This window comes from Bradyrhizobium sp. WSM3983 (genome assembly GCF_000473045.1).
In the GTDB taxonomy this organism is placed as follows: Bacteria; Pseudomonadota; Alphaproteobacteria; order Rhizobiales; family Xanthobacteraceae; genus Bradyrhizobium.
The window spans coordinates 44,249-100,392 of the sequence record NZ_KI421490.1 but is presented as its reverse complement, the minus strand read 5'-3'; the positions used below and the strand labels follow the sequence as shown (position 1 = coordinate 100,392).

At 64.3% G+C, this 56,144-nt stretch carries 54 protein-coding genes and 2 tRNA genes (1 of these 56 cut by a window edge); 22 read left to right on the top strand and 34 right to left on the bottom strand.

The window, feature by feature from the left end; all coding sequences use genetic code 11:
* The 6 genes from metG to YUA_RS0142535 form a co-directional block, all read left to right on the top strand.
* A protein-coding gene (metG, locus tag YUA_RS0142560; RefSeq protein ID WP_156947627.1) for a methionine--tRNA ligase crosses the window boundary here: on the top strand, positions 1-233 show its final stretch. Its footprint begins 1,729 nt before the window's first position; the window shows 233 of its 1,962 coding nt (coding positions 1,730-1,962); the start codon falls outside the window, past its left edge; its stop codon occupies positions 231-233.
* Between the two features lie 15 nt (positions 234-248).
* Positions 249-1,025 carry a TatD family hydrolase gene (locus tag YUA_RS0142555; protein ID WP_027536108.1) on the top strand — a complete coding sequence of 259 codons (777 nt, stop codon included), beginning with the start codon at positions 249-251 and terminating at the stop codon, positions 1,023-1,025.
* 13 nt (positions 1,026-1,038) lie between these two features.
* Positions 1,039-1,836, top strand: a complete 798-nt coding sequence (locus YUA_RS0142550) for an MBL fold metallo-hydrolase (RefSeq protein ID WP_027536107.1) — start codon at positions 1,039-1,041, stop codon at positions 1,834-1,836.
* A 161-nt stretch (positions 1,837-1,997) separates the two neighbouring features.
* Positions 1,998-2,597, top strand: coding sequence for a TRAP transporter small permease (locus YUA_RS0142545; RefSeq protein WP_027536106.1), 600 nt, complete (start codon positions 1,998-2,000; stop codon positions 2,595-2,597).
* A gap of 2 nt (positions 2,598-2,599) precedes the next feature.
* Complete coding sequence (locus YUA_RS0142540; protein WP_027536105.1) at positions 2,600-3,913, top strand: TRAP transporter large permease; 1,314 nt, start codon at positions 2,600-2,602, stop codon at positions 3,911-3,913.
* A gap of 39 nt (positions 3,914-3,952) precedes the next feature.
* Positions 3,953-4,930 (top strand): TRAP transporter substrate-binding protein, encoded by a 978-nt coding sequence (locus YUA_RS0142535; protein WP_027536104.1) that lies wholly within the window; start codon positions 3,953-3,955, stop codon positions 4,928-4,930.
* Positions 4,931-5,146: 216 nt separating this feature from the next.
* Here YUA_RS0142535 and YUA_RS0142530 read toward each other — a convergent pair whose 3' ends face one another.
* Genes YUA_RS0142530 through YUA_RS0142520 form a run of 3 tightly spaced genes read right to left on the bottom strand, consistent with a single transcriptional unit; the run spans position 5,147 to position 9,754 of the window.
* Entirely contained in the window at positions 5,147-6,808 is a 1,662-nt protein-coding gene (locus tag YUA_RS0142530; RefSeq protein WP_027536103.1) for an acyl-CoA synthetase, read from the bottom strand.
* 24 nt (positions 6,809-6,832) lie between these two features.
* On the bottom strand, positions 6,833-8,719 hold the full coding sequence (locus YUA_RS0142525) for a TRAP transporter large permease subunit (protein ID WP_027536102.1): 1,887 nt from the start codon (positions 8,717-8,719) through the stop codon (positions 6,833-6,835).
* Positions 8,720-8,734: 15 nt separating this feature from the next.
* Positions 8,735-9,754, bottom strand: coding sequence for a TRAP transporter substrate-binding protein (locus YUA_RS0142520; protein ID WP_027536101.1), 1,020 nt, complete (start codon positions 9,752-9,754; stop codon positions 8,735-8,737).
* A gap of 456 nt (positions 9,755-10,210) precedes the next feature.
* Between YUA_RS0142520 and YUA_RS0142515 the strand changes: the two genes are divergently transcribed.
* Entirely contained in the window at positions 10,211-11,407 is a 1,197-nt protein-coding gene (locus YUA_RS0142515) for a Xaa-Pro peptidase family protein (RefSeq protein WP_027536100.1), read from the top strand.
* On the opposite strand, the gene YUA_RS0142510 is transcribed toward YUA_RS0142515, so the two are convergent.
* Positions 11,404-12,219 carry a hypothetical protein gene (locus YUA_RS0142510; protein ID WP_027536099.1) on the bottom strand — a complete coding sequence of 272 codons (816 nt, stop codon included), beginning with the start codon at positions 12,217-12,219 and terminating at the stop codon, positions 11,404-11,406. The two genes, YUA_RS0142515 and YUA_RS0142510, sit on opposite strands and share 4 nt — an antisense overlap.
* 202 nt (positions 12,220-12,421) lie before the next feature.
* Between YUA_RS0142510 and YUA_RS0142505 the strand changes: the two genes are divergently transcribed.
* The gene (locus tag YUA_RS0142505; RefSeq protein ID WP_035973163.1) at positions 12,422-12,994 is read left to right on the top strand and encodes a helix-turn-helix domain-containing protein; all 573 of its coding nucleotides are present in this window, start codon (positions 12,422-12,424) and stop codon (positions 12,992-12,994) included.
* Positions 12,995-13,053: 59 nt separating this feature from the next.
* Here the strand turns inward: YUA_RS0142505 and YUA_RS0142500 are convergent, their stop codons facing one another.
* From YUA_RS0142500 to YUA_RS0142485, 4 genes are all read right to left on the bottom strand, one after another.
* A complete protein-coding gene (locus YUA_RS0142500; protein ID WP_027536097.1) occupies positions 13,054-13,719 on the bottom strand; it encodes a methionine ABC transporter permease in 666 nt (221 codons plus the stop codon).
* On the bottom strand, positions 13,709-14,815 hold the full coding sequence (locus tag YUA_RS0142495; protein WP_245285401.1) for a methionine ABC transporter ATP-binding protein: 1,107 nt from the start codon (positions 14,813-14,815) through the stop codon (positions 13,709-13,711). The genes YUA_RS0142500 and YUA_RS0142495 overlap by 11 nt, the downstream gene beginning before the upstream one ends.
* A 253-nt stretch (positions 14,816-15,068) precedes the next feature.
* The gene (locus YUA_RS0142490; RefSeq protein WP_027536095.1) at positions 15,069-16,544 is read right to left on the bottom strand and encodes a DASS family sodium-coupled anion symporter; all 1,476 of its coding nucleotides are present in this window, start codon (positions 16,542-16,544) and stop codon (positions 15,069-15,071) included.
* Between the two features lie 108 nt (positions 16,545-16,652).
* The gene (locus YUA_RS0142485; RefSeq protein WP_027536094.1) at positions 16,653-17,459 is read right to left on the bottom strand and encodes an enoyl-CoA hydratase/isomerase family protein; all 807 of its coding nucleotides are present in this window, start codon (positions 17,457-17,459) and stop codon (positions 16,653-16,655) included.
* 124 nt (positions 17,460-17,583) lie between these two features.
* On the opposite strand from YUA_RS0142485, the gene nthA reads away from it, so the two are divergent.
* Genes nthA through YUA_RS0142470 form a run of 3 tightly spaced genes read left to right on the top strand, consistent with a single transcriptional unit; the run spans position 17,584 to position 19,261 of the window.
* On the top strand, positions 17,584-18,219 hold the full coding sequence (gene nthA / locus YUA_RS0142480) for a nitrile hydratase subunit alpha (RefSeq protein ID WP_027536093.1): 636 nt from the start codon (positions 17,584-17,586) through the stop codon (positions 18,217-18,219).
* A complete protein-coding gene (gene nthB / locus YUA_RS0142475) occupies positions 18,216-18,875 on the top strand; it encodes a nitrile hydratase subunit beta (protein ID WP_027536092.1) in 660 nt (219 codons plus the stop codon). Before nthA ends, nthB begins: the two co-directional genes overlap by 4 nt.
* A complete protein-coding gene (locus YUA_RS0142470) occupies positions 18,875-19,261 on the top strand; it encodes a nitrile hydratase accessory protein (RefSeq protein ID WP_027536091.1) in 387 nt (128 codons plus the stop codon). Before nthB ends, YUA_RS0142470 begins: the two co-directional genes overlap by 1 nt.
* 120 nt (positions 19,262-19,381) lie before the next feature.
* On the opposite strand, the gene YUA_RS0142465 is transcribed toward YUA_RS0142470, so the two are convergent.
* Together YUA_RS0142465 and queC are read right to left on the bottom strand one after the other, a co-directional pair.
* Positions 19,382-20,077, bottom strand: a complete 696-nt coding sequence (locus YUA_RS0142465) for a PEP-CTERM sorting domain-containing protein (RefSeq protein ID WP_156947625.1) — start codon at positions 20,075-20,077, stop codon at positions 19,382-19,384.
* A 378-nt stretch (positions 20,078-20,455) separates the two neighbouring features.
* A complete protein-coding gene (gene queC / locus YUA_RS0142460; protein WP_027536089.1) occupies positions 20,456-21,172 on the bottom strand; it encodes a 7-cyano-7-deazaguanine synthase QueC in 717 nt (238 codons plus the stop codon).
* A gap of 126 nt (positions 21,173-21,298) precedes the next feature.
* Between queC and mazG the strand changes: the two genes are divergently transcribed.
* Both mazG and YUA_RS0142450 read left to right on the top strand, forming a co-directional pair.
* Positions 21,299-22,117 carry a nucleoside triphosphate pyrophosphohydrolase gene (mazG, locus tag YUA_RS0142455; protein ID WP_027536088.1) on the top strand — a complete coding sequence of 273 codons (819 nt, stop codon included), beginning with the start codon at positions 21,299-21,301 and terminating at the stop codon, positions 22,115-22,117.
* A 14-nt stretch (positions 22,118-22,131) separates the two neighbouring features.
* The gene (locus tag YUA_RS0142450; protein ID WP_027536087.1) at positions 22,132-22,590 is read left to right on the top strand and encodes a GNAT family N-acetyltransferase; all 459 of its coding nucleotides are present in this window, start codon (positions 22,132-22,134) and stop codon (positions 22,588-22,590) included.
* A gap of 46 nt (positions 22,591-22,636) precedes the next feature.
* On the opposite strand, the gene hflX is transcribed toward YUA_RS0142450, so the two are convergent.
* The 4 genes from hflX to YUA_RS0142430 all read right to left on the bottom strand — a co-directional run bounded on the left by hflX (position 22,637) and on the right by YUA_RS0142430 (position 28,256).
* Positions 22,637-24,016, bottom strand: a complete 1,380-nt coding sequence (hflX, locus tag YUA_RS0142445) for a GTPase HflX (RefSeq protein ID WP_027536086.1) — start codon at positions 24,014-24,016, stop codon at positions 22,637-22,639.
* An 11-nt stretch (positions 24,017-24,027) separates the two neighbouring features.
* Positions 24,028-24,276: an RNA chaperone Hfq gene (hfq, locus tag YUA_RS0142440; protein WP_007591126.1), complete on the bottom strand. Its 249-nt coding sequence runs from the start codon at positions 24,274-24,276 to the stop codon at positions 24,028-24,030.
* Between the two features lie 246 nt (positions 24,277-24,522).
* Entirely contained in the window at positions 24,523-25,893 is a 1,371-nt protein-coding gene (locus tag YUA_RS0142435) for a sigma-54 dependent transcriptional regulator (protein ID WP_027536085.1), read from the bottom strand.
* 17 nt (positions 25,894-25,910) lie between these two features.
* The gene (locus YUA_RS0142430; RefSeq protein WP_027536084.1) at positions 25,911-28,256 is read right to left on the bottom strand and encodes a PAS domain-containing sensor histidine kinase; all 2,346 of its coding nucleotides are present in this window, start codon (positions 28,254-28,256) and stop codon (positions 25,911-25,913) included.
* Positions 28,257-28,491: 235 nt separating this feature from the next.
* Between YUA_RS0142430 and YUA_RS0142425 the strand changes: the two genes are divergently transcribed.
* Complete coding sequence (locus tag YUA_RS0142425) at positions 28,492-28,698, top strand: hypothetical protein (protein ID WP_027536083.1); 207 nt, start codon at positions 28,492-28,494, stop codon at positions 28,696-28,698.
* On the opposite strand, the gene YUA_RS0142420 is transcribed toward YUA_RS0142425, so the two are convergent.
* Together YUA_RS0142420 and YUA_RS0142415 are read right to left on the bottom strand one after the other, a co-directional pair.
* A complete protein-coding gene (locus tag YUA_RS0142420) occupies positions 28,695-29,525 on the bottom strand; it encodes a tetratricopeptide repeat protein (RefSeq protein WP_027536082.1) in 831 nt (276 codons plus the stop codon). The genes YUA_RS0142425 and YUA_RS0142420 overlap by 4 nt on opposite strands.
* A complete protein-coding gene (locus YUA_RS0142415) occupies positions 29,519-30,187 on the bottom strand; it encodes a FecR domain-containing protein (protein ID WP_027536081.1) in 669 nt (222 codons plus the stop codon). Before YUA_RS0142415 ends, YUA_RS0142420 begins: the two co-directional genes overlap by 7 nt.
* A 143-nt stretch (positions 30,188-30,330) precedes the next feature.
* Between YUA_RS0142415 and YUA_RS46730 the strand changes: the two genes are divergently transcribed.
* Both YUA_RS46730 and YUA_RS50800 read left to right on the top strand, forming a co-directional pair.
* Entirely contained in the window at positions 30,331-32,547 is a 2,217-nt protein-coding gene (locus YUA_RS46730) for a VCBS domain-containing protein (RefSeq protein WP_245285400.1), read from the top strand.
* A gap of 109 nt (positions 32,548-32,656) precedes the next feature.
* A complete protein-coding gene (locus YUA_RS50800) occupies positions 32,657-32,803 on the top strand; it encodes a hypothetical protein (RefSeq protein ID WP_156947624.1) in 147 nt (48 codons plus the stop codon).
* Positions 32,804-32,964: 161 nt separating this feature from the next.
* Here the strand turns inward: YUA_RS50800 and ntrC are convergent, their stop codons facing one another.
* Genes ntrC through dusB form a run of 3 tightly spaced genes read right to left on the bottom strand, consistent with a single transcriptional unit; the run spans position 32,965 to position 36,590 of the window.
* Positions 32,965-34,407 carry a nitrogen regulation protein NR(I) gene (gene ntrC, locus YUA_RS0142400; protein WP_027536080.1) on the bottom strand — a complete coding sequence of 481 codons (1,443 nt, stop codon included), beginning with the start codon at positions 34,405-34,407 and terminating at the stop codon, positions 32,965-32,967.
* Positions 34,408-34,416: 9 nt separating this feature from the next.
* Positions 34,417-35,592: a nitrogen regulation protein NR(II) gene (locus tag YUA_RS0142395; protein ID WP_027536079.1), complete on the bottom strand. Its 1,176-nt coding sequence runs from the start codon at positions 35,590-35,592 to the stop codon at positions 34,417-34,419.
* A complete protein-coding gene (dusB, locus tag YUA_RS0142390) occupies positions 35,589-36,590 on the bottom strand; it encodes a tRNA dihydrouridine synthase DusB (protein WP_084293274.1) in 1,002 nt (333 codons plus the stop codon). The genes YUA_RS0142395 and dusB overlap by 4 nt, the downstream gene beginning before the upstream one ends.
* 281 nt (positions 36,591-36,871) lie before the next feature.
* Between dusB and YUA_RS0142385 the strand changes: the two genes are divergently transcribed.
* Complete coding sequence (locus YUA_RS0142385; RefSeq protein ID WP_027536077.1) at positions 36,872-38,053, top strand: bifunctional 2-C-methyl-D-erythritol 4-phosphate cytidylyltransferase/2-C-methyl-D-erythritol 2,4-cyclodiphosphate synthase; 1,182 nt, start codon at positions 36,872-36,874, stop codon at positions 38,051-38,053.
* A gap of 3 nt (positions 38,054-38,056) precedes the next feature.
* Entirely contained in the window at positions 38,057-38,668 is a 612-nt protein-coding gene (locus YUA_RS0142380; protein ID WP_027536076.1) for a CinA family protein, read from the top strand.
* Positions 38,669-38,724: 56 nt separating this feature from the next.
* On the opposite strand, the gene YUA_RS0142375 is transcribed toward YUA_RS0142380, so the two are convergent.
* The 3 genes from YUA_RS0142375 to lipA all read right to left on the bottom strand — a co-directional run bounded on the left by YUA_RS0142375 (position 38,725) and on the right by lipA (position 40,820).
* Positions 38,725-38,928: a hypothetical protein gene (locus tag YUA_RS0142375; protein WP_027536075.1), complete on the bottom strand. Its 204-nt coding sequence runs from the start codon at positions 38,926-38,928 to the stop codon at positions 38,725-38,727.
* A gap of 446 nt (positions 38,929-39,374) precedes the next feature.
* Positions 39,375-39,857 (bottom strand): type II toxin-antitoxin system RatA family toxin, encoded by a 483-nt coding sequence (locus tag YUA_RS0142370; RefSeq protein ID WP_027536074.1) that lies wholly within the window; start codon positions 39,855-39,857, stop codon positions 39,375-39,377.
* Positions 39,858-39,863: 6 nt separating this feature from the next.
* Positions 39,864-40,820: a lipoyl synthase gene (gene lipA, locus YUA_RS0142365; protein WP_027536073.1), complete on the bottom strand. Its 957-nt coding sequence runs from the start codon at positions 40,818-40,820 to the stop codon at positions 39,864-39,866.
* A 129-nt stretch (positions 40,821-40,949) separates the two neighbouring features.
* Between lipA and YUA_RS0142360 the strand changes: the two genes are divergently transcribed.
* Entirely contained in the window at positions 40,950-41,552 is a 603-nt protein-coding gene (locus YUA_RS0142360; RefSeq protein ID WP_027536072.1) for a DNA-3-methyladenine glycosylase, read from the top strand.
* A 104-nt stretch (positions 41,553-41,656) separates the two neighbouring features.
* Here YUA_RS0142360 and YUA_RS0142355 read toward each other — a convergent pair whose 3' ends face one another.
* The 10 genes from YUA_RS0142355 to YUA_RS0142310 form a co-directional block, all read right to left on the bottom strand.
* Positions 41,657-44,533, bottom strand: a complete 2,877-nt coding sequence (locus YUA_RS0142355) for a valine--tRNA ligase (RefSeq protein ID WP_027536071.1) — start codon at positions 44,531-44,533, stop codon at positions 41,657-41,659.
* A 129-nt stretch (positions 44,534-44,662) separates the two neighbouring features.
* Positions 44,663-45,445: a PopZ family protein gene (locus YUA_RS0142350; RefSeq protein ID WP_027536070.1), complete on the bottom strand. Its 783-nt coding sequence runs from the start codon at positions 45,443-45,445 to the stop codon at positions 44,663-44,665.
* A gap of 303 nt (positions 45,446-45,748) precedes the next feature.
* A complete protein-coding gene (locus YUA_RS0142345) occupies positions 45,749-47,140 on the bottom strand; it encodes a TolC family outer membrane protein (RefSeq protein ID WP_027536069.1) in 1,392 nt (463 codons plus the stop codon).
* 205 nt (positions 47,141-47,345) lie between these two features.
* Positions 47,346-48,008 (bottom strand): protein-L-isoaspartate O-methyltransferase, encoded by a 663-nt coding sequence (locus tag YUA_RS0142340; protein ID WP_027536068.1) that lies wholly within the window; start codon positions 48,006-48,008, stop codon positions 47,346-47,348.
* A 136-nt stretch (positions 48,009-48,144) separates the two neighbouring features.
* Positions 48,145-48,324, bottom strand: a complete 180-nt coding sequence (locus YUA_RS0142335) for a hypothetical protein (RefSeq protein WP_027536067.1) — start codon at positions 48,322-48,324, stop codon at positions 48,145-48,147.
* A 192-nt stretch (positions 48,325-48,516) separates the two neighbouring features.
* Positions 48,517-48,591, bottom strand: a tRNA-Asn gene (locus YUA_RS0142330).
* A gap of 242 nt (positions 48,592-48,833) precedes the next feature.
* A complete protein-coding gene (locus tag YUA_RS0142325) occupies positions 48,834-50,537 on the bottom strand; it encodes a flotillin family protein (protein ID WP_027536066.1) in 1,704 nt (567 codons plus the stop codon).
* A gap of 19 nt (positions 50,538-50,556) precedes the next feature.
* Entirely contained in the window at positions 50,557-51,219 is a 663-nt protein-coding gene (locus YUA_RS0142320) for an OB-fold-containig protein (protein ID WP_027536065.1), read from the bottom strand.
* A gap of 10 nt (positions 51,220-51,229) precedes the next feature.
* The gene (locus YUA_RS0142315; protein WP_027536064.1) at positions 51,230-52,393 is read right to left on the bottom strand and encodes a PspA/IM30 family protein; all 1,164 of its coding nucleotides are present in this window, start codon (positions 52,391-52,393) and stop codon (positions 51,230-51,232) included.
* 1,389 nt (positions 52,394-53,782) lie between these two features.
* Positions 53,783-54,046 carry a hypothetical protein gene (locus YUA_RS0142310; RefSeq protein ID WP_027536063.1) on the bottom strand — a complete coding sequence of 88 codons (264 nt, stop codon included), beginning with the start codon at positions 54,044-54,046 and terminating at the stop codon, positions 53,783-53,785.
* A 269-nt stretch (positions 54,047-54,315) separates the two neighbouring features.
* Here YUA_RS0142310 and YUA_RS51445 point away from each other — a divergent pair, with 269 nt between their 5' ends.
* From YUA_RS51445 to YUA_RS51440, 3 genes are all read left to right on the top strand, one after another.
* Complete coding sequence (locus YUA_RS51445; protein ID WP_027536062.1) at positions 54,316-54,510, top strand: hypothetical protein; 195 nt, start codon at positions 54,316-54,318, stop codon at positions 54,508-54,510.
* Between the two features lie 85 nt (positions 54,511-54,595).
* Positions 54,596-54,669 (top strand) — tRNA-Cys (locus tag YUA_RS0142300).
* 185 nt (positions 54,670-54,854) lie between these two features.
* Positions 54,855-55,001 (top strand): hypothetical protein, encoded by a 147-nt coding sequence (locus YUA_RS51440; protein WP_198029602.1) that lies wholly within the window; start codon positions 54,855-54,857, stop codon positions 54,999-55,001.
* A 9-nt stretch (positions 55,002-55,010) separates the two neighbouring features.
* On the opposite strand, the gene YUA_RS0142290 is transcribed toward YUA_RS51440, so the two are convergent.
* Positions 55,011-55,751 (bottom strand): tRNA-uridine aminocarboxypropyltransferase, encoded by a 741-nt coding sequence (locus tag YUA_RS0142290; protein WP_027536061.1) that lies wholly within the window; start codon positions 55,749-55,751, stop codon positions 55,011-55,013.
* 36 nt (positions 55,752-55,787) lie between these two features.
* Positions 55,788-56,144 (bottom strand): efflux RND transporter permease subunit (locus tag YUA_RS0142285; RefSeq protein WP_027536060.1); only part of this gene is annotated, 357 nt, incomplete at its 5' end.

The window sequence follows — 56,144 nt, the reverse complement described above, 5'->3', positions numbered from 1 at the left end:
ATCCTGCGCGGCAGAAGACGGTGCTCTACGTCACCGCCGAAGTCGTGCGCCAGATCGCGATCCTGGCCCAGCCGGCGATGCCGACCGCCTCGGGCTTGCTGCTCGACAGCCTCGGTATCCCCGCGGGCGAGCGCGATTTTGCAATGCTCGGCGGCGGCAGGCGGATCACACCCGGCTCGACGCTACCCGCGCCGACGCCGGCGTTCCCGCGCTACATTGAGCCGGCGGCCTGAGGCGTTCGAACCATGCTGCTGGTCGACAGTCACTGCCATCTGGATTTTCCGGACTTTGCGGAGGATCTCGACGGGATCGTGTCGCGTGCGCGTGCGGCTGGGATCGGCCGCATGGTCACGATCTCGACGCGGGTGCGAAAGCTCGATCAGCTTCTCGCCATCGCTGAGCGCTTCGACGACGTCTATTGCTCGGTCGGCACTCATCCGCACAACGCGGATGAGGAAGACGGCATCACGCCGGACGAGCTGATCGCGCTGACGCAGCATCCCAAGGTCGTCGCGCTCGGCGAAGCCGGGCTCGACTATTTCTACGACGACGGCTCGCCGGAAGCGCAGGCAAGGGGCTTTCGCGCCCATATCGCGGCGGCCCGCACCACCGGCCTGCCGCTGGTGATCCACACCCGCGAAGCGGACGAGGATTGCGCCCGCATCCTGGAAGAGGAGGCGGCGAAGGGATCGTTTCGCGCCGTGCTGCATTGTTACACCGGCGGGCGCGAACTGGCGCTGAAGGCGGTGTCGCTCGGACTCTACATCGGCTTTACGGGCATCCTGACCTTCAAGAAGTCGGATGCCTTGCGCGCGCTGGCGGCCGAATTGCCGTCTGACCGTATTCTGGTTGAAACAGATTCGCCCTACCTTGCGCCCGGCAAGTTCCGGGGCAAACGCAACGAGCCGGCCTATGTGGTCGAGGTCGCCAAGGTGCTGGCCGAGACGCGCGGCGTGTCGCTCGATGAGATCTCACGCCAGACCAGCGAAAACTTCTTCCGCCTGTTCTCCAAGGTGAAAGCTTGAGGTTCTGAGCCGCATGACGCTGACGCTGACGATCCTGGGCTGCGGCTCCTCCGCCGGCGTGCCGCGCCCGGCACTCGGCTGGGGCGCTTGCGACCCCAAGAATCCAAAAAACCGCCGCCGCCGCTGCTCGCTGCTGGTCGAGCAGACATCGGGCCACGGCACCACGCGCATCGTGATCGACACCTCACCCGATCTGCGCGAGCAGCTGATCGATACCAATGTCGACCACATCGACGCGGTGTTCCTGACGCACGAGCATGCCGACCAGACCCACGGCATGGACGACCTGCGCTCGGTCGTGATTCATATGCGCAAGCGCATTCCGGTCTATTTCAACCAGTCGACCGCCAAGGACATCATGGCGCGGTTCTCCTATTGCTTCATCTCGCCGGAGGGCAGTGACTACCCGCCGATCCTCACCCGGCATTCCATTGAGGCCGGCCATAGCCAGACCATCGGCGGCAAGGGCGGGGAGGTGACGATGACCGCGTTCCTGGTTCAGCACGGCCAGATCCCGGCGCTTGGCTATCGCATCGGCAACGCCGCCTACACGCCCGACCTCAACGACATCCCGCGCGAAAGCTGGGGTGCGCTGGAGAATCTTGATCTTTGGATCGTCGATGGCCTGCGCTACACCCCGCATGTCAGCCATTTCAGCATCAACGACGCGCTGTCCTGGATCGAGCGCTTCAAACCGAAGCGTGCCGTCATCACCAACATGACGGCCGACGTCGATTACGAGGTGATCCGGCACAAGCTGCCTGCGGGCGTGGTGCCGGCCTATGACGGCATGCGGCTCGATACGGTGTAAAAGTACCTGGGGCACCGAGACAAACCGGCATGGTCCTTGCCTGCGTGGTTGCGATCGTGTTGGTCTAACGTCTCAAAGACAGGCGTGGAACGGCAGCGATAATCAGCCAGCACCAACTGGCTCAGAAGTCGTGTGGTCCGGTTGAGTCGTGGCGCGTCAGGATGGGGGCCGCATTGGCGGAGCATGACGATGATGTGGCGGCGCCGGGATTGCTCCGGCGCGCTCTCGACCTTCTCTATCTCGGCGCAGGCTATGCAGCCGGGGCGTTCCTGGTTGCGATCTTTGCGATTATGATGGTCATGTCGGTTGGCCGGCAATTTGCCATCAACATTCCAGCCGGCGACGATTTCGCGTCCTGGTGCATGGCCGCGATGGCCTTCCTCGGACTCGCGCACACTTTCAAACGTGGAGAGATGATCCGCGTCGGTCTGCTGCTCGAGCGCCTGCATGGGCGCGCCCGGCAGTGTGCCGAGATCGTGGCGCTCGGGATTGCGACTGTCTTCATTCTCTACTTCTCCCGATATGCTGCGCAGATGGCCTACGACTCCTGGCGCTTCAAAGACGTTGCTCAAGGCGTCGTCGCCGTTCCTCTCTGGATTCCGCAGTTGGGCTTCGCCGGCGGCCTCATGATCCTGGGGATCGCGGTCGCCGATGAAATGGTCAATGTGCTGCGCGGTCGTCGGCCGAGCTACGAGAAGGGATCGCCTGAGGAAACGCCGGACGAATTTATCGAGCGCATCTCGCAGGGCGGCGGGGGCTGACGATGGCCAGCCTCGGCATGATCGAACTGTCGTTCATTCTGCTCGGCGTAATGATCCTGCTGCTGGCGAGCGGCGTATGGATCGCGGTCTCGCTTGGGCTCGTCGGCTTCGTGGCGATGGCGCTGACCACGAGCCTGCCGCTTGGGAGCGTACTCGCGACCACGACCTGGAGCGCGAGTGCGTCGTGGACGCTGGCGGCATTGCCGCTGTTCATCTGGATGGGAGAAATCCTGTTTCGTACCAGATTGTCGGAAGAGATGTTCCGCGGCTTGTCGCCTTGGGTGCAATGGTTGCCCGGACGGCTGACCCATGTGAACGTCATCGGCTGCGGCATCTTTGCGGCGGTGTCGGGCTCGTCGGCCGCGACTTGTGCGACCATCGGCAAGATCGCATTGCCCGAACTCGACAAGCGCGGCTACGACAAGGGCCTCAGCCTCGGTTCGCTGGCGGGATCCGGTACGCTCGGCCTCCTGATTCCACCGTCAATTCCGATGGTGGTTTACGCGGTCACGGCGAATGTTTCCGTGCTCCAGGTGTTCCTTGGCGGGTTCCTGCCGGGCGTGCTCGTGATGGTGCTCTATTCCGGCTACATCATCATCTGGTCGCTGCTGAACCCTGCGAAAGTCCCGCCGCGCGACCCGCCGATGCCGTTCCGGCAGAAGCTGCGCGAGTCGGCCAAGCTCGCACCGTGCATGCTGCTGATCCTTGCGGTCTTCCTCTCACTGGTGCTCGGGTTTGCGACCGCTACCGAATGCGCCGCCTGGGGCGTCGCCGGCGCGCTGATCCTGGCGTGGTGGAGCGGCACGCTTTCGCGCAAGAATTTCCTCGAAAGCACCATGAGCGCGACGCGGCTGACCTGCATGATCATGCTGATCCTGGCCGGCGCCGCCTACACCACAGCCGCGATGGCCTATACCGGTATTCCCACCGCGCTCGCCAGTTGGGTTCAGGGACAGCAACTCACGCCAGGCATGCTCGCGCTCTATTTGAGCATCATGTACATCATCCTTGGATGCCTGATCGATGGCATCTCGATGATCGTGCTGACCGCGGTCATCGTGTTGCCGATGGTCAAGCAGGCCGGCCTCGATCTCGTCTGGTTCGGTGTCTACCTCATCATCCATGTCGAAATGGCGCAGATCACGCCACCGGTCGGTTTCAACCTGTTCGTGCTGCAAAACATGAGCGGCCGCGATACGTTGACGGTCGCCCGGGCGGCATTCCCGTTCTTTGTGCTGCTATTGGCCGCAGTTTTCATCATCACCGAATACCCGCAAATCGTGCTGGTGCTGCCCAAGCTGGCTTTCCCCGACTGATCGCGCCGGGATTGCCGCCTTACCGTGAGGAGAAGTTCGATGACGTCTCGTTTGCTATTCTCAGGACTGATCGCCGGCGCGCTGTTGGCCGCTACGCCTACGTTGGCCCAGACCAAATGGAATTTGCCAGCCGCATATCCCATCGACAATCCGCACTCGGAAAATCTGGTCGCCTTCGCCAAGGACGTCGAAGCCGCGACTGCCGGCAAACTCGTGATCACGGTTCATCCGAATGCCTCGCTGTTCAAGGCGCCAGACATCAAACGCGCAGTCGTCACCGGGCAGGCCCAGATGGGTGAATTGCTGCTGTCGATCCACGAAAACGAAGATCCGCTGTTCGGGATCGATGTCGTGCCGTTCCTTGCGACCAGCTTTCCTCAATCGATGAAACTGTATCAGGCGTCAAAGCCCCTCATTGAAAAGAAGCTGGATGCACAAGGTCTGAAGCTCTTGTTCGCTGTGCCGTGGGCGCCGCAGGGCGTCTACGTCAACAAGCCACTTACCACGATTGAGGACATGAAGGGCCTGAAATGGCGCGCCTACAATGTCGGAACCGCGCGTATCGGTGACTTGGTCGGCGCCCAATCGGTGACGATCCAGGCTGCCGAACTGCCGCAAGCACTCGCCACCGGCGTGGTGAATTCGTTCATGTCATCGGGCGGCACCGGCTACGATTCAAAGGCCTGGGAATCGCTGAAATACTTCTACGACGTGCAGGCCTGGATCCCGAAGGATTATACTTTCGTGAACAAGGCCGCGTTCGAAGCGCTCGACAAGCCGACCCAGGAGGCCATCCTCAAGGCCGCTGCTACGGCCGAAACCCGCGGCTGGAAGGCCTGGGAGGAAAAGGCCAATTGGTACATCGATCAGCTTAAGGCAAAGGGCATGACGGTCGAACCACCGAGCCCCGCGCTGAAAGCCGGATTCGAGAAAATAGGTCAGCAGCTCACCGCCGACTGGCTCAAAAAGGCTGGTGCGGACGGTCAGGCAGTGATCGACGCCTACAAGAAGATGTGACGGGAAGATCGCGGCACGAATGGGTGAGGGCGCCCACGCGCCCCCACCCATCACTGCGGCTGGTCACCAGGCGTAGCGCAGCGCCGCCTTGCGGTATACGAGTGCACCTGGCTCGACGGCGCGCTGACGAATGTTGCCGCTGCGAACCAATCGTTTCAGGACCAAGCGCGATCGTAACGGCCGGTGTTTCCAAGCGTGTCTGAAACCGGAACGCACTCAGGCTGTAATCGCCTTGGCCGAGCCGACCTCGTTGCGCAGCAGGAATTTCTGGATCTTGCCCGTCGACGTCTTCGGGATCGGTCCGAACACGACCGCCTTCGGCGTCTTGAAGCCGCTCATATGCGTGCGGCAGAAGGCGATGATGTCAGCCTCGGTCGCGCTTGCGCCGTCCTTGAGCTCGACGAAGGCGCAGGGGACTTCGCCCCACTTCGGATCGGGCTTTGCGACCACGGCAGCGAACAGCACGGCCGGGTGCTTGTAGAGGATGTCCTCGACCTCCACGGACGAGATGTTCTCGCCGCCGGAAATGATGATGTCCTTGGAGCGATCCTTGATGGTGACGTAGCCGTGCTCGTCGAGCACGCCGAGATCGCCGGTGTGAAACCAGCCGCCCTCGAAGGCTTCCTTCGTCGCCTTCTCGTTCTTGAGGTAGCCCTTCATTACGATGTTGCCGCGGAACATGACCTCGCCGATGGTCTCGCCGTCGCGCGGCACTTGCCTCATGGTCTTGGGATCGATGACGGTGACGCCTTCCTCGAGCGGGTAGGACACGCCCTGCCGGCGCTTCATGCGCGCGCGCTCGGCAGCGGGAAGCTCGTCCCAGCCGGGCTGCTCGGCGCAGACGGAGGCGGGGCCGTAGACCTCGGTCAGGCCATAGACGTGCGTCAGCTTGATGCCGATGTTTTCGGCGCCTTCGAGCACGGCGACAGGCGGCGCAGCGCCTGCGATCAGGCCGACGACGCGGCGGGCCGCGTTACCGGTTGACGTTTCTTTGGGCGCATCGGGCGCATTGATCAGCGTGTTGTAGACGATCGGCGCGCCGCACATGTGGGTGACGCCGTGCTGCCTGATCAGCTCGAAGATTTTCGTCGGCTCGACCTTGCGCAGGCAGACATTGATGCCGGCGGCCGCCGCAAGGGTCCAGGAAAAGCACCAGCCGTTGCAATGGAACATTGGCAAGGTCCAGAGATAGACCGGGTGCTGACCAAGATTGCCGGCCAGGATGTTGCTGACGGCGTTGAGGTACGCGCCGCGATGATGGGTGACGACGCCCTTGGGATTGCCGGTGGTGCCCGAGGTGTAGCTCAGCGCGATCGCGTCCCATTCGTCGCTGGGCAGGATCGCCGCGAAGTTCGGATCGCCTTGCGCGACGGCAGCCTCATATTCGATCTCGCCGATGCGCTTGCCGCCTTTGAAAGCGGCATCGTCGACGTCGATCACGAACGGCTTGGGCCCGCTCATCTGCTCCAGCGCATCGGTGATCACGCCGGAAAATTCGGGATCGACCAGAATGATTTTTGCGCCGCCATGGTCGAGCTGAAACGCAATCGAGGGCGCATCGAGGCGGATGTTGAGCGCATTGAGCACGGCACCCGTCATCGGCACCGCGAAGTGCGCCTCGTTCATCGCCGGAATGTTCGGCAGCATCGCAGCGACAGTGTCGCCGACGCCGATGCCCTTGCCGGCGAGCCAGGACGCAAAGCGCTTGCAGCGCTCATGCGTCTGGGCCCATGTGAAGCTGTGGCCCTCATAGACCGTGCTGACGTGATCGGGGTAGACGGCGGCGCTGCGCGCGAGGAAGCTCAGCGGTGACAGCGGCACATAATTGGCGGGGGTCTTGTCGAGCCCGATATTGTACTGGTTCTGCCGATCGCTCATCGACACCCTCCTTGACGCCGCGCGCTACAGGAATCCGATCGAGATCCAGGGGAAGACCGCGACGATGATCAATCCCACCAGCAGCGCCAGCAGATAGCCCCAGATCGGCCTGATGCCCTCGGCCGGATCGACCTTTCCGATGGCGCAGGCGGCATAATAGCCGACGCCGAACGGCGGGGCGAATAGCCCGATACCCATCGCCAGGATGATGATCATGGCGTAGTGCACCTCGTGCACGCCGACGGCGCGGGCGATCGGAAACAGCAGCGGCCCGAACAGCACGATCGCAGGGATGCCCTCCAGCACGCTTCCAAGGATGGTGAAGGCCAGGATGGACACGGCGATGAAGGTTGCAGGTCCGCCAGGCAATCCGGTCATGGCGGATGCCAGCGAGCGCGAGAAGCCGGACTGGGTCAGGCCCCAGGCCATGCCGGTGGCCGTGCCGATGATCAGCAGGATCGCGCCCGACAGCGCCGCCGTCTCGACCAGCATCGGAAACAGCCGCCGCCAGTCGAAGCGGCGGTAGACGATCAGGCCGACGAGGGCGCCATAGACGATGCCGATGGTGGAGACTTCGGTGGCGGTCGCAATGCCTTCGACCACAGCGTAGCGGATCACGAAGGGCAGCGCGAGCGCGGGCAGGGCGACGACGAAGGTTTTGCCGATCTCGGATGCGGTGGCGCGGCGGACATGGCTCATGTCCTCGTGGCGGTAACGCCACCACACCAGCATGCAGAGCGTGACCGCGAGCACGACGCCGGGCAGCAGGCCGCCGGTAAACAGCGCCGCGATCGAGACGCCGGTGACCGAGCCGATCGTGATCAGCACGAGGCTCGGCGGAATGGTTTCGGTCTGCGCGCCGGTTGCCGCAAGCAGCGCGACGAGATCGCCGGGCTTGGCGCCGCGCTGCTTCATCTCCGGGAACAGCACGGGCGCGACCGCGGCCATGTCGGCGGCCTTGGCGCCGGAAATGCCGGAGACCAGATACATGGCGCCGACCAGCACGTAATGCAGGCCGCCGCGGACATGGCCGAGCAGGCTCGCCAGGAATGCCACCATGGCCCGCGCCATGCCGGTCATTTCGATCAGCAGCCCCAGGAACACGAACAGCGGCACCGAGAGCAGGATGAGATGGCTCATGCCCTCGTCCATCCGCCCGACCAGCACCATGACAGGCGTGCGCGTGGTCAGCGCCAGATAGCCGAAGATCGCAAGGCCAAAGCCGAACGCAATGGGAACGCCCGCGAAGACGCAGAAGCCGGCGACGCCGACGAAGAAGATGACGAGGTTGAGATTGCCGAGCGGCCGCAGGTAAGGCTGCGCCAGCCAGAACAGGCCGACGACGACGGCAACGGAGATCGCGGCCGTCAGCACCATCCGGTAATCAGCAGTGCGCAGCCGCAGCAGTCCGAACAACGCCATCAGGCAGATGCCGGTCGGCAGCGCCGCGGCACGCCACATGTTGGAGATCTGGAGCGCGGGCGTGGTGATGAAGCTTTCCTCGTAGGCGTAATCGGAGGATGGCCACACGATCAGCGCCAGGAACGCCAGAGCCGCGCAGGTTGCGACCAGGTCAAGCCAGGCGCGCAAGGGCGGCCGCGCACTGGCGACAATTGCGGTCATGCGCATGTGCTCGGTACGGCGGAACGCTACCGCCGAACCCAGCATCGCCAGCCACAGGAACAGGATCGAGGCCAGTTCGTCTGACCAGATCAGCGGCCGGTGCACGACGTAGCGCGCGACCACGCCGGCAAACAGGATCACGATCTCGGCGACGACCAGGATTGCTGCGGGGATCTCGACGGCGAGGCCGAGAATGCGCTCCAGCGAGGTTAGCCATGAAGGTCGGCGAGGGGACTGTACAGCCGCCTCGCCCACTATTTCGGTCACCTGAACCTCGACATGAGCCATGACGGCCCCAATGCGTTACGACAGCTTGCCGACGGCCTTCTCCAGCAGGTCCCAGGCCTGGTCGCCATACTTGCCCTTCCACTCGGCATAGAAGCCGGCCGCCCGCAGCTTGTCGCGGAACGGCGCGACCGCGGGCTGGTTGAAGGTCAGGCCCTTGCCCGCGAGCTCCTGCTGAAGATTGGCGTTGAGCTTGGCGGTATCCTCGCGCTCCTTGACGGCCGCGGCGTTGATGTTCTTGGCGACGATGGTGCGGACGTCTTGTGGGAGCTTTTCCCAGGCGCGGCGGTTGGCCAGGAACCAGAAGCCGTCCCACATATGGTTGGTCAGCGAGCAGTATTTCTGCACTTCGTAGAGCTTTGCCGTCGAGATGATCGCCAGCGGGTTCTCCTGGCCCTCGACGATCTTGGTCTGGAGCGCGGAATAGACCTCGGCGAAATTGATCGAGGCGGGCGCGGCGTCGAATGCCTTGAACATCGAGGTCCACAGCGGCGACACCGGCACGCGGATCTTGAAGCCCTTGAAATCGTCTGGGCTCGTGATCGGCTTGCTCGACGACGTGGTCTGGCGGAAGCCGTTGTCCCAGATCTTGTCCATGACCTCGAGGCCGGCCTTCTTGATTTCGCCGCGCACGAAGGCGCCGAGGTCGCCGTCCATGGCCTTCCAGACCGTGTCATAGTCCGGGAACGCGAAGCCGATGCCGTTGATGGCGGCCGTCGGGACCAGTGTCGCCAGGATCAGGCCGGAGAGCGTGAAGAACTCGACGCCGCCGGAACGGATCTGGCTCAGCATGTCGGTGTCCGAACCGAGCTGGTTGTTCGGAAAGATCTGGAGGTCGAACCTGCCGTTGGTCTCGCTCTTGATCGCAGCCGCCATCTCCTTGGCGCGGGCGTTCATCGGGTGCGAGTCAGGCAGGTTGTTGGCGTATTTGTAGGTGAACTCGGCAGCCTGGGCACGGGCCACATAGGGTGCGCCGACGCCGCCGAAAACGGCGGTCGCGGCGGAGGCCTTGAGAAGCGTGCGGCGGGAAAAACTCATGGGTCTGCTTCCTCGGAAAATTGTTCTTGTTGTGAGACGCAAACCTATACGGACGGAAGGCTCGAAGGTCATCTGCGATCTCGCGGAGCTCGCTTATTGCAGCCGGACAAGGTCGCGGCAATATCGGCTTTCGGCGTGACCGGGCTCAGCACAAAAACGCGAAAACAACCCCATGCACAGTAGCACACAAGAACCGAGCTAATGGTCGATGGCCGGACCGAAAGAGAGGCCTGCAGTGAAGGCGTAGTTTCAGGAATTCCGCTTAAACAACTGATCTAACTAGAGATAAATATATTCCATAATATACCTTATGCGAATTACGGACAAAGATGTGCAGATCAGACCGGATCATTCCGAGGCTACCCAGAGCCCCGCTTCCGGCTCACACTTGCCCCAAACGAGCGTCAGGCAAACCGACGCGGCGGCCTGATACGCTCCAGCATTGGGAGTTTCGTCATGCAGGAGAACGTCACGCATGCGGCCAGCTCGCGCGCCATTCCGTTCGACGCCGCCAAGCTCGACCACTTGATGGAGGCCGCCGGCCTCGACGTGCTGATCGCGACCTCCAAGCACAATGTGCAGTACTTGCTCGGCGCCGAGCGCGCGATCTTCTTCGACTACATGGATGCCCTGGGCGTCAGCCGCTATCTGCCGGTCCTGGTCTATCCCAAGGGCGCGCCCGAGAAAGCCTGCTATGTCGGCCACCGGCTGGAGGCCCATCAGCGTGCCGTAGCGCCGCCCTGGGTGCCGCAGGTCCGGACCGAATCCAGCGGGTCGGTGGATGCCGTGACGCGCGCCGTGGCGTTGATCCGGGACGTCGGTGTGCCGCTCAAGCGGGTTGGGGTCGAGATGGCGTTCCTGCCGATGGACGCGGGACGGGCGCTTGCCGACGCCCTGCCCGGCGCGGAGCTCAAGGACGCGCTGCTGGTGCTCGAGCGCGTGCGGGCGGTGAAGTCGGCAGATGAGCTGGCGAAACTGAAGACGGCCTCGGAGCTCGTGATCGCGTCCATGCTGGAGGTGATCGCCGGACACGGTCCGGGCACAACCAAGCAGCAATTGAGCGATGCACTGCGCGTCGCCGAAGCCAGCCGCGGGCTGACCTTCGAGTATTGCCTGCTGGCCTGCGGTAGCAGCCACAATCGGGCGCCGTCGGCCCAGCGCTGGGAGCAAGGCGACGTGCTGTCGCTCGACTCCGGCGGCAATTATCACGGCTATATCGGCGACCTCGCGCGCATGGCCGTGCTGGGCGATCCCGACGCTGAACTGAAGGACTGTCTGGCCGAGATCGAGGCGGTCCAGCGCGCCGCTTTTGCCGCGGTCCGGCCGGGAGCCCCAGGTGGCGAGATCTATGTTGCGGCCGAGCGGCAACTCAGCCAGATCAGCCAGCGCGGCTGCACCGATTTCCTGGCCCACGGCATGGGCCTCGTCAGCCACGAGGCCCCTCGCCTGACCGCCAAGGGTCCGGTTCCCTACGACGACACCGATGCGCGACTGCCGCTTGAGCCCGGCATGGTCGTGTCGATCGAGACGACGATGAAGCATCCCAAGCGCGGCTTCATCAAGCTCGAGGACACGGTCGTGGTGACGGCAACCGGCCATGAGATATTCGGTGAAGGCGGCCGAGGGTGGAATCTTGGCGGCGGCGGGCTCTAGCGCAGCGGCAGCAGCTCCAGCTGGCTCTGTGCCTTCTTCACGGCCCCTGCGAACCAGCTCTGGTTCGGCGCTTCCGTGGCGAAACACTTGGTGTAGGCGTCCATCGCCTGATCCTCCCTGGCCATGGAATCCTGCGGGAGCTTTTTGGCCATCATCTGCTTCCAGACCTTTTCGCAAGCCGGGATCTCGGCGGTCTTCACGGCGTCGCTTGCGGCGAGGAAGTAGACCTTGTCGCCCTGGATCGCGACCACGTCGATCTCATGCGGTGGGCCCTTCAGATCGCCATTGCCGCGCACACCGAGCACGGCCACGGCGGCACTTGCGGAGGCGGGTTTTGTGATCGGCAGCTCCGCATATTTGGCGAAGGCTGAGTCCTGGATCGCATTGTAGTAGAATCGATCCGACCGGAATGCCGCATCGATCTCCTGCGGCATGCCGTCCTTGCCGTGCTCGCGCAGCCAGTGCTTGAGCAGCGCGCTCGTGGTCGCCACAGCCTGCTGCTTGTCGCCTTCCGTGGCGAAACCGAGCCCGTCGAGATGGCCGAAGCCGCTGTCCCCCCTAAACAGCGTGTCGACATTCGACTTGCCGTCCGCCGGCAGCCCCTTGATCGTGACCGGCCCCACCAGGCTGCGCAACAAACCGGTCAACTCGTTGAGCGCCGCATCGTGCTGCTTGTACGTCGCGTCGTTCTCCTTGGCCTTCGAGAACTTTGCGATATAGCGGTCGCGTAAATCGAGATAGTGCTGCTCGGGCGTGGCCGCGTGTGCGGGCGTGGCGAAGGCGAGCAGGCAGAGCAAGGCGAGCGATCTCATTGCGATGTCCGGACGGCTGGGGGCGATCTCCAGTCTTGGTGGCATTGCCGGGCCGGAAGGTTCATCCCCGGCGGCGTCCCCTGCTCCGCTGAAAACGAATCCTTCACCATGCCCGCCGGGTTCGATTGAGGGAGGGGAACCCGAGAGGTAAAATCGGCTGCAGTTTTTTCAGCAAGTGCTGGGGCATCCGGGGGCGACGTCCATGAGCGAATTGCGCGCGGCGACCAGACAATCCACGGCAAGGACCGGCATCATCGAATTTGACGGTGCCAGGGGCACCGTGAGCATCCCCTGCACCATCGCAGACGTATCAGGCACGGGCGCAAGGCTGAAGCTCGACTGGTCGCTGGCGTTTCCGAAGGAGGCCACGCTGGTCTTTGCCGACGGCTTGCGAAAGACCTGCCATGTGGCCTGGCAGAAGCGCCGGCTGCTCGGCGTCGCGTTCACCGATGGCGTCGCGAGCGCGGACGAGCAGGTCCTCATGATGACTGAGGAAGAGCAGGCCCTGCACCGGCAGCATATCGGCGCCCAGGTCAGAGGCGCGCGCGAGGCACGTGGCTATACCGAGGCCCAGATTGCGAATCTCGTTGGCGTCTCGCCCGAGTTTGTCTCGCGTGCCGAGAACGGCGAGATCAGCATTCCTCTCCACCAGCTCACGCACATGGCCGATCTGCTGCTGGTCGATCTCGACTCGCTGGTTGCCGGTCCGGCGTCGATTGCATTGGCGCCGGCTGAGCCAGGCGTGGACGTCTCTGCCGAGGCCCTGCTCCGCTAGCCCTTGTGGCAGCACGACCCGCGGCCGGCGCTCCTGGGATCACCGGCGAGCACGCTGCGTCAGCGGTGCCGCAGCCGGCGATTGACCCGCCGCGCCAGATAGTCGCCGGCGCTCTGGACGAGCTGCACCAGCGCGATCAGCACGACGACCACGGCCAGCATCATTTCCGGCATGAAGCGCTGGTAGCCGTAGCGGATGCCGAGATCGCCAAGCCCGCCACCGCCGACCGCGCCGACCATGGCGGAGTAGCCGAGCAGGCTGACGACCGCGAGCGTGAGCGCCAGCAACAGGCCCGGCAGCGCCTCGGGGACCAGCACCTTGAACACGATCTGGATCGGCGAGGCGCCGAACGAGGACGCGGTCTCGATCAGGCCGCCGTCGACCTCGCGGATTGCAGCCTCGACCAGGCGCGCGATGAACGGCGCGGCCGCGATCGTCAGCGGCACGATCGCCGCTGTCGAGCCGATCGAGGTGCCGGCGACGAGCCGCGTGAACGGGATGATGGCCACGACCAGGATGATGAAGGGCGTGGAGCGCGTCGCATTGACGACGATGCCGAGCACGCGATTGACAGTGGGCGCCGCGAACAGCTCGCCCTTGCGGCTGGTCGCGAGGAAGACACCGAGCGGCAGGCCGAAGCCGGTGCCGAGCAGCGCCGCGATGCCAACCATGTACAGGCTCTCGAAGGTGGCCTGGATGATCAGGTTGATGAGTTCAGGCGACATAGCCGAGACGCTCCGCCGGGAATTGATATTGAGAGAGCCAGGCCAGCGTACGCGTTGCCGCGCTGTCGCCGCCGGGAATGCCAAGCACCAGTGATCCCACAGGCTGGCCGCCGATCTCGTCGATGCGCGCCGACAGCAGCGAGACGTCGAGGCCAAGCTCGCGCGCAAGCCGCGCGATCAACGTATCGCCGGCCCCTGCCCCGCGCACCTGGACGCGGATCACGGCGTGGCTGCCCGGCTCCTGCACGATCCGGCTGACCAGCGAGACCGGCAGGCTGTCGCCGGTGACCTCGGCCAGGAAGGACTGCGTGATCGGGTGTTTGGGGTGGGTGAAGATGTCGGCGACATGGCCGCTCTCGACGACATGGCCGGCGTCGAGCACGACGACTTCCTTGGCGAGCTGGCGCACCACGGACATTTCGTGGGTGATCAGCACGATCGTCACCCCGAGCTCGCGGTTGATATTCGCAAGCAGATCGAGGATCGCGCGCGTGGTCTGCGGATCGAGCGCGGAGGTCGCCTCGTCCGACAGCAGCACGTCCGGCCGCGTCGCCAGCGCGCGGGCAATGCCGACGCGCTGCTTCTGACCGCCGGAGAGTTCTGACGGATAACGGTCGTGCTTGTCGGCGATCCCGACCAACTCAAGCAGTTCGGTCACGCGTGCGCGGATGTCGGCTTTCGACCAGCCCGCGATCTCCAGCGGGAGCGCGATGTTGTCGGCGGCGGTGCGCGACGACAGCAGGTTGAAGTGCTGGAAGATCATGCCAATCGAGCGCTGCGCGAGCCGTAAGTCCCGCCCCGTGAGCGCCGAGATATCGCGACCGTCGACAACGACGCGGCCCGTGGTGGGCTTCTCCAGCCCGTTGATCAGCCGGACCAGGCTCGACTTGCCGGCGCCGGAGCGGCCGATCACGCCGGTGATGGAACCGCGCGCAATCGCGAAATCGATCCCTTCTAGCGCATTGACGCCGGGCTTGCCGCGATAGGCCGGATAGGTTTTTGAGATGCCCTCGAAACGGACCATCGCGTCCGGCTCAGCTGCGGCGTCTCGGATCTCGATCGGCTCTCCGATCACCAGCGATGGGTGCGCATTCATGGAAGCGGCTTTCATGCACGACTATTAGCTCGCCCGCCCGGAAGGCGCACGAGAACAGGTCGCTATCCAAGCGACGGAGGGTGGAACAGTGGCCTCGCGCGCAATCGCGACGTTGCACTGCACTGCAACAGACCATCGCCCTTTCCAGTCTTTCTTGCAATTTCAGATATTTGCGAGGGTTTGGATGAAGTTTTCCCAATCCCTCGCCCCGGAAGAAAATTCATCTGCCGAGGGTATCAGCCTGCAGTGGAGTTCAGCGAACCATTGCCAGCCAAGGCAGCACGATCACCAGCAGCCCGGCGAAATAGAGCGCCCCGAAGAACAGGCCAAAGCCCCAGAACTGCCCCTTCCCGATATAGCCACTGCCGTAATACATCGGCGCCGGCCCCGTGGCGTAAGGCGAGATCACGCCCATCAGGCCGAGCGAATACATGCAGAGCATGGCAAGCGTCGTCACGGGCAGATCTGGGATTCCGGAGCCGACCGCGAGCACCACCGGCAGCACGGCCGCGGCATGCGAGGTGATGCTCGAGAAGAAATAGTGGATCCAGAAGAACAGCGCGACCAGCAGAATCATCGCGGTTGACGGCGCGAGCCCTGTGAGCGGTTTGGCGAATTCATTGGCGAACCATTTGATGAAGCCGATCTCGTTCAGCCCCGAGGCCAGCGTCAGCAGCGAGGTGAAATAGAAGAACACCTCCCAGGCGCTCTTCTCGCTGACGATGTCGGCGAATTCGATCACGCCGGTGACCAGCATCAGCGAGATCACGATGAACACGACGGTGGTGGCGTTGACGAAGTTCGAGCCGAGGACGGGCACATGAATGTCCGGGCTCGAGCCCGCGATCCACAGGAACATCGCGAGCATGATCAGCGCCAGCATGATCCACTCGTTGCGCGACATCGGGCCCATCTCCGCGAGCTCTTTCGCCGCCCATTCGGAGATTTCGGGGCTGTGCTTCACCTCGGGCCGGCAGATCGCGTAGCTGAGCAGTGGAACAAGAATCATCAGCAACAGGCCCAGCGGCGCGAAGCCGATGAACCACTGGCCCCAGCTCACATCGACGCCGACCGTCTTCTTGGCAATGGCGAGCGCGGCTGCGTTCGGCGCCAGCGCGGTGAAGAACAGCGAGCTCGTGATCGCGGTCGCCGCAAACGCAGTCCACATCACATAGGTGCCGATCTTGCCGGCGGTCGGCCCCGGCTCGGAGCCGTAGATGCGCGGAATGTTGCTGATGATGGGATAGACGATGCCGCCGCTGCGTGCGGTGTTGGACGGCGTCGCCGGCGCGAGCAGGAAGTCGGACATCGCGACCGCATAGCCGAGGCCGAGCGTGTTGGTGCCGAGCCGCCGCACCAGAACCAGCGCGATACGCCGGCCGAGCTGGCTCTTGCGGTAGCCGATCGAGAACACGAAAGCGCCGACGATCAGCCATACCGTGCTCTCGGCAAAGCCCGCCAGCATCCAGCGCAGCGATTTGTTGGGATCGGCGTCGATGTAGCCGCCGACGCCGGCGACCGTGAGCCCGATCAGGCCGACTGCGCCCACCGGCATCGATTCCAGGATCAGCCCGGTGATGACGGCGGCGAAGACTGCAAAATAGTGCCACTGATTGACGTTGAGACCCGCTGGAACCGGCCACAGATAGATCGCCAGCCATACCACCAGCGGTGCGATCAGCTTCCAGCGAAACCCTCTTGCCTCAGGCGCCTGTGAGCTAGCGGCCATGGGCCCTCCCCCTCGATTGTCTTCGCATCATGCCGCCCGTTGGCCGGGCCGCTTTTGTCCCAGCGCGGCGTATACGGATTGTCCGTCGCGTGATCAATGGGCTGGAGTCTACCGTCCCTTGAACCGCGGCTTGCGGCGGCCCAGGAACGCCTCGACACCTTCCTTGTGGTCCTCGCTGAGGCTTGCCAGCGCGAACTGGTCGATATCCATGTGGCTGGCGAGATCGTCCAGCGCATGCGCGAGCCGGTTGACGGTCAGCTTGGTCATGGCGACCGAGAGCGGCGGCTGCGCAGCCACCTTGCGAGCCAACTCCATGGCGGCATCGAAGGCATACCCGGGATCGACCACCTGCTCGACCAAGCCCCATTGATAGGCCTCATCCGCGCTGATGCGCTCATCGGCCAGGATCACCGCCTGCTTGGTGCGGGCCGGTCCGATCAGATGCAGCATGCGCGGGATGCTCTGCCAACTCATGTTCATGCCGAGCCCGATCTCGGGCACGCGCAGATGCGCATCACTGCCCATGACGCGGAAGTCGAGCGCGACCGCAAGTGCCACGCCGCCGCCGATGCAAAAGCCTTCGATCGCCGCGATCGTGATCTGCTCCATCTCCTGCCAGGCGTGAGTCAGGCGCGGCCCGAGCTTGAGATGCCGCCGCAGCGTGCCGAGGTCCATCTCCTTGCGCGAGCGCCCTTCGGCATCCTTCAGGTCGAATCCGGCGCTGAACGCGCCCGAATTGCCTGTGAGCACCACGACGGATGTCGCCGCATCATCCTCGAAGCTGCGTGCCGCCGCGGTGAGCTGGCGCAGCGCTTCCGGGGATAATGCGTTGATGCCGTCATGACGGTCGAACCGCACAACCGCGATCCGCCCCTCGGGCCCGAGGCCCTTCTCGATCTTGACGAAGTCTGTCATGGGGCGTCTCCAAAACTGATTTTCGCCTGATGGTAGCGCACAAACGGCGTCACGAATACGTGGCTGGATTGCGCTGCAACGAACCCTCGACAGGCACGGAAGGATTCGCTTAATCTTCCGCCTCATGAGCCACGATCACGACCACCATCATCACCACGACCACGATCATTCGGAGTTGTCGGAGACCGAGCTGCGCGTGCGCGCGCTCGAGACGATTCTGACCGAAAAAGGCTATGTCGAGCCGGCCGCGCTCGACGCCATCATCCAGGCCTACGAGACCAAGATCGGACCGCATAACGGCGCGCGCGTCGTCGCCAAGGCCTGGACCGACCCGGCGTTCAAGACAGCGCTGCTGGAGGACGGCAGCAAGGCGATCGGCACGCTCGGCCATGTCAGCCGCGTCGGTGACCATCTCGTCGTGGTCGAGAATACGCCGCAGCGACACAACATGGTCGTGTGCACGCTTTGCTCCTGCTACCCCTGGGAAATGCTCGGGCTGCCGCCGGTCTGGTACAAGGCCTCGCCCTATCGTTCGCGCGCGGTGAAAGACCCGCGCGGTGTGCTCGCCGATTTCGACGTGACGCTGCCGAAGGATACGGAAATCCGGGTCTGGGATTCCACGGCAGAGACGCGCTTCCTGGTGCTGCCGATGCGCCCCGCAGGCACCGAAGGCTGGAGCGAGGAGCAACTTGCCGAACTCGTCACGCGCGACTCCATGATCGGCACGGGATTCCCCAGGACGCCCGGAGCCCCGTCGTGAACGGCGTGCACGACATGGGCGGCATGGACGGGTTTGGCAAGGTCGAACCCGAGCCGAACGAGCCGATGTTCCACGAGGAGTGGGAGTCCCGCGTGTTGGCGATGGTACGCGCGATGGGCGCGGCCGGCGCGTTCAACATCGACACCTCGCGCTTCTATCGCGAGATGCTGCCGCCGCATGTCTATCTCTCCAGCTCCTACTACAAAAAGTGGTTCCTCGGTCTCGAGGAAATGCTGATCGAGAAGGGCTACCTCACTCGCGAGGAAGTCGCCGCCGGCCACGCAATGCAGCCCGGCAAGGCGCTGAAGCACGGCAAGTTCGATCTTGCCAACGTCGAGCGCATCATGGTGCGCGGCAAGTTCACTCGGCCAGCGCCTGCGCCCGCCAAATTTGATATCGGCGACCGGGTGCGTGCAAAAAACATCCATCCGACCACGCACACGCGATTGCCGCGCTATGTGCGCGGCCATGTCGGCGTGGTCGAGCTCAACCACGGCTGCCACGTGTTTCCGGATTCGGCGGCGATGGAGCTCGGCGAAAACCCGCAATGGCTCTACACGGTCGTGTTCGAAGGCCGCGATCTCTGGGGTGCGGACGGTGATCCGACCCTGAAGGTGTCAATCGACGCGTTCGAACCTTATCTGGACCCGGTGTGATGAGCAGCGATGCTGCTGCCGCCGCGACGGCAGCCGTTCCGAGCATTCCGCGCGATGATGACGGCCCGGTATTCCGCGCGCCCTGGGAGGCGCATGCCTTTGCGATGGTGCTGACGCTGCACGACCGCGGCGTATTCACCTGGCCGGAATGGGCCGTGGCCTTGGCCGACGAAATCAAGCGCGCGCAAGCCGCCGGCGATCCTGACACTGGCGAGACCTACTATCTGCACTGGCTCGCCACGCTGGAGGGCCTCGTCGCACGCAAGGGCGTCGCGTCGATGGACACGCTGAGTCGTTACCGCGATGCCTGGAACCACGCCGCGGACCGCACCCCGCACGGCAAGCCGATTGAACTGCGGCCGGAGGATTTTTGCGGGATAGCATAGTTCGCAGCCGGGGGGGCGGAATTAGCCGATTGGCTGATGCCTTCGGTCCCGACGATGCGAGGTCTCGACTGCAAAAGAAAACGGCCGCCCGATCGGACGGCCGTTGATATTTGTATCGGCTTAGACGAGGCGAAGATTCGCGGCTCCGGCCTTTTTGCGATAGGCTACGAAGCCCACGCTGACAAAGCCGAACAGCATCATCGCCCAGGTCGACGCTTCAGGAACGGCAGTCACAGCGTCCGGATAAAGACCAAAGCCCATTTGCTTGAAGTCGTCGAATCCCAATCCCTGGCCCTGGATCTCGACCGACTTGATCAGTTCGCCGGTCCCCTTCTTTGCTTCAAAACCAATCGGCGAAAAATCGCCGTTATCAGTAATCTTGAAGTTGAACACAGAACCGTGCTGATCCGTTATCGTCACCGTAATGAACTGATCGGCATTCGTGTGCAGTGCTCCGCGGAACGAGAACTCGTTGAACGCGGTTCCATCTTCAGGCGTGATCCAAAGCGTATTGATCGGGGTGATCGTACCCTTGGTCTTGATCCCGTCGATGGACGCTGCACCGTTCGCGGTCGAAACGTTGACATTCGCCATGAAGTCGATCTTCACCGATCCAGACGTTCCATAGAACGTTTGACCGGCTAGGATCGTCGCGGTCTGGCTCATGTTGACACTCGCAGCAACGGGGGTGTTCCCCGGAACCACGCCGTTGATGTCGTTTGCGAACACGAAATCGGCTCGGGCAGGCGACGCGGCAAGCGCAGCCGCAGACATCGCCAAAACTCCAAAGATCGCACCAGTTTTAAATCTGGTCATGTGATGCACTCCCTACTGAAAAAACGGATTTTAAAAATCAAAACAAGGCTTCACTTAATTACACTTTAATTGACTAGCAGGATCGAGTCAAAGGTTTCGGGACAATATGGTAGTCTTGGCCCCGAATAATTGCTTATCCCTATGTTTCTACATAATTTTTATCCGCCATAAATGTCCGTCGCAACTGGACAAGCAGCCACTTCTCGAGCGAGTGGTTCGTTGATATGCAACCGTTTCTTGCTTAAATGCTTGAAAGGATTACTGCTCCTCAAAGCTGCAGCCACGGCGTTATTTAATTTGGAAGGCAGACACGCGGCTCGATCCATGTCGGCAGACGCCTACGTTTGGCGAGATCGAATGGCCGCTGGCGATTGGGGATCAAGATCGCATCTGAGCGTACTCCGCCCACCCCTTCGCCCGCAGGCTGCACGCCGGGCACTCGCCGCATCCAAAACCCCAATCATGCTGCGCGCCGCGTTCACCGAGATAGCAGGTGTGCGACTGCTCGCGGATGAGGTCGACCAGTCCCGCGCCGCCGAGGTCATCCGCGAGCTTCCATGTCGCCGCCTTGTCGATCCACATCAGCGGCGTGTGCAGCTCGAACTTGCGGGCCATGCCGAGCGAGAGCGCAGCCTGCATCGCGCGAATGGCCTCGTCGCGGCAATCGGGATAGCCGGAATAGTCGGTCTCGCACATGCCGCCGACGATGTGGGTAATGCCGCGCCGGTAAGCCAGCGCTGCCGCAAAAGTCAGAAATACGAGATTGCGGCCGGGCACAAACGTGTTCGGCAGGCCGTCGTCACCCATCGCGATCGCGACGTCGCGCGTCAGCGCAGTCTCCGACACGGCCGCCAGCGTCGGGATCGACAGCGTATGGCTCTCGCCGAGCTTTGCGGCCCAATCGGCGCGCAGGCCTTTGATGCCATAGAACAGCCGGTCGCGGCAGGCGAGCTCGACAGCGTGGCGTTGCCCGTACTCGAACCCCAGGGTTTCCACGCGCGCAAAGCGGCTCAGCGCCCAGGCGAGGCAGGTGGTGGAATCCTGCCCGCCGGAGAACAGCACCAGCGCGGCTTGTGATGAAAATGCGTCACTCATGGCCCGCGCTTTAGCACTGCGGAAGGTATCAGCCAATCGGTGGAAATCGGCCTGTTCCGCCGCGCCCCGCTGGGAACGGCGGCCCGCTTTTGGCATAAGGTTTCGGACTCAGGAGACTGCCCCGCAATGACCCCTTCCCGCGACATTTCCCGCCTGATCGAAATCATGGCGGCGCTGCGCACACCGGTGACCGGCTGCCCCTGGGACCTGGAGCAGAATTTTGCGACCATCGCGCCCTACACGATCGAAGAGGCCCATGAGGTGGTCGACGCCATCGACCGCGGCGATCTCGACGATCTGCGCGAGGAACTCGGCGACCTCCTGCTGCAGGTCGTGTTCCACGCCCAAATGGCTTCGGAGCAGAACGCCTTCGCGTTCGGCGACGTCGTCGAGGCCATCACCCGCAAGATGATCCGCCGTCATCCCCACGTCTTCGCCGACAAGGACGGCAATCTCGCCTCCTCCCACGTCAAGGAAGTATGGGATCGCATCAAGGCCGAAGAGAAGGCCGAGCGCGCTGCGCGCCGGCCGCCGGAGGCGAAGCCGCCGCACAAATCGCTGCTCTCGGGCGTCAAGGCCGGTCAGCCCGCGCTGACCCGCGCCATGGAGCTCCAGCGCAAGGCCTCCACCGTCGGCTTCGACTGGAACGACCCGCGCGCGGTGCTGCAAAAGATTCGCGAGGAAGCCGACGAGATCGAGGCCGCGCTCGATCGCAACGACAAGCAGGAGATCGCCGAGGAGACCGGCGACCTGATGTTCGCCCTCGTCAACCTCGCCCGCCACGTCGACGCCGATCCGGAAGCCGCGCTGCGCGCGACCAATGCAAAATTTGAGCGGCGGTTTGCATTCATCGAGCGGGCGCTGGAGGCGCAAGGGCGGACGCTGGAGCAGGCCTCGCTCGCGGAGATGGATGCATTGTGGAATGCGGCGAAGACGGCTACCTGATACGAGGGCACACAATGGACATCAGGCAAGACGATCCGAAGGCGCCACATGTCGCCGACTTGTTGGCGCATCATCTGGAAGAGCTGCGCAGTGTCATGGGCGAGCACGCGCAGGCGCTCGACGCGAGCGGTCTGTCGGCTGCGTCCGTGACGTTCTGGACCGCCTGGCATAACGATATGCTGGCTGGCTTCGGGGCTTTGAAGCAGCTGGATGCGACACATGGCGAAGTGAAGTCGATGCGCGCCGCGCCCACGGCGCGGCGGACCGGAGCCGGGCGCACCATTCTGAACCACATCATTGCTGAAGGCCGCAAGCGAGGTTATGCGCGTCTCAGCCTGGAGACCGGGACAGCGCCGCTGCACGCGCCTGCCGTCTCGCTCTACCGCAGCGCCGGATTCGTCTCGTGTGGACCGTTCGCCGACTATCAGGCGAGCCCACACAACCAGTTTCTGACCCTCGACCTGTTGAGGTGATCGCCCGGTGCGTTGCCCGAGCCCAGCGCAATCCGGGATACGAGGATCACGCCACGCGCGGCACGGCGTCGAACCTGTTCACCACGATATCCCGCTTGGTCTCGTCCACCCGCACGGTCATATCGAAACGGCCGTCGTGCAGCTCTTTTGCCAGCACCTCGGAATTGCGATGCAGCCAGGAGATACCGGCGCCGTCGGCGGCGTCGATCGAAAGATCGAGTGTGGTGCGCTTGGCGGCGAGCCGCTCCTCGATCGCGCTGAGGAGCGTATCGATCCCCTCGCCTGACACGGCCGAGACCAGCATCGCCGGATGATCTTCAGGTCGGCGTGCTGCGATGTTCAAAAGCTCTTCGCGCTGCTCGGAATCGTAGCGGTCGATCTTGTTCCAGACTTCGATGATGCGGCCGGAATCATCGGGGTTGATGCCGAGCTGGCGCAGCACGGCGTCGACGTCGCTCTGCTGCGCCTCGGCGTCCTCGTGCGAGATGTCACGCACATGGAGAATGACATCGGCCTCCAGCACCTCCTCGAGCGTGGCGCGGAAGGCGGCGACGAGCTGGGTTGGCAGATTGGAGATGAAGCCGACGGTGTCCGACAGCATCGCCTTGCCGCCATGCGGCAGCGTCAGTGCGCGCAGGGTCGGATCAAGCGTGGCGAACAGCATGTCGGCGGCCTGCACGTCGGCGCGGGTCAGGCGGTTGAACAGCGTCGACTTGCCGGCATTGGTGTAGCCGACCAGCGCGACGACGCGATACGGCACGCGCTGGCGGCCGGCGCGATGCAGCCGCCGCGTCGCCTGCACCTTCTTCAGCTCGCCCTCGAGCTTGGAGATGCGCTCCTGGATCAGGCGGCGGTCGGCCTCGATCTGCGTCTCGCCGGGACCGCCCATGAAGCCGAAACCGCCGCGCTGGCGTTCCAGATGGGTCCATGAACGCACCAGGCGCGAGCGCTGGTAGTTGAGATGCGCGAGCTCGACCTGAAGCGAGCCCTCCTTGGTCTTGGCGCGGCGGCCGAAGATTTCGAGGATCAGCCCGGTGCGGTCGAGCACCTTGGCATGCAACTCCTTCTCAAGATTGCGCTGCTGGATCGGCGCCAGCGCGCAATCCATCACCACGAGTTCGGCGTCGAGGCTCTTGGCCAGCGCGGCGATCTCCTCGACCTTGCCCTTGCCGATATAGGTCGCGGGCCGAATCTGGCTGATGGGCGCGATGATGGCATCGGCTATGACGAGATCGATGGCGCGCGCGAGGCCGGCGGCTTCGTCGAGCCGGGCCTCGGCGTCTCGCTGGACATGACTCTCCGATTGCGCGTCGGCACTTCCCGCACGCGCTCGCAAGTAGGGGCCGATGACAAGCACCCGCCCCGTTTGCTTAACCCCTGCCGACCGCGGACGATCGGCATCCCGGTCGAAATTCCGGGGTTCCAATCAGATCACTCTCAAGCCGGCTGGTCCTCGCCGCCTTCGAACAGCTGGATCGGAGCGCCCGGCATGATGGTCGAGATCGCGTGCTTGTAGACGAGCTGCGAGTGACCGTCGCGCCGAAGCAGCAAACAGAAATTGTCGAACCAGGTCACGATGCCCTGGAGCTTCACTCCGTTGACCAGAAAGATCGTCAGTGGCGTCTTGGTTTTGCGAACGTGATTAAGGAAGGTGTCCTGCAGGTTTTGTGCGCGGTCTGCCGCCATTGTTTTTTTCTCGCTTTGAGTTTCTTTTTATTGCGCCGGTTGCGACCCTGTTTTCAAAATTGGGCCTTCTTCCGGTTGCCGCCCCTCATGAGATCCCCCTCGGAGGAACAGCTGCTTGATTAGAGGACAGGTCGGCTTATTAGGCAAGCCGCTTGACGCGGCAGAGCCCGTCCGTTTTCTCCGAAAAACTACGGAAATAGATGATTTTTCTCGCTTATCCCTAAGGTCCGACCGCGGCGCCGGGCGCTAGCCGACGCCGAGCGCCTTCAATTTTCGGTGCAGCGCCGAACGTTCCATGCCAACAAACTCGGCCGTACGAGAAATATTTCCTGAGAAACGGCTGATCTGTGCAATCAAATAGTCGCGCTCGAACACTTCGCGCGCCTCGCGCAGCGGCAGGCCCATGATGTGCTCGCCATTGTTGCTGGTCGGCATCGCCGGCACCATCGAGCCGACATCCTGGGGCAGCATGTCGGCGGTGATGATTACCTCCGGACCACCGGCGGCCAGAATCATGACTCTCTCAACGTTGTTGCGGAGCTGGCGCACATTGCCGGGCCAGACATGCGATTGCAGCACCGCCATCGCGTCCTGGCCGATCTGCCGCTTGGGCAGGCCGCTGCCGGCCGAGATCTGCTCCATGAAATAGTCGATCAGCTCCGGGATGTCCTCGCGCCGCTCCGAGAGCGCGGGCACGCGGATCGGCACCACCGAGAGCCGATGATAGAGGTCCTCGCGGAAATGGCCGGCCGCGATCTCCTCCTCGAGGTTGCGCGCGGTCGAGGAGATGATGCGGACGTCGACCTGCACCTTGCCGGTGCCGCCGACGCGCTGGAACGACTGCTCGACCAGCACGCGCAAGATCTTGTTCTGGGTCTCGCGCGGCATGTCCGCGATCTCGTCGATGAACAGCGTGCCGCCATGGGCTTCCTCGAGCGCGCCCGCCTTGCGCGGCTGCTCGCCGTTGGACTGCTCGACGCCGAACAGCTCGTGCTCCATCCGCTCCGGCGTGATCGCGGCCGCATTGATGACGACGAAGGGACCGTCGGCGCGGCCCGAGGCCGTGTGCAGCGTGCGCGCAGCTAATTCCTTGCCGGCGCCGGCGGGGCCGACGATCAGGATACGGCTATTGGCCTTGGCTGCGCGCTCGATGGTCTGGCGCAGCTGGTTCACGCTCGGGGAGCGGCCGACGAGCTGGCTGGCGCTCGGCGCGAGCTGCTTCAGCTCCTTGACCTCGCGCTTGAGCCGCGAGTTTTCCAGCGCACGGTTGGCGACAAGGATCAGCCGGTCGGCCTTGAACGGCTTCTCGATGAAGTCGTAGGCGCCGCGCTTGATCGCGGCGACCGCGGTCTCGATGTTGCCGTGGCCGGAGATCATCACGACCGGCAGGTCGGCATTGTCCTTCTTGACCTGCTCCAGCAGCTGCAAGCCGTCGAGCTTGGAGCCCTGCAGCCAGATGTCGAGGAATACGAGATGCGGCCTGCGATTGGCGATTTCGGCCAAAGCCGAGTCGCTGTCGCGTGCCGTTCGCGTGACAAAGCCTTCGTCCTCGAGGATGCCCGCAACGAGATCCCGAATATCGGCCTCATCATCGACAATCAGAATTTCACTTGCCATGGGTCGCGCCTGTCTTGTCAGTTACCTGTTGGGGCTTCGATTTTCGTTGAATCATTGGTCTTTTCAGCCGGCTCTTTGGTTTCAGCCGCCGGCTCTTTTGTTTCCCGCGCCTGCTCGACTCCCTCGGCCTTCTTGGCCTGGCCGGACATCGCAAAGCGCATCCGCATCCAGGCGCCGCGCTGGCCTTCGCGGAAGTCGGAGGCGTCCTTCAGCTCGATGCGGCCGCCATGGTCTTCGAGCACGCGGCCGACGATGGCAAGGCCAAGGCCGGTGCCCTTGGCGCGCGTCGTCACATAGGGCTCGAGCAGCCGCGAGCGCGCAACCTTGGGCAGGCCGATGCCGTTGTCGACGACGTCGATCAGCACGTCCTCGCCCTCGCGCGACACCACGACGTCGATGCGGCCCTTGCCACCGTCCTTGCCGAGCTCCTCCGGCGGGACCTGCTCGATCGCCTCGGTGGCGTTCTTGACGATGTTGGTGACCGCCTGCGAGATCAGCCGCCGGTCGAACTGGGCGCGCAGCGGGTCTTCCTTGAACTCGGCTTCGATATCGAGCTCGGGGTGAGCGACCTTCATCAGGAACACGGCCTGCCGCACGGTGTCGGCGACGTCCTCGCCTTCCATTACGGGTTTGGGCATCCGCGCAAAGCGCGAGAATTCGTCGACCATGCGCCTGATATCGTCGACCTGGCGCACGATGGTATCGGTGCACTGTTCGAAGATCTGCTTGTCCTTGGTCTCGGTGATGTCCTTGCCGAACTTGCGGCGGATGCGCTCGGCCGAGAGCTGGATGGGCGTCAGCGGATTCTTGATCTCGTGAGCGATGCGGCGCGCGACATCGCCCCAGGCCGAGGTTCGCTGCGCCGAGACGAGCTCAGTGATGTCGTCGAGCGTGATGATGTAGCTGTCATGCGGCTGGTTCTTCTCCGCGCTGACGCGGACCGAGAGATTGCGCTCGGCGCCGTCGCGCGTGATGGTGATCTGGCCCTGCACCAGGCGCTGGGTCCCTTCCCGCGCCGTCTGCATCATCTCGTCGAGCTCGGGCAGCACGTCGGAGAGCGAATGGCCGAGCGTCTCGGCCTCGGAATGCCCGATCAGCTTCTCGGCGGAGCGGTTGAGGATGCCGACGCTGCCCGAGGTATCGACGCCGATGATGCCGGCGCTGGCAGAGGACAGCACGGCCTCGATGAAACGGCGGCGACTGTCGATGAGGTCGCTGGCGTTGACGAGCTCGTCGCGCTGGCTGCGCAATTCCTGCGTCATCTTGTTGAAGGTCTCGCCGAGTTGGGCGAGATCGCCTTCCGACTGATGCACGGGCACCTTCACATGGAGGTCGCCGGTCGAGACAGTGTGAGCCGCGTTCATCAGCCGGCGGATCGGCGCCACCAGCGAGTTGGCGAAGTTCAACCCGATCAGCACCGAGGCCATCAGGATGGTCAGCGCGATCACCGCGAACATCAGCGCGAATGCGACCTGGATGCCGAGTCGGCGCGACTCGATCTGGGCATATTCGGCGACGCTGACCTCGGTCTGCTTCAGCTGGTTGACGACGTTCGGATCAAGCGGACGCGCGACATAGAGGAAGGTGTCGCTGAAGGCGCGCAGGCGGATCACCGCGGCGACGAAGCTCGCGTCGGGCAGTACCGCGATCTCCGGCTCATTCTCGTTGACGTTGCTGAGAAAGTCCGGCGCCGGCGGCGAATAGGCCAGCCGCATGCCCGTGTCGGCGGATTCGAGAATGTTGGTGTTCTTGTCGATGATCATCGCGCCCGGCAAATTGCGCGAGCCGGCGCTGGACGTCAGCAATTCGCGGAACGAGCGGCGATCCTGGTCGTAAAGCGGCCTTGCATGCGCGATGTCGTTGGCCATCCCGAGGATGTCGCCGCGGATCAGCTGGGCGTGATCCTGCATATAGGCCCGCGCGATCGTCAGCGAATTCTGGATCACTTCCTTGGTGGGACCTGAGAACAACCGGTCGAGGCCGCGCTCGATGGTGACGTTGGCAACGACGGCGACCAGCACCGCCGGCAGCACGGCGACGATCGAGAACAGGCTGACGATCTGGACATGGAGCCGCGCGGCCGCCCGTCCCCGCCGTCGCGCCAGGATCAGCTGCCAGAGCTCGCGGACGATGATGCCGACCAGCAGCAGGATCGTGCCGGCGTTGATCAGGTAGAACGAGCGCACCACCTCCGGCGTTGGCTCGATCTTGGTCAGTCCGGTCAGGACCAGGAAGGTCAGGAACGCCGACAGCAGCGCCAGCGCCACGGCAAACGGTGCCAGCCAGCGCCGCACCGACCAGCGCCGGGGCTCTTCCGCTGGGGCCGTGTCAAAGGATGCGGCCGAGGTGTCTGCGCTGGTCATTCCGGCAATGGGGTGCTGAAAACGGGTCCGCGATCGGCGGGTACTGATGTATTCGTACCACATTGTTGCCGAGACGCGACAGTGTCAAATCGCCTTGACAATTCAGTGGCTTACCAATTTCAACTTCTTCTTTTGGCCATGTTTTACCAAAACGGGAAACTTGGATTCGGAGGCTCGCGCCTCTTGTCTCGCGGCGATTTACGGCCCGGCATTGTGACGAGAGCGAGGGCTACGGATGGGTTATCCACATCGGGAAGAGGCCGCCTGGTCCTACTGCCAGCACTATGGAATCGAGCTGCCGCGCAAGACCGCCGGCGACGAACGGCTGGCCTCTGAATTCGACCGCGTCGCCGAGGTGGCCCAGGAGCTGGTGTTGCTGCATTCCGACGAACTCGTCGCGATGGCCAATCCGACCCCCGGCATTCCGCTGAAGGCGTCCTAGCGCACGCCATAGCGCGCGAATTCCTCCGCGATGTCGGCCCGGACGGCCTTCGCGGCCGCGACGTCGGCTTCGCCGGCGGCGATGTCGCCGCGGCGGGCCTTCGCCAGGCCCCGGCCATACAGCGCGGCCGCCAGCTTCGGGTCGATGCGGAGCGCGGAATCGTAATCGGCGATCGCCGCCGCGAGACGTCCGGCCCTGAGATTCGCCAGCGCGCGGGAATCGTAGGTCGCCGAGGTGTGGGCGCCGGCGCCGATCGCCCTGTCGCAGGCCTCCATGGCGTCCCGCGCCTCCGTCGAACTCGCCCGGATCCAGCAGAGGCCGCTCCAAGCCGCTTCCAGGTCGGGGGCGAGACGCACCGCTTCGGCGTAGTCGCGCTCCGCGAGCGTCGGATCGCCCTTCTTCAGCCGGGCCTCGGCGCGGTTGGCAAAGGCCCGCGCATAGGTCGGAGCGAGGGCGACGGCCCGGTCGAAATGCTCGATCGCGGCGTCGTAGTCGCCCTTTCTCAGTCTGGCCGCGCCGAGGTTGTTGACGGGCTTGACGAAGGCCGGATCGACCGCGATGGCGCTTTCGAAGTCGGCCACGGCATGGTCGTAGTCGGCCTTCTCGGAGTAGGCGACGCCGCGGTTGTTGTAGGCGATGGCGAGCGAGGACGGGCCGCCCTGGTTCGCCTCGATGAAGGCCGAGCAGGCCTCGATCCGCGTGTCGGGCGCGGCGGCGCCGTTGCACAGCTCGACGTTCCGGAACTGGCCTTCCTTCGACTTCTGTGCGGCGGCCGGCGCGAGCAGCAGGATCACGATCGCCGCCGCCGCGAGGCGTGCGTTCAGCATCCGCGGCAGACGCCGGGGGTACGCTCGGCCCTCCGCTCCCGCGCCGGAGCGGCCGCCCTGCGCTTCGGAACGCCGCTCTTGTCCAGCACCCGGTCCTTGCCCTCCTCGATCAGGGTGGAGAACCTGACGGTGCCGTCGTCGGAGACCTCGATGTGGGGCGTGGTGCCCCGGATACCCAAGGTCGCCACCGGAGTGTCGACCTTCATGTCGCCGCTCTTGGCAACGGCACCGGCCACGAAGGTGGCCGTCCCCCTGGTCAAGTTGAACAGGCTCGCGTTGGATTTGGCGCCCGGGTCGTAGACGAATTCGTTCATCTCCATGCTGGCGTTGCTGGACAGGTTGAACGAAGAGCCGTCGGCGAAATTGATACCGAGCTTGCCGTCGGCGCCGGTCTTGACCACGTCGCCCTGGTAGACCGGGTCGCCGACCTTGACGGCGGCCTTGTCGTTGGAAAGGGCGGTCTGGAAGACGGACGCGCCGGCGTGCTCGACCGCCACCTTGCCGACGATCATCACGATCTTGCCGATGGGTTTGACGTCGGAGGGCGGCGCGTTCTGCGCCGACGCGGTCCGGGATGCGGTCGAGCCGAGACACAGGATGCCGAGACACAGGAAGCCGAGCCGCAGGGCCGCGAGGCCCGCCATCGTCCGTCGCCGGTCCATGCCGCTTCTCCCTTCGCGAGAGGAGCCCCATCATCGCGCCCCGCGAATGATGGCAGAGCCGCGCGAGACGGGCCAGATCGGGCTTTGGGCTACCACTTAATAGTCAGTCGGGCCCGCGTTCATGCTGCGCGGCGTCCCCCGAAATGGCGTATTTCAGAGTGCGCAATGCGGGCAGATGCGGCGGCATCGGCGCGATCCGAAACGACAACATGCGAGACGTGGCGATGTCGCCGGCATGGGTCTTCGACGGTCTACGACGCACGCCGCCCGGCGGCCGGCTCGGCGTCACGTCGCTGACCGGCGGGATTTCGTTCGTGGCGCTGATCCTTTCCGCGCTGAAGGAGGCTTGGGGCGCCGATCCGGACGTCGCGCTGTTCGACCACGACAGCATCACCTACAAGGATTTCGCGCACGGCTCCTTCGAGCTCGTCACCAAGGAGGCTGTGCCGCGCCACATTGTCGTCGACGATCCCGGACAGACCGTCGTCCTGAGCAAGACCGGGTCCTCGGTCAGCTTCGCCCAGGTCGCCAACAACGCGTCGCAGATGGGCGACCTGCAGGCCCAGCAACAGGACGTGCTCGCGAACTATTCGCGGGAGCACGGGCCGGCCGGCTCCAGCACGCCGCCCGGCGAAACCGCCGATCCGTCGCCGCAGCCGATCAATTTCGAGGCTCCGGACGGGCCGCCGGCGCAGCATGCCCTTGAGGGACTGGTAGTGCCGGCGAGCTTGGTCCCGGACGCGCCGATCCATTCGGCACCGACCCTGAACCTCGGATCGGCTCCGGTCGAGATCGACACGATCAGGTTCGACGAATTCTCCGCGTCCGGCGGCAGCTTCTCGGCCTCGAGCTTCGGCTCCGGCGCCGCGCCGACCTTCGGCATCGCCGGCGGGATCGTCGGTCCCTTCATGGTGGCAGGCGCGAGCTTCGACGTCGAGAAGCCGGGCTCGTTCGGAATCCTCTACGTGAACAGCCATACCGGCGCCTACACCTACGTGCCCAACAACGACGCCATCAACGCGCTGAAGGCTCCCAGCGCCGACAACTTCACGATTACCGCCTCCGACGGCTTCGCATCGGCGAGCCAGAGCTTCACCATCGACATCAACGGGACGGACGATGCGTCCGTGATCTCCGGCGCCACCGCTGGATCGGTCGCCGCCATCGCCATGGCCGCCACGGCCTTCGCGGCCGGTCACGACGTCCATGCCGCGCCGACCGCGAGCGGCACGCTGACCGACGCTGACGTCGACGATCCCGCCAACACGTTCACCGCGTTGAGCACGCCCCACGCCAGCGACCACGGCTACGGTACCTTCACCATGACGACCGACGGGCACTGGACCTACACGCTCGACGACGCCAATCCGGCCGTGCTTGCGCTGAAGGCCTGCGACACGACGATGGACACTTTCACCGTGACCACGATCGGCGGCACGCCGCGGACGATCACCGTGACCATCCAGGGCGCGGACGATCCGTCCGTCGTCTCCGGCGACACGCATGGACGCGTGGTCGAGGCCGGCGGGGTCCACAACGCCGACCACGGCGTTCCGACCGCCAGCGGCGTGCTGACCGCCGTCGACGTCGACGGACCTTCGAACGACTTCAACGCGGTCGCCTGTCCCGAGACCAGCGACCACGGCTACGGCACCTTCACCATGACGTCCGACGGGCACTGGACCTTCGCGCTCGACAACGGCAATTGCGCGGTCCAGGCGCTCAACGTCGGTCAGAGCCTCACCGACAGCTTCACGGTGAAGACGGCGGACGGGACCGCGCAATCGGTGAGCGTCACGATCGAGGGCAGCAACGACGCGGCGACGATCTGCGGAGATACCCACGGATGCGTGACCGAACCGAGCAACTCCTGCCTGCCGCCGCCCAGCGCCAGTGGCACCTTGAGCGACAAGGACGTGGACAATCCGGACGATACCTTCACGGCGACGACGTGCCCTCAGGCCAGCGAGCACGGCTACGGCAGCTTCACCATGACGGCCGACGGCACCTGGACCTACACGCTCGATCCGGGCAACCCGGCGGTGGAGGCCCTGCGTTCCTGCGATACGCTGACCGACTGCTTCACCGTGACCACGATCGACGGGACGCCCCAGACGGTGAGCGTGACCATCCAGGGCGCGGCGGAGGCCGATTCGTTCCGGTTCAAGGAAAGCCTCGGCTCCGCCCATGCGGCCCCGACGCCGGCATCGTCCGTCGAGATCGTCCATGCGGCTTTCGCCGACGCCGCTCATCCGACGGCACTTCCGCCGGACGACCTGCACTCCGTCGGGCACGACGCGGGCCCACACGAGGCGGCCCCCGTCGGGTTCCATCCGCCGCAGCACGATCTGATCGTCTGAGAGCCGGTTTCCGGCCGGCGGACTTTGCGTTTTCCGCGCATCCACAGGCGATGGCGGATCGTTTGCCGATGTCCCGGAACAGAATCATATCCTTCCGGCTTGACTCGGCATGGAAAGGCTCTTTCTCGCGATCATAGTGTCGGCCGTGCTGCTGCTGATCGTGGCCTCTGACCTCCTGGTCAATGGCCCGGGCAGGCAGGACCAGACGGCGGAGATGGCCAATATCCAGCCGGTCGCGGTCCGGCTGATCAGATAGGTGCGACGCTGCGCGCTGCGGCCGAATAACGAATTCGAACGTTCCAGCGGAACATTTCAGCCCATTTCGGACTTCTGATCACCGCGTCAGCCACGAAGGCCAGCGCGATCCGGACAGGCTCAGCTCACCTTTGGTAGGGGAGCTGAGCCACCGTTCCGAAATTAGCCCCCGCTCCGATACACCTGGATGTCGAGATCCCGGATCTTCTTCCGCAGCGTGTTGCGGTTGAGGCCGAGCAGATCCGCGGCGCGGATCTGGTTGCCGCGGGTGGCCGCGAGCGCAGCCGTGAGCAGCGGCACCTCGATCTCCTTGAGGATGCGGTGATAGAGGCCCGGCGGCGGCACGCCGTTCGGGAAGCCCTGGAAGTGCGAAGACAGATAGGCCTCCACCGCGCCGCCGAGATTGTCGACACCCTGCTGGACCGCCGCACCCGGGCTGACCGTAGGCGGCGCGAGCTCGCCGTCGATCACGGAGCCCGTGATCACGTCCTGCGGATAGAGCGCGGCCAGGCGTCGGGCGAGGTTTTCGAGCTCGCGCACATTGCCGGGCCAGCGATGCTGCTTCATCCGCTCCAGCGCCAGCGCATCGAGCTTCTTCGGCGGCAATCCGTCCTTCTCGGCGAGCGCGAAGAAGTGACGCACGAGATCCGGCAGGTCCTCGATGCGTTCGCGCAAGGGCGGCAGCCGCAGCGGCACGACGTTGAGGCGGAAGAACAGATCCTCGCGGAACAGCCCCTGCTGGATCAGCACGCGCAGATCCTTGTTGGAGGCCGCGACGATGCGCACGTCGGTCTTGATCGGGGTACGGCCGCCGACCGTGGTGTATTCGCCCTGCTGCAGCACGCGCAGCAGGCGGGTCTGCGCCTCCATCGGCATGTCGCCGATTTCGTCGAGGAACAGCGTGCCGCCCTCGGCCTGCTCGAACCGGCCGGACGCGCGGGTGTTGGCACCGGTGAAGGCGCCGCGCTCATGGCCGAACAATTCGGACTCGATCAGGTCGCGCGGGATCGCCGCCATGTTGACTGCGACGAACGGGCCGTTGCGGCGCTTGCCGTAATCGTGCAGCGCGCGCGCCACCAGCTCCTTGCCGGTGCCGGACTCGCCCGTGATCATCACGGTGAGGTCGGTCTGCATCAGGCGTGCGAGCACGCGGTAGATTTCCTGCATCGCCGGCGACCGGCCGACCAGCGGGATCGCCTCCATCTCGCCATCGTCGTCCGGGGTGGAAACCCGTTCCTTCGGCTCGGCGAGCGCGCGACCGACGATGGCGATCAGCTCCTTCAGGTCGAAGGGCTTCGGCAGATATTCATACGCCCCGCGCTCGGAGGCGCGGATCGCCGTCATGAAGGTGTTTTGCGCGCTCATGACGATGACAGGCAAATTCGGCCGCATCTTCTTGATCCGCGGCAACAGATCGAAGGCGTTTTCGTCCGGCATCACCACGTCGGTGATGACGAGATCGCCCTCCCCCTGGCTGACCCAGCGCCATAGCGTCGCGGCATTGCCGGTGAGCCTGACTTCATATCCGGCCCGGGACAGAGCCTGATTGAGAACCGTGCGGATGGCGGTGTCGTCATCAGCTACGAGAATGCTACCTGCGGGCATTGTTAATCCTCATTTTGCCCCCTGTGATGCAGACGACGACTTCCCGGCAGAGCCGTCGCGACTGCTGTGATCAGCGTGTTTGACCGATGTGGAATACATCGGCATCAGCACGCGGAAGGTGGTCTTGCGCGGCTGAGACTCGCATTCGATGATGCCCCCGTGATCGCCGATGATCTTGGCGACCAGCGCGAGACCGAGGCCAGAGCCGGTCTGCTTCGTGGTCACGAAGGGGTCGAACAGATTGGGCAGAAGATCGTCGGGCACGCCTGGTCCATTGTCCCTCACGCAGAATTCGAGCGGCAGGGATACCCGGGATTTTTGACCGGGGACTGACAGGCGCACGCCGGGGCGGAACGCGGTGGTGAGCTGGATCTCGCCGTCGGGGACGTCGATCAGCGCTTCGGCGGCGTTCTTCACCAGATTGAGGAACACCTGGATCAGCTGGTCCTGGTTCGCCAGCACCGGCGGCAGCGAGGGATCATAGTCCTCGATGAAGCGGATGTTGCGGGCAAAGCCCGACTGCGCCAGCCGCTTCACGTGATCCAACACCGAATGGATGTTGACGGGGCCGCGCACCACGGGCCGCTCGTCGCCGAACACCTCCATGCGGTCGACCAGCGTGACGATGCGGTCGGCCTCGTCGCAGATCAGGCGAGTCAGCATGCGGTCTTCGGAGGAGGCCTGCTGTTCCAGCAATTGTGCCGCGCCGCGGATGCCGGAGAGCGGATTCTTGATCTCGTGCGCCAGCATCGCGGCGAGCGCAATCACCGAGCGCGCGGCGCTGCGATGGGTGAGCTGCCGGTCCATCTTGTCGGCGATGGAGCGCTCCTGGAGCATCACCACGATGTGGCCGGGCCGCTCGGTCAGCGGCGCGACATGCAGATCGACCTGGCGGTCGCCGCCCATGCGCGGCGTGCCCAGATCGACCTTGTATTCGTTGACCGGCGAGTTCGACGAGCGGACCTGGTCGATCAGCGCCAGCAAGGGACTGCCGAACGGCACCAGCTCCTTCAGCGACTGCCGTTTCAGGAACTGTGTCGAGATATCGAAGAACGCCTCGGTCGCGATGTTGGCGCCGACGATCTTGCCATCCGGCCCGATCATCAGCACGGGATTGGGCAAGGCATCCAGGATCGCGTCGCTGTCGGACGGAAGCGGCCGGCGATGGTCAGCAACTGAGCTCATGCAGCAGCGCTCCATGCGAAGTCGTCGAAGGCATCTTGCAGTGACTGGTGGACCAGGTTCGGATCTTCCGAGGTGAGGATCTTCTGACGCCAGACTTTCAGCGTCTCGACCGACGCGCCGCTCGCATCGGCTGCGACATCGAGCGCCCAGCCGAGATGTTTGCGCGCATGCTTGAGGCCGACACGCAGGCCGTAGAGCGCGCAGACGCCCTCATAGAGCGTGCGGACATAATGAAGCTGGGTACCGAGCGACGGCGTGGCTTCCACCGCTCCGCCGTTCAGGCGGCGGCCGATCTCTCCGGGCAGCCAGGGCTGGCCTTGTGCGCCACGGCCGATCATCACGGCATCGGCGCCGGAGGCCTCGAGCGCCGTGAGCGCCTTCTCGTAAGTGGTGATGTCGCCGTTGACGACGAGCGGAATGGAGATGGCTTCGCGCACCGCGCGGATCGCATCCCAATCGGCCTCACCCTTGTAGAACTGGCAGCGAGTGCGGCCATGGACAGTGACGAGCTTGATTCCGGCGGCCTCGGCGCGACGCGCCAGCTCGGGCGCGTTGCGAGTGCGGTCGTCCCAACCGAGCCGCATCTTCAGCGTCACCGGAACCTTCACGGCGGCAATGGTCGCCTCGATCAGGCTGACGGCATGATCGAGATCGCGCATCAGGGCCGAGCCCGACTGGCCGCCGGTGACGTGGCGGGCCGGACAGCCCATATTGATATCGATGATGTCGGCGCCCTCGGCTTCGGCGATCCTGGCGCCTTCGGCCATCCAATGCGCCTCGCAGCCGGCGAGCTGGACGACGTGCGGCCCGACCCCGGTCGCTTCGCAGCGCAACCGCGACATGCGGTGGCCGTTCGCGAGTTCATCGCTGGCCGTCATTTCGGAGACGACCAGACCTGCCCCTAGTTCGGCGGCGAGCCGGCGGACGGGTGAGTCCGTCACTCCCGACATCGGTGCCAGGAAGACCGGGGTAGCGATTTCAATATCGCCTATTTTCAAAGGCTTAGAACCTGATCCTGCCGAGCCGGTCACAATGGTCTCGTTGAGTGGACAGGGCCTCATCGCGCCTGCCATAGCCAATCTTGCGCACAATTCTTGTGCAGTCAAGCGCCATGCCTACAGTTTAGACAGTTCTGCAAATCTTTCAAGTGCAGTGCAGCAAAATGCTGAATCCTACAATCCGGGGAAACCCCCTTTTTTTGCGGGCCTGCCGTGCTAGAGGCATGCCGGCAATCGCCCCACGCCCGACGCATCCCTTAACAGTTCAATATTTGAGTCCTATGGCGAAATCACAGCGCACTGCAGTCGTTCTTGTCGCGGCCGGACGTGGCCTGCGCGCGGGCGCCGGCGGTCCGAAGCAATATCGTGAGATCGGCGGCGTACCCGTGATCTACCGCGCCATGGAAGCCTTCAGCACCCACGCCGACGTGCTCGCGGTGCAGCCGGTGGTGAACCCCGACGACAGCGCCATGTTCACGGCAGCGGTCGCAGGCCTGAAGCACGAGGCGCCGACCAATGGCGGCGCGACGCGCCAGGCCTCGGTGCTTGCCGGTCTCGAAGCGCTCGCCAGGCACAAGCCCGACATCGTCCTGATCCACGACGCCGCGCGTCCCTTCGTCTCGGCCGGCGTGATCTCGCGTGCGATCGAGGCGGCAAGCCGCACCGGTGCTGCAATCCCCGTCGTCCCCGTCACCGACACCATCAAGGTCACCGGCGCGGACGGCAATGTCGAGGACACGCCGGACCGCGCCCGTTTGCGAATCGCGCAGACGCCGCAATCCTTTCGTTTCGACGTCATCCTCGAAGCGCATCGTCGCGCGGCCAAGGACGGAAGAAGCGATTTCACCGATGATGCCGCGATCGCCGAATGGTCAGGATTGACGGTTGCGACCTTTGAAGGCGATGTTGCCAATATGAAGCTCACAACTCCCGAAGATTTCGTGCGCGAGGAATCGCGCCTGGCGAGCCTGCTCGGCGACATCAGGACCGGCACGGGCTATGACGTGCATGCCTTCGGCGAAGGCGACCATCTCATGCTCTGCGGCGTGCGCGTGCCGCACACGAAAGGCTTCCTGGCTCATTCCGATGGCGATGTCGGCCTGCATGCGCTGGTTGACGCGATCCTTGGCGCGTTGGCCGACGGTGACATCGGCTCGCACTTCCCGCCGAGCGACGCGAAGTGGAAGGGCGCCTCCTCCGACCAGTTTTTGCAATACGCCATCGAGCGCGTCACGGCGCGCGGCGGCCGCATCGCCAATCTCGAGGTCACGATGATCTGCGAGCGGCCGAAGATCGGCCCCTTGCGCGACACCATGCGCGCGCGTATCGCCGAAATCTCCGGCGTCGATATCTCCCGCGTTGCGGTGAAGGCGACGACCAGCGAGAGGCTCGGCTTCACCGGCCGCGAGGAGGGCATCGCGGCCACCGCGAGCGCTACCATCCGTCTCCCCTGGAGCGTCTAGGTCATGGCCGGCAGCGACGCACGTGCCCTCTCCCGCTCGCTGCTCGACCTCTGCCGGATGCGCAAGCTGACGATCGCGACCGCTGAATCCTGCACCGGGGGCCTTGTCGCTGGCGCGCTGACTGATATTCCCGGCTCGTCTGATGTCATCGATCGCGGCTTCGTCACCTATTCCAACGACGCCAAGCGCGCGATGCTGGGGGTCGAGGCCAGCACACTCACGAATTTCGGCGCCGTCAGCAAGGAGACCGCGACCGCGATGGCGGTCGGCGCGCTGGAGCGTGCCGATGTCGATCTCGCGGTCGCCATCACCGGCATTGCCGGCCCCGGTGGCGCCACGCCCGGCAAGCCGGTCGGCCTCGTGCATTTCGCCGTTGCCGCGCGCGATGGCCGCATCGTCCATCGCGAGCAGCGATTTGGCGCGATCGGCCGCACCGCGGTGCGTCAGCGCTCGGTGGTCGAGGCGCTGCGTATGCTGATGGAGCTCGCCCGCGGCCCGCAGGCCGCGGCCAAGCCGCGCCGCGCTACAGCCGCAACGAGGCTTCGTCCGCGCGTCACCCGCTCGCCGCGGCGGCACGCCGTGAAGCGCAGACCGTCACGGTCGCCGCGGGGGTGAACTGCCCCGGATCCAGGGCGAGCCAAGCGCCACCGGAACACCCAGCGGCAGAAGTCTCACATCTCGCGGCGCTCGAACGCACGACTGTTTCGCTCGCCCGATCGGTGCATGACGGGGAGTTTCTGCTCGATCGCCTTCGCGAGCACCGTCCCTGTGGTTCGTCCGAGCTCCTTCGCGATCATCGTGATCGACTTGGTGCCCGCGAGCTTCCTGAGCCTCGTAAGATCTTCCTCGCTCCACGATTGCTTCCAGCGCGCCATGTCTCCCAGTCCACTAGAAAAGCCCCGTGCCCGACTCGGATTGTAGTCGAATACGCAGGGGAACAACGTGCCCAAGGTGTGCCGTTGGCGACAAGGGGCGTTCCGTCAGTACCCGGCGTTCTGGCACAGACTGCACTTGTCACGGCCAGGAGCGCTGCGCTTGAATTGAGAGTCTGCGCCAGACCACGAACCGCGCTCGTCGGCCACCATGGCTTGTGTCGCCCGACGGGAAAAACACCCAGCCGGTAGGGCGAAGCAAGCTGTGAGGATGCGTATCTGTGTCTGCGAGTTGAGATGCGCGTTATTGGAAGGGAGATGTTGCCTCGCACTCCGTCATTGCGAGCGCAGCGAAGCAATCCAGAATCCCTCGGCCGAAAGATTCTGGATTGCTTCGTCGCAAGAGCTCCTCGCAACGACCGGAGAGAGAGTGTGCCTAACCGTAAAGTCTACGACGACGCCAGCTTCGGCCGGCCATAGATCGCATCGGCCCGTTTCTCGAACGCAGTAGAGAACCGCGCGAATGCGGCGTCGAACATCGAGCCCATCAGCATCGCCAGCATGCGGCTCTTGAACTCATAGGCGAGGAAGAAACCGACATCGCAGAAGTCACTGCCATCCTGTTGGCCTTTAGGCTCGAACGTCCAGCGGTTTTCGAGATTACTGAACGGACCTTGCAGATATTCGACCAGGATTTTCAGATTGGCGCGATCGAGCGTCACGCGGCTGGTGAAGGATTCCTTGACCAGCTTGAACGACACCGTCATGTCGGCGACCAGCACCTCGGTCCCGTCGGGCTTGGCCATGCGCTGACGGATCTTCAGGGCGCTGCACAGCGGCACGAATTCCGGATAGCGCTCGACGTCGGCGACCAGATCAAACATCCTGGATGCGCTGTGATTGACACGGCGCTTGCTCGAAAATTTGGGCATAGCGGTTCAGCGAGCGTTAGCTGCCCGCGCAGCCTTCAGTCTCGCAAAGTCCTCGCCGGCATGATGCGACGAACGGGTGAGCGGGCTCGCCGACACCATGAGGAAGCCCTTGGTGTAGGCGACCTTTTCGTAAGAACTGAACTCGTCCGGCGGCACATAGCGCATCACCGCGTGATGCTTGCGGGTCGGCTGGAGATATTGGCCGATGGTCAGGAAATCGACGTCGGCGGAGCGCAGATCGTCCATCACCTGCTGCACCTCGTGGCGCTCCTCGCCGAGGCCGACCATGATGCCGGACTTGGTGAAGATGGTAGGGTCGAGCTCCTTGACCCGCTGCAGCAGCCGGATCGAGTGGAAATAGCGCGCGCCGGGCCGCACCGTCAGATAGCGCGACGGCACGGTCTCGAGATTGTGGTTGAACACGTCGGGCCGCGCCGCGATGACGACCTCGAGTGCCCCCTCCTTGCGCAGGAAGTCGGGCGTCAGGATCTCGATCGTGGTCGAGGGACAGGCGGCGCGGATCGCGCTGATGGTCTGAGCAAAGTGCTCGGCGCCACCATCGGCAAGATCGTCGCGGTCGACGGAAGTGATGACGACATGGGCCAAGCCAAGCTTGGCGACGGCCTCGGCGACATTCTGCGGTTCGGCCGCATCCAGCGCGTTCGGCATGCCGGTCTTGACGTTGCAGAAGGCGCAGGCCCGGGTGCAGGTGTCACCCATGATCATGAAGGTCGCGTGCTTCTTGTCCCAGCACTCGCCGATATTCGGGCAGCCCGCCTCCTCGCACACCGTGTGCAGGCCGTTGGCGCGCACGATGTTGCGGGTGTCGGCATAGCCGCGGGTATTGGGCGCGCGCACGCGAATCCAGTCCGGCTTCGGCGGCGAAGCGGAATCGGGGCGATTCACCTTTTCGGGGTGGCGCGGGCGCAACGGGTTCGTGATGGTATCGACAATAACGACCATGATCTGTCCGGTCTGTTCAGGTCCTACCTAGTCGGTCTGGCTGTCTGCCGCAACCCGGCTCGCGCCGCTTCAGGGAACATGGCAGATATGGGCAATATCCTGCTCAGTTCTCAGGCGATTCTCCCTCGAATGGCTTCAGTCTCGAAGACTTCCACACCGCGGCTCGGCAAAGCCCTGAAGCGCGCCTTTTTCGCGCGCAGCGTCCGCGAGGTCGCGCGCGACCTGATCGGTGCGACCATGCTGGTCGACGGCGTCGGCGGGATCATCGTCGAGGTCGAGGCCTATCATCATACCGAGCCGGCGGCGCATTCCTACAACGGGCCCACGCCGCGGAACCAGATCATGTTCGGCCCACCCGGCTTTGCCTATGTCTACCGCTCCTACGGCATCCACTGGTGCGTCAACTTCGTCTGCGAGGAGGAAGGCTCGGCGGCCGCCGTGCTGATCCGCGCACTGGAGCCGACGCACGGTTTGGCAGCGATGCGTCGTCGCCGCCATCTCCCGGACATGCACGCACTGTGCTCGGGCCCGGGCAAGCTGACGGAGGCGCTCGGGATCACCGTCGCGCACAATGCGCTGCCCCTGGACCGGCCACCGATCGCGCTGCATGCACGGACGGAGGATGTCGAGGTGGCAACGGGCATCCGGATCGGAATCACCAAGGCTGTCGAGCTGCCCTGGCGCTATGGCGTCAGGGGCTCCAAATTCCTCAGCAAGCCGTTTCCGAAATAGGGCTAGAGCCATTTCCGTTCCGATGGAATCGGAACGGGGCTCTTGATTTTTCGATTGACGCGTTTTCTTTACGCGAACCGGTATCCCCTTCGCTTGAAAACGCTCTACGACGCCTGCTTCAGCCGCTCGAGCGCCTCGAGCAGCTTGGCCTTCCGAGCCAGCGCCGCCTCGCGCTTTTCGCGCTCCTCCTCGACGACCTCTTCGGCCGCGTTGGCGACGAATTTCTCGTTCGCGAGCTTCGACTCGGCGCGCCTGATGTCGGCGTCAGCCTTCGCGATCTCCTTGTCGAGACGCGCGCGCTCGGCCGCAACGTCGACCACGCCCTTCAACGGCAGCGCAGCCACCTCGCCGCGGACGAGCAGCTGAACCGCACCGTCAGGCGCACGATCGGCGAAAGAGATGTCAGAGAGCCGCGCCATGCGCTTGATGACATCGGTCCAGCGCGGAGCGCGCTCCCTGGTCTCGGCCGACGCGCCGGCGAGCACCAGCGCCGTCAGCGTGGCCGGTGGGATGTTCATCTCGGCGCGCACCGAGCGAATCTGCGTGACCAAGTCGATCACCCAACCGATCTCGGCCTCCGCCTTTGGATCGCTGAAGTCGGCATGGTCGAAGAACGGCATCACGAACGCAGGCGAGAGCAGCGGATCGGTCGGTCCGGCCGCAGCGGCAAGCATCGCGAGCTGCTCCGGCGTCGGACCGGCCGGCTTCAGCGGCCATGGCGCCAGCGCGAGCAGGCCGTCGCGCTTGGCCGTCACCTCCCACAGCTCCTCTGTGATGAAGGGCATGAAGGGGTGCAGCAGCTTCAAGATCTCGTCGCGCGCCCAGGCGACCATCGCGCGGGTCTCGTCCTTGAGCGGGCCGTCTGCGCCAAGGAGCGCAGGCTTTGCGAGTTCGACGTACCAGTCGCAATAGATATTCAAGACGAACCGATACATCGCACTCGCAGCTTCGTTGAAGCTGTGAGCTTCAAGTGCCTCGGTCACCTCGCGAGTGGCTTCCGCGGCCTTGTGCGCGATCCAGCGATTCAGCGGCTCTTTGGCCTTCGCTGGCTCGAAACCTTCCGGCACGACGCAATCGTTCATCTCCGCGAAGCGGCAGGAATTCCAGAGCTTGGTCGCGAAATTGCGATTGATTTCGACAAGCTGCGACGAAAGCTTGATGTCATGCGTGTGGGCCGCCTCGCGTGCCAGCGCAAAGCGAAGAGCGTCAGCGCCGTACTCGTCGATCAGGTTGAGTGGATCGATGACGTTGCCTTTCGACTTCGACATCTTGGCGCCCTTCTCGTCACGGACAAGGCGGTGGATGTAGACCGTCGAGAACGGCGCCTCCTTCATGAAGTGAAGGCCCATCATCATCATGCGGGCGACCCAGAAGAAGATGATGTCCCAGCCCGTGACCAGCACATTGGTCGGATAGTAGCGCTTCACCTCGGGGGCGTCTTCGGGCCAGCCGAGCGTCGAGAACGGCCACAGCGCCGAGGAGAACCAGGTGTCGAGCACGTCCTCATCGCGGGTGATGAAGCCTTCGCGCTTGTTGCGGTCGAGCGCCATCTCGCGGCCCTGCTCGACCGTGATCACTTCCTGCTCGACGTAATAGCCGAGCGCGTGGCTGACGGCCTCCTCCTCGGTCTCGGCGACGAACACCTTGCCGTCAGGGCCGTACCAGGCCGGGATCTGATGGCCCCACCAGAGCTGGCGCGAGATGCACCAGGGCTGGATGTTCTCCATCCACTCGAAATAGGTCTTTTCCCAGTTCTTTGGCACGAAGGTCGTTTCGCCCGAACGCACAGCCGCAATCGCGGGCTTTGCGAGCGTCTTGGCGTCCACGTACCATTGGTCGGTCAGATACGGCTCGATCACGCTGTTGGAGCGATCGCCGTGCGGCACCATGTGGGTGTGCGGCTCGATCCGCTCGACGAAGCCGAACGACTCCAGCCGCTCGACGATGCGCTTGCGCGCCGCGAAGCGGTCGACCTTGTTGAACTCCTCGGCGAACTGGGAGGCGCCTTCCGGCAGGCCGCGCAGATAATCCTCGTTGTCGAGCAGATCGAGGCAGCCTTCCTTGTCGAGCACGCTGATGCGGCGCAGGCCGTGGCGATTGCCGACCTCGAAATCGTTGAAGTCGTGCGCCGGCGTCACCTTCACCGCGCCCGAGCCCTTTTCCGGATCGGAGTATTCGTCGGCGACGATCTTAATCTTGCGGCCGACCAGCGGCAGGATCACGTTCTTGCCGACCAGCTTCTGGTAGCGCTCGTCCTCGGGATGCACGGCAACCCCGGTGTCGCCGAGCATGGTCTCCGGGCGCGTCGTGGCGACCACGATGAAGGTCGTGGAATCCTCGGGATTGAACGTTTTGCCTTCGATCGGATAGCGCAGATACCAGAGGCGGCCCTTCACCTCGGCCTGCTGCACTTCGAGATCGGAGATCGCGGTCAAGAGCTTGGTGTCCCAGTTCACCAGCCGCTTGTCCTTGTAGATCAGACCGTCACGGTGCAGTTCGACGAACACCTTGACCACGGCCTTCGACAGGCCCTCGTCCATGGTGAAGCGTTCGCGCGACCAGTCGCAGGAGGCGCCGAGGCGCTTGAGCTGGTTGATGATGGTGTCGCCGCTTTCGGCCTTCCACTGCCAGACCCGCTCCAGAAACGTCTCGCGGCCCATCTCACGGCGGGCGGGCTGCTGGCGCTCCATCAGCTGGCGCTCGACCACCATCTGGGTGGCGATGCCGGCATGGTCGGTACCGGGCTGCCACAGCACGTCGCGGCCGCGCATGCGCTCGAACCGGCACAGGATGTCCTGCAGCGTGTTGTTGAGGGCATGGCCCATGTGGAGCGAGCCCGTCACGTTCGGCGGCGGGATCACGATTGTGAAGGGCACGGCGTCGCGCCGGTCGGGACGGCCGGCCTTGAAGGCAAGGCTGTCCTCCCAAACGACGGACATGCGGGCTTCGATATCGGCGGGCTGGTAGTTTTTCTCGATCATGGGGCTGCTAGAAAGCCGCGTGCGGGGTTCAAGTCAACGGAAAGCTCAGCGGCAAAAGGGCTTTCCGGCCCGACCGACAGGTCAAGTATGACACGGGAGCAGGGCTTTATCGGGGCCGAGCGGCCGGGTTCACCGGCCTCCGCGCGAGACCCGCTCGATTTCGGCCTTCACGATGCGTTCGACGAGGCCCGGCAGATTGTCGTCGAGCCAGGATTTCAGCATCGGACGCAGCATCTCCTTGACCAGATCCTCCAGCGTCCGCGCATTGCTGCTGAGCACCGTGTGGGCCAGGGAGTTGAAGGCGGATTCGACCGCCGAGACCGTCGACTGGGCCAGCATCGGCTGCTGCGGCGGCAGCGGGGGAGCGTCGAAGTCCACCGGCGCATAGGACCGCGAAGGTGTCGGACGGGGCGGCGGCGCTTCGGCGAATTCGAGGTCGTCGCGCGGCTCGACCCTGCGGAAGCTCGGCGGCGGCGGCGCCGGTGTCGGCTCCGGGTCCATCGCCATCTCGTCGGTCAATTCGAGCACGTCGGGTTCGGGCTCAAGCTCGGGCTCAGGTTCCGGAGTACGGACCTCGGGCGCAGCCGTAGCCGTGTCGAGCCCCGCCAGCAGCGCGTCGATATCGTCCTGGTTGTTGGGGCCGGCATCCGCGGCCGGCGCGGGAGGCGGCGGCGGAGCGGGCCTCGCGGCGGGCGGTGGCGCGGGCTTTTCAGCAACAGGCTTTGCAGGCGCGACCTTGGATGGGGGAATGTCGTTCATGGCCTGCGGCTTTGGTGCGGGCGCGGCGGGCGCCGGTGCTGGCTTGGCAGCCTCTGCCGGCGGCGGCTTGGCCTCGTCGTCGGCAATGATGCGCCGGATCGAGGCCAGAATCTCCTCCATGGAGGGTTCTGTGACCTTTGCAGGCTGCGTCATCTCCGACTCCACATCATCAACGCCCTCGCATGCGTTGTTTTACACCAAGCACGACAGGATTGGCCGGTTCCGGATGTGTGCCCCGACATTTTCGTCGCGACAGCCAGACTTGTCCCCAGATCACGACTCAACGTGAGGCGGCGCGCCCCTGCCCCGTCACTCAAGCATTACGCATGCAACACTGGATGCGGGGCGAATCGACCCGCAGCTTCTTGGCAAGGCTATGTCAGGGATTTTGATGATTGCAAGCAAAGCACCGGTCGGCCTTGGCAGTTTGCAAGGCCGACCGGAGGATTACGGGACTTAGCGTCCGTCAGGCGTGCGCACGCCGGCCCAGCTGTCGCGCACCTGCTGGTAATGCACGCTCGGATCGTAGACCGTGGTGTTGAGGCCGAGCACCTGCGGGGCAAGGCGCCCAACTGCGCTGAGCACGGAATAGGATGCGACCACGCGGTCGTGCTGCGCAGTGACGAGCGCGACACGCGCGTTGACCAGTGCCTGCTGCGCGTTGAGCACGTCGAGCGTGGTGCGCTGTCCGGCCTTGGCCTCTTCGCGCACGCCGTTCAGCGCGATCTCGGACGCCGTGACCTGAGCCTGCGCCGACTGCACCTGCGCCTTGCCGGCTTCAAGCTGGCCCCAGGCCTGCACGACGTTGGCGCGGGTCTGATCGCGGGTGGTTTCGAGATTCAGGCGCTGCTGCGCCAGATTCTCTTTCGACTGGCGGATCAGCGCATATTCCGCGCCGCCCTGATAGATCGGTATGGAGGCCGTCGCGAGGGCGGAAGCGGAATTTGTTCGGAAGACCTGCAGGGTCTGTTGGTACGCCGTGCTGACGGCAGCCTGCAGGGAGACCGTCGGCAGCAGCGCGCCTTCGTTGATCTTGACCTGGAGAAAGTTGACGTCGATGCCGTACATCGAAGCCGTAACGTTGGGGTTCTCGACCAGGCTGAGATTGACCGCCGAGGCGATCGTCCGAGGCAGGAAGCGATCGACCGGCGAGCCCGGAGCGAGGTTCGTCGGCTCGTTCCCGATGATCCGGCGGAAGTTCGAGCGCGTCGTCGTGAGATTCGATTCGGCCGTCAGCGCTTGGGTCCTGCCGGCAGCGAGTTGTGCTTCAGACTGCGCGACGTCGGTGCGCGTGACCTCGCCGACATTAAAGCGGTCGCGCGTTTGCTTGAGCGTTTGTTCGAGCACGCGCACGTTGCTGCGTTGAACTTCGAGAGTTGCCGCATCCCGCAGGTAGTCCATGTAGCTCGTGGCAGCCTGCAACAGCACCGTCTGCTCGAGCACGCGCAACGCTTCGCGGGCCCCAGAGACCTGACTCTCTGCCGCACGCGTCCTGTTGGCGGTCTGATTGCCGTTGTAGAGCGTCTGGGTGACGGTCAGGCTGGCACTGTTGGGCTGAAGGGGAGGATCGCTATGGAACGGCTGGCCCTTCTGCACCTGTTGGATGTCCTGATATTGATAGCCGGTGCTGAGGTTGACGCCGACCTTGGGGCGATAGCCCGACAGCGCCTGCGGTACGTTCTCATCGGTCGAGCGCACCTGGGCGCGCTGTGCGTTGAGCTGCGGATTGTTCTGATAGGCGCGCACCAGCGCAGCCTCGATCGTATCCGCCAATGCAGGCGTCGGCCCGGCAAGCGCCGCCAGGAGGACCGAAACCGCTGCTCCGGTGAAGAACTTCACCCCATGCATCCTTGAAAATCCGTTCATTCTCACGTCAGGCTCGTGCCCGCGAGCCTGGGTACCGTATCCAAGTGGAGTCGTTGCCCCGCAGCAACATAGGACGCGGTTGAGCGCGACGGAACTACCTCTGGGTAGTTCTCAGCGGAAACTCTTTACGTGCAGCATCCCGGCCACACTTCTGATTCAGAACGGGATTTTAACGGGGTTTCGGCGGTCAGAAGACGAAGGCAGCGGCCCGTTCCAGCCCGGGAAGTACCGGGGCGGCGGCGTCGAAGAGCGGCCGATGGCCGAATTCGCCGTGGGACCGGGTCACGATCATGGCCCGCGACGGCCGGGATTCGGCCGAGACCCCCACTAGGCGTCCCCCCTCTTTGAGCTGGCCGAACAGCTCGTCAGGCGTCACCTCAGTGGCGCCGTTGAGGATGATCACGTCATAGGGCGCGGCAGCCGGATCGCCCTCGGCACTGGCGGCAGCCTTGCAGGTCACGTTGCTGAGCCCGATTGCGGCGAAGGCGTCCTTGGCTTTCGCAGCCAGAGCCGAATCGCTCTCCGTTGCCGTGACCTGGCGCGCAAGCTTCGCGGTCAGCGCGGCGAGGTAGCCGGTGGCGCAGCCGACGACCAGCACGTTGTCGCCTTCGCCAATCTCGGCTGCCTGGAGCAGCTTGCCGATCAGCTGCGGCTTGATCAGGAAGCGCTTGGCGCCGCCCTCGCTCACATCGAGATCGAGGTCGAGATAGGCCAGCGCCTGCCGGCTCGCCGGCACGAAGGCCTCGCGGGGAACCGTGAGCATGGCATCGAGAATGCGGCGATCGGTGACGTCATTGGTGCGCACCTGGCCATCGACCATTTTTTGGCGCGCGGTCGAGAAACCGGACATTTGCGGACCCTGCAAGGCGGACAATGCCGCGGACGAAAGTTGGCGGCATATTTGGAGCAGGCTCCGCGAAAACGCAACACGTCCGTTCGCCGGTGAACCAACGGCGACGCAACGCAGGTATCGGGGGCGAGATGGCCTATTCGATCGTGACGGCAAGCCGGCCGATCAGGGCCGCCACTTCGTCCAGCCGTGCCGAATCGGGGGTCTCGACGGCGCGCGCCAGACAGGCCAGGCATTCGTCGTCGCTGAGCTCGGGAATATGGGCCGGCAGAATCGAGGGGGCCAGGTGGGCGCGGTCGATCTGGATGTCGGGCATGGGAATCAGCTCCGTAAGAGTCCGGCCCGATCAAGCTCGATTTGAATTAAGTCGATTTAGCGCCGCTGCTGCACACGTCCGCTTGAACGCGATTCTGCCGGATTGGCGCGTAACGACTCTGAGAAACTGATCGAGCAACATTGTGCGTCGCATTAGCGAACGCCGAGAAATCATTGAAAATGAAGCGGAATTTGGCTCCCCGGGCTGGATTCGAACCAGCGACCATCCGATTAACAGTCGGATGCTCTACCGCTGAGCTACCGAGGAAAAGGGCGAACCAGTCGTTCGCGCGCGGCTGCGTATAACAAAGCCGGTTGCGCTTGCAAAGGACGAATTCGCCATCACTCGCAAAGCATCGAGGAAGGGCGGCCCTCCCTTGAAGAATTCGTCCGGAGCAAGATCGAGAGGTCGACACGCCCTCGATCCGCGCTCCGGCTCGTTGCGTGACGCGAGACGCGCAACGAGCCAGTTCATATCGATTCGAACTCTCCGCAGCAATGAACCGCCATTCATAGATCGGCCGAGTTTGTTTTCTCCGGCGCGGTCACAGCCGCCGGTGCGCCTGCGGCTCCGTTGGCCTTGCCGGTGACGGCGCCGACCAGCGCCTTCACGGGATCATCGCCCGGCGCAAAACCGCTCTGGCGCAGGATCTCGTCGATCATCGGACGCAGCGCGTGCACCTTGAGGAGCTCACCGGCGAGCCCCTCGCCGAAGCCGACATTGCCTCCCCCGGCGCCGTTGCCGCCAAATGCGCCACCGGTATGCAGGATGCGAACGTCCTTGAGATTGCCGATCGGTCTGACCATCTCGGCCAGCGCCAAGGGCATGGTTTCGATCCGCTTCTTGGCGATCTCGAAATCGATGACATTGGCGCCGAGCTTGTTCTGCGCCTCGTTTTTCAGGGTGATGACGGCGGCTTCGGCCTCACCGATGTTCCTGACGCCGACGGCCTTGATCTTGTTGGACTCGGCTTCGGCCGTGGCCAATGTCTTGACGGCCTCGGCGCGGTCGAGCGACGCCTTCTTCTCGGCTTCGGCCGCGACGATCAACTCGGTTGATTTGCGCTCCGCTTCCGTGCGGGCGGCGAGCACCTGGGTAAGACGGGCGCGGTCGGCGACCTCGACGGCGCGTGCGGTCACCACCTTTTCCTCCGCCGAGACGGCGAGCGCTTCGGCCGTCTTGGCTTCGGCGACGGCTTCCGACGTCGTCTTGCTTTTGGCTGCGATCTGGATTTCGTTCTCCTGGGTCGCGATCTGGATCTCGCGCTGGGCGTCGGTCTTGCGCTTGTTGATCGCCAGGTCGGATTCGATCACCGCGGTTTCCTTGACCTGCTTGGCGCCGGCTTCTTTCTCGGCCACCGCTCGATCGGTATCGATGCGGGCATTCTCCTCGGTCAAGCGCGCAGTCTGTGTCGCGGTTGCGACCTCGGCGCGGGTGCTCGCGGTCTTGTTCGCGATGTCACGCTCCTGGGATAGCTCCGCTTCCTTCTTGGTCCGCTCGATGGTCAGGGTCTGCTGCCGCGCCTCGAGGTCCTTCTGCGCGATCGCCACCTCGTTGTCGCGCACGATCGAGTTGCGGTCGCGCCGGCGGGTCTCTGTGACGGTTTTCAGCTGGGTGAGACCTTCGGCATCGAAGAAGTTCTCAGGGTTGAAGAATTTGACGTCGGTCTGGTCGAGCTTTGTGAGCGACACGGATTCAAGCTCCAGCCCGTTGGATTTCACGTCGGATTCGACGGTCGCCTGCACGTGCTTGACAAAATCGCTGCGCTTTTCCTGCAGCTCCAGAATGGACATGGTGGCCGCCACCGACCGCAGACCGTCGACGAATTTGGCCTCGACCTGGTTACGCAGGGCTTCGGCGTCATTGGTCAGCGCACCCAGCGTCTGGCTCGCAAGCGCAATGCTCTCATCATCGGGGCGGACACGCACGTAGAACTCCGCAACGATGTCGACGCGCAGGCGGTCCTTGGTGATCAGGGATTCCCGCTCCTTGCGTTCGACGGTGAGCCGCAGCGTCTTCAAATTGACGCTGGCATAGGAGTGGAAGATCGGCAGGATCATGGCGCCGCCGTCGAGCACGACCTTCTTGCCACCGAGGCCGGTGCGCACGAAGGCCTCGTCGCGCGTGGCCCGCTTGTAGAGAATTGTGAAGATAATGCCCAAAACGACGATCAGCGCGACGCCGATCATGGCCGGGACTGCGATGTCGAACATGACTTTCTCCAATAATGACTTAACTGCTGCTTAGAGTGGGTTTGGTCGGTTTCAGTTCATCGTCAGCCCTGACCGCGACGAAACGTGTGTCGACGCGATCGACCAGGAGCACCAGGGTTCCTTGCGGCAACGGCGATGACGAAGGCGCCGCAACCGCCTGGACGAAGTGCCTGTTGCCGTGGATATCGGCGACGCTGACGCGGCCGGGCGGCCCCTGGTCGAGCGGGCCGACGACGACCTCACCGACGCGACCGACGAGATCGCCAAGGCTGACCGCGTAGCTCTCGTCCTTGGGAATGATCCGCGCGATGCCGCGGCTCGCGGCACGGACCAGCGGGACCGAGACGGCGACCGCCGCGAGCGAGGCGATTGAGGCCGGCAAAGGGCCGGCCGCCATCCGCGCGACGTCCTGGATCAGGAAGCCGGTGATCGAGAAGGCGCCGAGCGCCAGGAGCAGGAAGATCAGCAGCGGCACGCCGCCGACATTGATCCAGGAGATGGCGTTGATCATGCCATTGTCGCTGGGATGGCTGAAATCGATGCTGGTGCCGAGCATCTCGCTCAGCGAGGCCCCGACCAGCATCGTGGCGACTTCGAGTGTGCCGACGATGAGGATCATGGCCGCCGCGATCGCAAACGGCCTGACCTCGGGCGACATGACGTGTTCGAGCAATGCGCTCATGACACGAACCTCAGGAGCGCGACTTCAACCGCGCCAGCCTCGCCGCAATCTCCTTGTCGCGATGCAACGCGCTGAGCTCGTCGATGTCGCTCGAATACGGGATGCCCGGCGGTACGCCGGTGGCGCGCGCCACCGCCTTGCCCGCACGCAGCGCCTTCGCCGCCGCGGACGTGCCGCCACGTTTGCGGGACGAATTCGAGGCCTGGTGGCTCGCTGCGGCCTCGCTCTTTTCGAGATCGACACGGCGCTGTTCGGCATCCTGGAGCGCTGAGAGCACCGCGCGCAGCGAGGTGACGCATTGCTCGATCTTCTCGTTGTTCTCGTCGATGGCGCGGGACAGCACCTCGAACTGCGCCTCCATATCCATCTGCCGCGCGATGCCGGCGCGGGCGAGATCATCGCGCCCATCGGCGATCGCACCCTCGATCTTTGGTATGAGATCGGTCATCTCGCGCTCGATCTCGGTGCGGCGCGCATTGAGGCGGTATTCCTCGGCGCGCGCGGCCGCGAGCGCATCGCGCGCCTCGCTCTCCGCGCGCTCGATCTCGCGGATGGCCTGGCCAACCACTTTCAGCTTGTTGTTGCCCTCGGCCTGCTCGATCGCGTCATAGGCAATGCCGGCGATCAGACGTCCGACCCGGGACAGGAAATTTTCGGGAGCGGCAGCGATGGTATCCATAGCATTCTCCTCCTCTGGCAGATTGTTCGGCGTGACGCCGTAGTGAACCTCGAAACCGTCGTCGGTGCGGATCAAGTGCGCGGGCACGCTCTGCCCCCAGCCCTCCGCGTAGCCGACGTAGTCGAAGGGCACGCTGAAGCGCCCCTGCACGGTTGAAATCGAAATGGTGGCCGGGCCCTTGATCTTGGCGAGCTTGTCGTCGAGCGGCAGGCGGCGTCCCTGGGCAGCGCGATAGTCGGCGCGGTCGCGCAGGCCCAGCGTCACCAGCCGCGACGGCAGCGCGGTCTGTTTGCGGATCTGCTCATAGGCATGGGCATGCAGCAGGACCACATTGGAGCCCACATTATGGGTCCGCGCGACCTCGTCGAGGATCTCCATCATGCGGTCATAAGCCCCAAACGTCGCCTCCATCGCAGCCTTGGCGGCCGGGTCAGGGGCTAGCCTGTAACGCAGCGCCGAGGGCGCATGTCGGGACGACGGGCTCATGGAAAGCACTAAAGCACCATTTTAGTGCTTTACAAGGGGAAGTTCGATCACGTTCCACTGTCCTGATGCACTCTATGGGTTAGTCGCTGTCGCCCTGGGCCGCGTTCAAGGCGGAGCCATCACCTTTAGATCACCGCGGATCAAGACTTTTTGCACGCGCGGGTTGCAATTTAACACGAAATGCGAGCTCTCGTGTCCCGGACGCGCTGCAGCGTTCTTACGCTGCCGCGCAGAGCCGGGACCCAGGAAGCCGCCCAGCTCGGCGTCGCATGGGCCCCTGCTCTGCAACGCACCGCTGAAGAAGCGCTGCGCTGCGTCCGGGGCACGAGACCGACGATTGACACGCCCCTCGTACCTCGCCGTCATTGCGACGGAGTAAGCCAGACACAGAGCCGCATCCTCGCGGCAGTTTCGCCCGAGCTTTGCATCCTCACGCCGCCCTCCATTGTCAGAGGGCGCAGGGAAGACCGGGTGCTGGCTGGCACCCGCGGTCCACTGTGCGATGGTTGCGCTACAAGAGGCTGCACAGCGGCATACAGGTGAAGCCGAGACATCCGGCCTTCCCTGCGCAGTGGTTTGACGGCTTATGTCGCGCTCCCCGGGGAGCGATGCCCTATTGCCCCCGTCGTCTCGCAGATGACCGATACGAGGGCCCGGTNCCGGGTGCTGGCTGGCACCCGCGGTCCACTGTGCGATGGTTGCGCTACAAGAGGCTGCACAGCGGCATACAGGTGAAGCCAAACATCCGGCCTTCCCTGCGCAGTGGTTTGACGGCTTATGTCGTGCTCTCCTCGGGGAGCGATGCACTATTGCCCCCGTCGTCTCGCAGATTGACTGATACGAGGGCCCGGTCGAGCCACACGCATCACCACGAGCCTTGACGCACAGACCCCGGGCGTCAGGACCACACGATTTCGCCGTACGCAGATCACACCGGTCGTGCGCGCGTCGGCTCTCGCTCACGGTTGACCGCCCTGCGAAACCAATCGCGCCGATGCAGTCGGCGTCCACCACGGCTCATCCCACGTTCGTGACGATCGCGATACGCCCCTCTGACCGGGATGAGGTGACACACAAATACGCAAAAGCCGAATTTCTGTAAAGGCGAATATTTTCGCAGGCGCGGGTTGACCCTGCGGTTGGGTGTTTTGCCCGACGGGCAGCGCAAGGTATTGCGGCATCATCGGTGCGTAGGGCGGATTAGCCGAAGGCGTAATCCGCCGTGTCTGTCACCGCGAAGAGAGGTGCGGCGGATTACGCTTCGCTAATCCGCCCTACGAAGCTCGGCAGATTAATCAGGTGATCAACAGCTTGTCCGCAGCATATCCACAGCGCTGCCGGGCGAATTTGCGCCAGCACTGCGAAGCACTTGCTGCGCACAAATCCACAGGGGGCGGCTCAGCCGCCGGCCTGGTCGAACACGGTGCGGCAAGCCTCGCTCAAGCTTGAGCGGTTACGGCGCAGGCAGGCCGTGATGGCGCGGACGTTGGGGATTTCGCCGGCGCAGAGCCAATAGACGTCGGGCGTGCAGGCCCGGCGCTGCTCCGGCGTGCCCTGCTGCGCCTGGGCGGCGCTGGCAAACAGCGTCAGGAACAGCCCGACCGTCGAGGCGCGCCGGGCCCGGCTCCTCACACCCGCAAACCGCAAGAACCGCGCCTTCATGACCAGTCTCCTGTCTGCCCTGCTCGCCCGGCCCGCGTTGGCCGGCGTGTGCAAAGAGGTAGGAGGAATAAATCGCGCCGGATGTGACCTCTTTCACACTGGCCGCTACCTGGGGATCCCTAGAGTTCCACCGGGATTCTCTGGGGATCTTTCAGGAATCGCTAACCAAACGGATCTCGATCGGCCGATCGTTAAAATGCGAACAATCAGGTCAATCGGGAAACAAACCGGCTTTGCGACAGTGCGCCATCCGCGTTCCGGAGGGTGTGATGAGCGAAGCCGAATTCAACTTGCTGCTGGATACCGTCCGCGACGCCATGATGCATGACAATTTCGCGCCCGCGCCGGAGGAGGAATTCGTGCCCCGCTCGTGGAGCTTTGACGCGACGCCCAAGGCTGCGAATGACAATGAGGGTGCTTGGCCCCTGCTGCCGTTTCCGGACGGCTGGTACGCCGCCTGCTGAGACCTCTCAGCCAGACTTGACGTCGCGCGACGGCCCGCGGGGTTGCCTAAACCGCTGATCCCCTATATTGCTCCGCCCTCGTTGAGGCCACGTGGCGGAGTGGTTACGCAACGGTCTGCAAAACCGTGTACACCAGTTCAATTCTGGTCGTGGCCTCCATCACAACTCCCTGATATCTTAGGATAAAAGCGACCCACGCGCCGACTCCGCCGCGCCTGCGGAGTTCGCCTGTGCGATGCGCAGCCACCGGGTGTGCCCGGGGCGGGTTGCAAGCCCCCGATTCAGGTCACGTGGCATAACCTTCGCATCAGCTGGGTGATGCAGAAGCGAGCGCTGGAGAGCACGTGGGCGAGATCGTCCGATTGATCCCGAAATCAGAGCTGGAACGGGCTCGCCTCATTCGCGAGGCGCGCGCGATCTATGACAGCATCTTCCCGCCGTCCGCCCCCGACCAGAGGCCGCAGGACGACGAGGACAGCGTCAAGAACTAGCCGCGGGGCTCAAGCCTTCTTGCCACGGCGGAAATCGCGACGCCGGCCTTTCGGCGCCGGCTTTGGCGCCAGTTCCGGCATCTCGGCCTGAACCTCGCGGTAGCGCGTCAACAGCCGTTCAAAACACGCATTCAGCGTCTCGGCGATGTCGGGGCGCCGCTCCAGGCCGGCCAGCAGCGTCGCTGCGGCCTCGATGGTCGACAGTCCATCCTTGCGCGGCTCGCGGCGCAGGCGGCCGTAGCGCGAGGGGTGTGCCGGGTTGAGGATGACGCGTTGGCACTTCAACATCCAGGGATTGCGCCACCACAGCGCTTTGGCCTGGCTCCACGTGCCGTCGAGCAGCACCACGCCTTCGAGCTTGCCGAGGATGGCACGCTGGTTCTCCGCGACCTCGCCCTTGCGGTTGAGGGCGACGATCTCGCCCTCCACGTCGAGGTCGGCAGCGCGAGCCGAGCCGAGGTACAGCACGGCCCAGTGCGAAGCGTTCTCGACCTGCTGGCCCAGCGCCTTGGACAGGCTCGGCCAGGACAGGCCGACCCGCAGCGTCGCATCGGCAAAATGTTTGGCAAGCAGCCGCGCGGTGCCAAGCGCCCTGTCCTGCTCCTGCGGATGCTGGAGGATCAGGAGTCCCAGCCGGCTCTTGATCGGCGTGACACTGTCGCAGATGCACAGCGGCATCGGTTTCTGGCAGTGCGCGCATTCGGGGATCGGCTCGGCTACTGCGGCCGTGGTTTCAGCTGGGTTCGACATGCCGCCGCTATACGCTCGAAGCGGCGCTGCAACAACCTATTCCGCCGGCGCCGCCAGCGCGCGCGGCTCGGACCGCCGGCGCAGGCGGTCGATCAAGAGGTAGATCACGGGCGTGGTGTAGAGCGTCAGGATCTGCGAGACGAACAGGCCGCCGATGATGGTGATGCCGAGCGGGCGCCGCAGCTCGGTGCCCGGTCCGGTCGCGACCACCAGCGGAATGCCGGCGAACAGCGCCGCCATGGTCGTCATCAGGATCGGGCGGAAGCGCGCCTGGCAGGCCTCGAAGATGGCTTCGGCCGACGACAGGCCGCGCTGACGCTCGGCATCGAGCGCGAAGTCGACCATCATGATGCCGTTCTTCTTGACGATGCCGATCAGCAGGATGATGCCGAC

Excerpts from the sequence above, each read along its gene's own strand:
- YUA_RS0142500 (WP_027536097.1), bottom strand. The coding sequence starts at position 13,719 with ATGTCGCCTGAACTCATCAACCTGATCATCCAGGCCACCTTCGAGAGC.
- YUA_RS0142375 (WP_027536075.1), bottom strand. The coding sequence starts at position 38,928 with ATGGCGCGCTGGAAGCAATCGTGGAGCGAGGAAGATCTTACGAGGCTC.
- YUA_RS0142420 (WP_027536082.1), bottom strand. The coding sequence starts at position 29,525 with ATGCTGAACGCACGCCTCGCGGCGGCGGCGATCGTGATCCTGCTGCTC.
- YUA_RS0142325 (WP_027536066.1), bottom strand. The coding sequence starts at position 50,537 with ATGTTCGACATCGCAGTCCCGGCCATGATCGGCGTCGCGCTGATCGTC.
- YUA_RS0142530 (WP_027536103.1), bottom strand. The coding sequence starts at position 6,808 with ATGAGCGATCGGCAGAACCAGTACAATATCGGGCTCGACAAGACCCCC.
- YUA_RS0142355 (WP_027536071.1), bottom strand. The coding sequence starts at position 44,533 with ATGATCGAGAAAAACTACCAGCCCGCCGATATCGAAGCCCGCATGTCC.
- YUA_RS0142335 (WP_027536067.1), bottom strand. The coding sequence starts at position 48,324 with ATGCCCGACATCCAGATCGACCGCGCCCACCTGGCCCCCTCGATTCTG.
- YUA_RS0142370 (WP_027536074.1), bottom strand. The coding sequence starts at position 39,857 with ATGCCCAAATTTTCGAGCAAGCGCCGTGTCAATCACAGCGCATCCAGG.
- YUA_RS0142515 (WP_027536100.1), top strand. The coding sequence starts at position 10,211 with ATGCAGGAGAACGTCACGCATGCGGCCAGCTCGCGCGCCATTCCGTTC.
- YUA_RS0142380 (WP_027536076.1), top strand. The coding sequence starts at position 38,057 with ATGGCCGGCAGCGACGCACGTGCCCTCTCCCGCTCGCTGCTCGACCTC.
- nthA (WP_027536093.1), top strand. The coding sequence starts at position 17,584 with ATGAGCCACGATCACGACCACCATCATCACCACGACCACGATCATTCG.
- YUA_RS0142550 (WP_027536107.1), top strand. The coding sequence starts at position 1,039 with ATGACGCTGACGCTGACGATCCTGGGCTGCGGCTCCTCCGCCGGCGTG.
- YUA_RS50800 (WP_156947624.1), top strand. The coding sequence starts at position 32,657 with ATGGAAAGGCTCTTTCTCGCGATCATAGTGTCGGCCGTGCTGCTGCTG.
- YUA_RS0142520 (WP_027536101.1), bottom strand. The coding sequence starts at position 9,754 with ATGAGTTTTTCCCGCCGCACGCTTCTCAAGGCCTCCGCCGCGACCGCC.
- YUA_RS0142340 (WP_027536068.1), bottom strand. The coding sequence starts at position 48,008 with ATGTCCGGTTTCTCGACCGCGCGCCAAAAAATGGTCGATGGCCAGGTG.
- YUA_RS0142490 (WP_027536095.1), bottom strand. The coding sequence starts at position 16,544 with ATGGCCGCTAGCTCACAGGCGCCTGAGGCAAGAGGGTTTCGCTGGAAG.
- YUA_RS0142345 (WP_027536069.1), bottom strand. The coding sequence starts at position 47,140 with ATGCATGGGGTGAAGTTCTTCACCGGAGCAGCGGTTTCGGTCCTCCTG.
- YUA_RS0142310 (WP_027536063.1), bottom strand. The coding sequence starts at position 54,046 with ATGAAGGCGCGGTTCTTGCGGTTTGCGGGTGTGAGGAGCCGGGCCCGG.
- YUA_RS0142435 (WP_027536085.1), bottom strand. The coding sequence starts at position 25,893 with ATGGCAAGTGAAATTCTGATTGTCGATGATGAGGCCGATATTCGGGAT.
- YUA_RS0142430 (WP_027536084.1), bottom strand. The coding sequence starts at position 28,256 with ATGACCAGCGCAGACACCTCGGCCGCATCCTTTGACACGGCCCCAGCG.
- YUA_RS0142525 (WP_027536102.1), bottom strand. The coding sequence starts at position 8,719 with ATGGCTCATGTCGAGGTTCAGGTGACCGAAATAGTGGGCGAGGCGGCT.
- queC (WP_027536089.1), bottom strand. The coding sequence starts at position 21,172 with ATGAGTGACGCATTTTCATCACAAGCCGCGCTGGTGCTGTTCTCCGGC.
- YUA_RS46730 (WP_245285400.1), top strand. The coding sequence starts at position 30,331 with ATGGCGTATTTCAGAGTGCGCAATGCGGGCAGATGCGGCGGCATCGGC.
- YUA_RS0142545 (WP_027536106.1), top strand. The coding sequence starts at position 1,998 with ATGGGGGCCGCATTGGCGGAGCATGACGATGATGTGGCGGCGCCGGGA.
- YUA_RS0142320 (WP_027536065.1), bottom strand. The coding sequence starts at position 51,219 with ATGAGCGCATTGCTCGAACACGTCATGTCGCCCGAGGTCAGGCCGTTT.
- YUA_RS0142425 (WP_027536083.1), top strand. The coding sequence starts at position 28,492 with ATGGGTTATCCACATCGGGAAGAGGCCGCCTGGTCCTACTGCCAGCAC.
- YUA_RS0142505 (WP_035973163.1), top strand. The coding sequence starts at position 12,422 with ATGAGCGAATTGCGCGCGGCGACCAGACAATCCACGGCAAGGACCGGC.
- YUA_RS51445 (WP_027536062.1), top strand. The coding sequence starts at position 54,316 with ATGAGCGAAGCCGAATTCAACTTGCTGCTGGATACCGTCCGCGACGCC.
- YUA_RS0142470 (WP_027536091.1), top strand. The coding sequence starts at position 18,875 with ATGAGCAGCGATGCTGCTGCCGCCGCGACGGCAGCCGTTCCGAGCATT.
- YUA_RS0142485 (WP_027536094.1), bottom strand. The coding sequence starts at position 17,459 with ATGACAGACTTCGTCAAGATCGAGAAGGGCCTCGGGCCCGAGGGGCGG.
- YUA_RS0142350 (WP_027536070.1), bottom strand. The coding sequence starts at position 45,445 with ATGACGCAGCCTGCAAAGGTCACAGAACCCTCCATGGAGGAGATTCTG.
- YUA_RS0142360 (WP_027536072.1), top strand. The coding sequence starts at position 40,950 with ATGGCTTCAGTCTCGAAGACTTCCACACCGCGGCTCGGCAAAGCCCTG.
- ntrC (WP_027536080.1), bottom strand. The coding sequence starts at position 34,407 with ATGCCCGCAGGTAGCATTCTCGTAGCTGATGACGACACCGCCATCCGC.
- YUA_RS0142465 (WP_156947625.1), bottom strand. The coding sequence starts at position 20,077 with ATGACCAGATTTAAAACTGGTGCGATCTTTGGAGTTTTGGCGATGTCT.
- lipA (WP_027536073.1), bottom strand. The coding sequence starts at position 40,820 with ATGGTCGTTATTGTCGATACCATCACGAACCCGTTGCGCCCGCGCCAC.
- YUA_RS0142290 (WP_027536061.1), bottom strand. The coding sequence starts at position 55,751 with ATGTCGAACCCAGCTGAAACCACGGCCGCAGTAGCCGAGCCGATCCCC.
- YUA_RS0142385 (WP_027536077.1), top strand. The coding sequence starts at position 36,872 with ATGGCGAAATCACAGCGCACTGCAGTCGTTCTTGTCGCGGCCGGACGT.
- mazG (WP_027536088.1), top strand. The coding sequence starts at position 21,299 with ATGACCCCTTCCCGCGACATTTCCCGCCTGATCGAAATCATGGCGGCG.
- YUA_RS0142535 (WP_027536104.1), top strand. The coding sequence starts at position 3,953 with ATGACGTCTCGTTTGCTATTCTCAGGACTGATCGCCGGCGCGCTGTTG.
- hfq (WP_007591126.1), bottom strand. The coding sequence starts at position 24,276 with ATGGCGGCAGACCGCGCACAAAACCTGCAGGACACCTTCCTTAATCAC.
- YUA_RS0142510 (WP_027536099.1), bottom strand. The coding sequence starts at position 12,219 with ATGAGATCGCTCGCCTTGCTCTGCCTGCTCGCCTTCGCCACGCCCGCA.
- YUA_RS0142415 (WP_027536081.1), bottom strand. The coding sequence starts at position 30,187 with ATGGACCGGCGACGGACGATGGCGGGCCTCGCGGCCCTGCGGCTCGGC.
- YUA_RS0142450 (WP_027536087.1), top strand. The coding sequence starts at position 22,132 with ATGGACATCAGGCAAGACGATCCGAAGGCGCCACATGTCGCCGACTTG.
- YUA_RS0142540 (WP_027536105.1), top strand. The coding sequence starts at position 2,600 with ATGGCCAGCCTCGGCATGATCGAACTGTCGTTCATTCTGCTCGGCGTA.
- YUA_RS0142495 (WP_245285401.1), bottom strand. The coding sequence starts at position 14,815 with ATGAATGCGCACCCATCGCTGGTGATCGGAGAGCCGATCGAGATCCGA.
- YUA_RS0142395 (WP_027536079.1), bottom strand. The coding sequence starts at position 35,592 with ATGAGCTCAGTTGCTGACCATCGCCGGCCGCTTCCGTCCGACAGCGAC.